Here is a 56,571-nt window from a genome sequence, read left to right as displayed (position 1 = left end):
CATCGTCGAGCACCGGCTCGTCCTCAGCTTCCGCCTTGCCGCGGATCAGACCCTCTTCTTTGAAATGGAGGATGGTTTCCGTATCCACCCCGGTCAGGCGGGCGGCGATTTCGAGCGAGTAGGCCGCCTCTTCCTCCGCTTCGTAGATCGGCAGGTCGGCCTCGGGATCGGTGGGTCGGTTCATGCTTGGGACGGGGTTCGGGGGTTGAAGCGGGAGGCGGAGCGCAGCTTTTCCCAAAGCGCTCGTTCCTCATCGCCGGTATTCGTGGGAAGCTTCAGTTGGAGCACGGCATAAAAATCGCCGCGACCGCCGGACTTGCCTTTCGGCAGACCCCGACCGCGCACGCGCAGATGATCGCCGGCCTCGCTGTCCGGCGGGATCCTGAGTTTGACGGATCCATCCAGTGTGGGCACCACGATCTCGGCGCCCAACACGGCCTCCCATGGCGCGAGATCGAGCTCGTGATAGACGTCGGCCCCCTCGGTATGGAAGTCGGGATGGGACGCGTGGCGGACCCTCAGGTAGAGGTCTCCGGGTTCTCCGCCATTCACGCCGGGTTCACCCTGGCCGGGCACACGGATGCGGCGCCCGTCGGTCACTCCGGCGGGAATGCGAACCTGGAATGAATGCGTCTCGACCTGGCCGGTGCGACGGTCGGTGACCTGGAGCGAGATCGGCCGCAGGGCCCCGTGCATCGCCTCGCTCAGGGTCACAAGGATGTCTCCCTCGATGTCGCTTCCGCGAAATGCCCGCCCCGTTCCGCGCGGCGATGCCCCCGGCATTTCCTCAGGGAATCCGTAGCGGCTCGCCCCACTGAAATACTGCTCGAAGAAGTCACTGAAACCCGTACCTCCGAAGTTGAACTCATGTGGAGGCACTCCGGCACCGGCTGCGCCTCCACGCGGCGGCGGGGCCGCTCCGTGTTCTTTCCAGTTCGCCCCGAGTTGATCATACTGCCTCCGCTTTTCCGGATCACCGAGGACCTCGTTCGCTTCGTTGATCTCCTTGAACTTCTCCTCGGATACCGCCTTGTCCTGGGCCACGTCGGGGTGATGCTTGCGGGCAAGCTTGCGGAACGCCTTCTTGATTTCATCCGGGCTCGCATCCCGCGAAACCCCGAGAATTCGGTAGTAGTCTTTGAAGTCGGCGGACATCGGATCGGGCAGGGTGATGGACCTCCAGCGTCCTTAGTAGTTCACGGCACACCGCTGGAGGATTACCTCAAGGATGGATGAAGCACCGCCCCAAGGCAAGGGGGCAGTTGGAGCCAGCGACCCACCCGGACCGTCAGTGATGCTGGGTGATGATGCCGACGATGCTGGTGTCACTCAGCTCATCGAGGTCCCTCATCACATCATCGACCCGGCAGATGCGGGCGCAAGGATGCCCTCCTCAACCACCTCCTCGGACTGCATATCCTGCACGACAAATTCTGCTGACCACGGCTGGCCGAATCAGGTCCCATGCGTTAGAGACATGCCATCACTCGGTATCCTTACAACGTATCGGCCCATGACACCCTCGGCTTCCGCTGGCTGAATATCGCCCTCGGCCTGTTCCCGGCCTTGTCGGGCATCGCCCTGTACGCGCTCTGGGCCGAAAGGGTCATCAGATTTTCCCTCGGACCCCTCGATCCCTTCCTCCTGCTCCTCATCGCCTGGGTGATCTCCCTGATCGGGATCGTCGTCCTCCAGGCCTATCTCGAGCTCAAGGTCCGCTACCGCGGCACCCGCCCCCAGCGGACCTTCCTGCGCAGTTGCCTGTTCTTCCTCGTCCTCCAGGGAGCCCTCATCCCCGGCACCGTCCTCGTGCTTTCCTTTTTCGCCGTGGTCGTGCTCTCCATCGTGCGCCTGATCTGACCTGCGTCCTGCGGCCCCCCCTTCGCGCCGCCCCGATAGCCCGCTGCCGCGCCCCATTGGCGAAACATCCGGCCCGCGGGCGACGTATCGGCCCGTCCTGCCGGTAGCCTTGCGTTGTTTGCATGCTTCGATAAGCTTTCCTGCGCCTCGATATGAAGTTTTCCACCTTGATCCCAGCCGCCGTCCTCCTGACCGCGCTCCCTGCCATTGCCCAGGAGGAGGCCGCAACGGACCAGCCCGGAGGCTTCACCGAGCTCGATTTCATGCAGATCATCGATCAGGGCGGGATCATGATGTATCCCCTCGCCCTGCTGTCGGTGGTGGCGATGGTCCTCATCCTCCTCTACCTCATGACCATCCGCCGCAATACGGTGGTCAGCGACCGTTTCATGAACACCGCCGAGGCCATGATCCGGAAACGCGATTTCCTCGGCCTGATCGGCTACTGCCACCGCCAGAACCAGTGCATGGCGCGCATCACCCAGAAGAGCTTGGAATTCATGACCAAGAACAGCTCGTCGACCTTCGGCGAGATCCGGGAAATCGCGGAATCCGAGGGCTCACGCCAAGCCGGCATGCTCAGCTCCCGCATCACCTACCTGTCCGACATCGGCTCGATCGCCCCGATGATCGGCCTGCTCGGCACCGTGCTGGGCATGATCAAGTCCTTCCTCGAGATCTCCACCTACGCCGGAGTGAAACAGATGGGCCTCGCTTCCGGCGTGTCCGAAGCACTCGTCACCACCGCCACCGGCCTCGCGATCGGCATTCCCTCCCTCGTCTTCTACTCCATCTTCCGTGGCCGGGTGCAGAAATACGTGTCCGAGCTGGAGGCCGCCACCACCCACCTGATGGCCATGCTCCACGCCCAGGTGCAGCGTCAGGCCCCCGCCCAGTCGCCGCCGGCCCAGCAACCACGCCGCGCCGACGAATACGCCATGCCCGTCCCTTCCCCGCTGTCCGATGATCGGCCGGACCTTCACGGCATCTGATGAAATTTCAGACACGAGAGCCCCAGAATACGGGGATGCAGATCGCACCGATGATCGACATCGTGTTCCTGCTGCTGATTTTCTTCATCGTCACCTGGCAGTTTTCGCGGGAGGAAATGGACCTCCGCATCGCCGTGCCCACCTCCGAGGAAGGCGCGGATCCCCAGCGCGTTCTCGGCGAAATCATCCTCAACGTGCGCGTCGATGGCACCGTCACCGTCTGGGGCGAAACCAAGAACAAGGCACAATTGAAACAAACCTTGTCCGCGATCGCGCTTCAGCATGAGAACCAACCTGTCCGGGTCCGGGGAGATGCCACCACGCCATTCCAGCGGATTGTCGAGGTGATCGATACCTGCCAGCAGGCCGGCATCTGGAACATCTCCTTCGCCACCGAAAAGCCACGACCTTCCGAGTAGGCAGCCCTGTGGCTTGCAAATACCGGATCATCCGTGAAACTCCGACCATGCGCCGCCTCGCCGCGATTCTCCTGCTCGTCCCTGCCTCCCTCGTGGCCCAGGCACCCCGAGCCCAGCCCGTCGACCCCGCCCTGCAGAGGGACGCGGGCCAGGATTGGTTCCAACACGGGCGCAACGTCTACGAATCCGCGAAACGCTCGACCGGAGCCACCCAGTTCGACCTCTATGGCCGCTCCATCGAGATTTTCACCCGCTACCTGAACGACTTCCCCCGCCACGCCAATGCCGAAGCCGCTTGGTGGTACCTCGGTCAGTCCTACTACTCGACCGGCCGCATCGAAGACGCCAAGCGCTGCTTCCACTCGCTGCTGAACCGCTTCGGCAAGGGTCGCTACGCCGCCGCAGCCGCCTACATGCTGGCCGCCGATCACTTCAACAACCGCCAGTACGCCCTCGCCGCCACCCTCTTCGACAAGCTGTCGAAAATCGCCACCAAGGCCAGCGATCGCCAGCGCGGACTCTACTACGCCGGCAAGAGCTTCCAGATGCTCCAGCAGGACAAGAAGGCATCGTCCTACTTCCGCGCCGTCATCGCCGATACCGATGGCGCCAACCCCTACCGCGGCAAGGCCATCGTCGACTACGGCGGCCTGCTCGCCGATGACGGCAAACTCGCCGAGGCCATGAGCCTGCTCGATCAGGTCGTGAGCTCGCCAGACACCCAGGCCACCCGCGGAGCCGCCGCGCTCAAGGCCGGAGCCGTCGCCGCCCGCCTGGGCGATGCCGACCGCTCGGACCGCTACTTCAACATCATCCTCACCACCCCGGGGATGGAGGAATTCCGCGCCGATGCCCAGATCGCCATGATGGCCGCACGCTTCGACCAGAAGCGCTACCGCGAGGTCATCCAGATCTTCACCCGCAACCTCGCCAAGAGCGAGGGCGACCGCGAGGCCCGGCGCCTGATGCTCGCCGCACGCGCCTACATGATGCTCGATCGGAATGCCGACGCGCTCCCTCTTTTCCGCGAAGTCGAACGGCTCATGCCCGCCGAGTCCGACTACGCCTTCGAGGCCACCTACTTCCGCCTGCTCTGCTTCTTCCGCATCGAAGGTCGCCACGTGCTCGATCAGGTCGAAGCCTTCCTCGACCTTTACGGGAAATCCCGCCCGCGTGATCCCAAGATCCACACCGCCCTCCTCATGAAGGCGGAAACCCTCTACGACGAAGGGAAAAACGTCGAGGCTGCCGAAGTCTATCGGGACATCGATCCCGCCATGCTTTCGGAAAAGAACCGCCCCGGCATGCTCTACAAGCGGGGTCGCTGCCTCGCCGAAGCCAACGACCCCGAAGCCGCCGCCAAATCACTGAGCGAATTCATCGAGGACTTCCCCGGAGACGAGAAGATCCCCCTCGCCCTCGCGGCACGCGGCCGCTCCTACGCAGCCATCGGGGACGTCGCCAAGGCCATGCAGGACTTCGACAAGCTCGTCGAAACCAGCAAGGACCCCGCCCTGCTCACCCTCGCCTACCTCGAAGGAGCCACCATCGCCAAGGAGTCCGGCCAGCTGGATGCCATGGTCTCGCGCTACCTCGAATTCCTCAAGAACGTGCCCGGCGCCGACACCGCCTCGTCCGCCAAGGCCGCCTACTGGGCCGGCTGGGGCATGGTGAAGACCAACCGCGGAGCCGAAGCCATCCCGTATCTCAAGAAGGCCCGCGAACTCGCTCCCGAACGCTACACCAAACACGCCGGCCTGCTACTATGCTTGGTGTACTTGGCGGAGAAGAATGCCACCGAACTGATCACCGAGGTCGGCATCGCTCTCGAGAAAGACTACGCCACGGAATTGCCCGAACCTCTGGTGCGCTGGGCCGCCGATCAGGCATTCAATGGCGACGACTTCCGCAATGCCGCCCGCTTCTACGACCTCATCGCCGACGATGAGAACCCCGATCTTGCCCCCAAGGAAGTCTGGCGCTTCCTCGGCAAATCCCGGCTCGAATCCGGCGACCCCGGCGGAGCCATCACCGCCATCGACCACGCCCTGCGGGTCGAGACCGACCCCGCCTGGAGGGCCGATGGCCTCACCGACCGGGGCAAGGCACTGCTCGCCCTCAAGAAATACGAGGATGCCACCAAGTCCGTGGAGGAAGGTCTCTCCCTTCGCCCGGAAGGCCGCGTCGGAGCCAATCTGCACATGCTTCGCGGCGACATCCTCCTCGCCGAGGGCAAACCGGAAGAAGCCGTCCGCTCCTACATCCTGCCGGTCCAGTTGATGGACGACGGCGACCGCGTCGTGAAACCCAAGGCGCTGCTGAAACTCATCCAGGCCCTCGAGAAGGCAGGCAAGCCGACCGACGCCCAGAAGTACCGCGACGAACTTCAGCAGAAGTACCCGAACTGGAAACCCTGACCGGCCGCCCCTCGGGACTCACCGAGGTTTCCGTCATCCACCGGCCGAGAGCAGCAGCTGCACGGCCCACGCCGCCGCCGCCGCACAGACCGCCAGAGCCGCGTATCCCGCATAACGGTCCCCCGTCGTCTGATCCGGCCGCTTCGCCGAGGATGACTTCGGGAAGACGATGAGCGCATAGGCCATGCCCGCCACCAGGCCACCTCCGTGCGCCCAGTTGTCGACGAATCGATAGCCGACCATCCCGATCGCCGCCGTCATCACCAGACCGGCCAACAACCTCCGCCGCACACTGTCCGGCACCAGCGCCGGATGCATCGACTCGAACACCATGAGGAACCCAAGCAGCCCGATGATGCCCCCGGAGGCCCCGATCGAAGGCCCCGGGAGAAACCGCGCCGATGCCTCACCCCCGACCCACGCAGCCAGCACAAAAACGATCACCATGTGCGGCCAACGAGCCAACAACTCGACCCGCCGACCGAGGTAGGCCAGCGCCGAAGCATTCATGAGGAAATGCAGCCAGTGCCCATGTAGAAAGGGAGCCGTCGCCAGCCGCCACCAGTCGGCAGCCGCCCCATTCACCTTCGTCAGCCCCGCCGTCCGCACGTCGCTCAAGAGGTTCCCGGGACCCACCACCTGCACCAGACCCACCACCCCCAGCGTCACCAACAGCAGGCGCGTGTACGGCGCGCGCTGGTGCTGCAGCCAGGTCTCGAAACGCAGACCCTCCACGTCCGGCTCCAGCTGGCCCTCGATCGCCATCCTCGCCCGCTTGCGCCGCTTCATCCCCTGATACCACGGGATGAACCCCAGAATCAGAAACAGCAGCAGCGTCAGACCCAGCGGCCCGAAGGCCATCAACTTCTGCTTCGCGATCAGCGAGTAGGTCAGGAACCCGACAAAGAACACGCCGAAGATCAGCATCTGACGCCGACCCTCCTCGATCTCCCACTCTGCCCAGCGCAGGCGCGCCTCCTTCAGCGCCGGCAGCAATTCCGGCAACTCCTCCGGCAGCACCAGATTCGGTCCTTTCGGGGTCCACACCATGTCCACCCGAGCCCCGGCATCCCCAATGATGCTCTCCGTCAGGTCCTCGAAGTCACGGCACGGATGACGGTTCCCCTTGCGATCCACCCATCCCCATCCCTCGCCCGCTTCGGCAAAGGCGTCGGGTCGGGCCCAGACCGGCTGGGAGCATGATTCATCGGGCGTCGTCATGGGACCTTACGGCTTGAGCGACGGAAATGACGCAATTCGCGCACCAAGATTTCCCGATGACACGACCGCCTGCATGAGCTGACCACCGTCCATCACGCCCCGCCCGTGGTACCGTTAGATAAAAGTCGGCCGCAATGGAAGCCAAACCATCCAGCCGGACCCATCAGCCAAAACGCCGGACGCGCTGAAACCGCACCAAGCCGATGTCGAATCCTCCCTAACGGAAGGATCAGTTGCCGGTCTCTTCTGCGGGAGTCTCCTCCACAGGGGCTTCCTCGGCAGGAGCCTCTTCAGCGGGAGCTTCCTCAGCAGGTGCTTCTTCAGCAGGTGCTTCTTCAGCAGGTGCTTCCTCGGCAGGTGCCTCTTCAGCAGGAGCTTCCTCGGCAGGTGTTTCTTCAGCCGGGGCTTCCTCGACGGGAGCTTCTTCAGCAGGAACCGGATCGATCTTGCCTTCCAGAGTTTCTTCCAAGGATGGAGTGGTCTCTTCCGGAGCAGGCTCCTCGACGGGCGCTTCCTCCACCACTTCCTCTTCAGCCACTTCTTCCTTCACCATCGTGTTGGTGTTCTCATTCTGCCGGGCGTAGAGAATCGCCAGGGTCAGCGTGAGCACGAAGAAAAGCGTGCCGAGATACACGGTGCCACGCTGGAGGACGTTGGTCGTGCGCGCTCCGAACATCTGGTCAGTCATTCCTGAGCCAAACGCGGCGCCAAGACCTTCCTGCTTCGGACGCTGCATGAGGATCAGCAGGCTGAGAAGCAAGCAGACGACCACAAAGATGATCAGCAGCAAATTGATGCTGATGGAGAGCCAGTCGATGGACGCGAGAATCATGGGGGCGGGAAACTGTCAGAGGTCCCCGACGATGTAAAGCGGGGTTTTCAGCCGGATTTCCGCCACCGAACCGGCGATTTTCACGGATTCTCAGCGCCCGGAGCGAACAATCCGGTTCTCGGCGTCGAGCACCAGCTTGACCGGCTCGATCGGAGTCTCCGTCAGCGCGAAGGCCATGATCGTCAGCCGCTCCCCCTTCTTGATCCGGTTCGCCGCCCCACCATTGATCAGGATCCGCCCGGTTCCCGGCTCACCCGGCAGCACGTAGGTCTCAAGCCGCGCCGCCGTGTCGATCGACGCCACCAGCACCTTTTCCCCCGCCCACAGGTCCGCTTCCTCCATCAAATCACGCGGAATCTCGATACTTCCTTCGTAGTCCACGATGGAGTCCGAGACCATGGCTTGATACAGCTTGGATTTGAGAACTTGGCGGAGCATGGCTGCGCGGACGGAACCACCCGCACCGACCCCGGTCAAGCGGGAAGCCCACCGGAACCCTCGTTCGGCCCGACCCCCGGCCCCCGGGGCAGCCGCCCGCTGAACCCACTCCCCCGAATCCGAACGCTCGCGGAATTTTTCGCATGAAACCCGCCCCCGAGGACGCTAAACCTTGCGCATGAAAACCCTCTCCGTCGTCCTCGCCCTCGGGCTGGCGCTCCCCGCCTCCGCCCAGCAGGCAGGCGCCGCCGCCGACTTCACCCGCAAGGCCGGACAGTGGATGATGTCCACCGAGGCCTCCAAACGCCAGGCCGCCTACCGCACCTGGATGCAAATGGGGCCCGACGCCATGGACGACTACGAAAAGTCGCTCGGAGTCGCCCGCAAGGCGCACAGCGCCGCCATCGACAAACTCTGCGCCACCTCCGGCCGCTCCACCAACCCCTACCTCGAACACCTCACGGTGGCCGAAGAACTCGACGCCGAGCGAGACCGCGTCATGCCGCTGATCCGCACGGACTGGAAAAAGGAGCCCAAGAAGATCGCCATGCTGCGCGAGGAGATGGAGAACCTCACCGTGCTCCACGAGAAGGCCGTCCGCATTGCCAAGGCCGACACCACCAAGCTCGACGCCACCGTCAACAGCCACCTCGATGCCCTTGCCGAGATCGCCCGCGAAATGGAGCGCTTCGACGACACCCTGAGCACCTCCGAGATGGACGATGACGCCCTCCGCCAGTTCGTCCTCGAGGATCATTTCGAAGCCTCCCACCTGATGAAAGCCCGCGAGCGCTTCATCAAGACCCGCGACGCCCATGCCAAGCTCGAGGAAACCACCGAGACCAACCGCAAGCTCGGCGGATGGTGCAGCGGAGCGATGCAGAACTTCACCGAGATCCTCAATGGCGAACGCGCCGTGCTTGGCCTGCCACCCCTGCGGATCGAGGAAAAGCTTTCCGCCGCCGCCGAAGGCCACTCCAAGGACATGGCCCGGCTCGGGTTCTTCGCCCACGAATCCCCCGTCCCCGAAAAGAAAACCCCGTGGGACCGCGCCCGGAAGGCCGGATTCCAGGGACAAGCCAGCGGCGAGAACATTTTCATGGGCTCCACCAGCCCGCAGGCCGCCTACAACGGCTGGTTCGCCTCCGACGGCCACCGCTTCATCATGATGGCCTCCGGCCCGAACGTCATCGGCGTCGGCATCGCCGGCAAACACTGGACCATGATGACCGGCCGCCAGTAACCCCACCGCGCGATCCTGCGCCAGCGAGCAAACGCCACCTCCCCAACGACCATCCGTTTGCCCGGCCACACTCTGCCTCCCCCGATCCTTCATCCCACCGGCCCAGCCGCTCAACGGCTCAACGGCTCAACGGCTCAACGGTCCAACGGTCCAACGGTCCAACGGTCCAACGGTCCAACGGTCCAACGGTCCAACGGTCCAACGGCCCAACGGGCCGACACCCCTCAGCCCAAGGCACCGCCTTGGGTAAACCGCCGTCCCAACAAACAACGGCCTGAAGGGCCGTGATCCCTGAACACCCCGAGAGCCCCTTCCGCAGCATCATTCGGCCCCAGTCCCGAACGGCACTGTTTCAAGGCGGCGCCGCTGTCCAAGTTGCAGGCAGACAAACCTGCTTCCTACCTCGTCTGCCTGAGGTTTACCGGGGGGTCATTTGGCATCCCTCCCGAAACACTCACGTCGATTTGATTGGGAGGCTGGGCATACCGCCCCGCTAGCTCAAGTGACTGACCAAGCCGATCCACCGATTCTGGAAATCGACCCAACGCATCCCCCACCTGGGAAAGACCCAAATAGATCATCACCGAGCTAGCAAACATCCCGCTTGCCAGAATTAGAGCACTTGTCTTGGGCATCTTTCTTTTTTGATCGTGTGTTTATCGTTTTTCAAACCTCGAAGTCCTCCCACACCTGCCCGGGAGCGTGCCTTCGACTTTAGGTTGATGGATAAATGGTCATGGCGGACTAAACTCGCGACAGGACAGGTGTTAGGATCGAACCCTTATTAATCCTTGTGACGGTTCTTGAAGCTTTCAACCGTGATAAGCTTATAGCTTTCGTCGAGTTGCGGGGCAAACTTCAGAATCTTGACCTCTTTACTTGTCCACTTCACCGGGGGTCCAGACATACTGCCTCCCTCCCATGAAATTGATCCATTCTCTTCGGTTACAGAATCACTACACGTTGAACCGTGATCAACCGCGTGAGTTACAAGCGAATGGGTGAGCCTCCATACGCCCTCTTCAGGTTTGGTTGAAATCGCGGCATAGACCTTCCTTACTGGATCGACCATGAATTCTTGCTTCCGAAAGCGCCCATCTTCAGTGCGTTCGATAATCCAGCGCCTATCCCAACCCATCTTCGATCCGCTCGTGATCGTCATCGAACCCCACCAACACCCTACGAGCTTGTCCTTCATCGAGTCTCCCGCTGAGGCCGTCGACGGGAAAGCAATAAGGATCACTGCGGCAATAAGAAGTCTCATTTTCTGGCGAACCGTTCTATCCTCATCTTCTCAAGCAATGATATGGAAGAGCCTTTCGAGGAAACGTTAGAACACAAAGACTTGATCCTACAAGAGTTCCGTCGTCGAAAGACCGCATATCATGACGGCATTCCTTGATGAGCCCTTCACCTTACCTCAGCCCTGACAGAGCATCAGCGCGCCCTTGATCCCGGCCTGCTGTTCGTGCTGCGGAGCGACCACGAAGGGGCGATTCTCTTCCAGAGCAGGAAAATAACCTTCGGCCCAGTCGCGGACTTTTTCTTCGACCAACTTGTGGAAGTCCTCGGCCTGGGAAACGCCGCCGCCGATCACCACCCGCTCCGGGCAGACGGTGGCGAGGAGCGTCATCACCGCCTGGGCGAGATAGAAACTCTCGAACTCCCACGCCTTGTGATCCGGCGCCAGATCCTTGGCTTCCATGCCCCACCGACGGGCGATGGCAGGCCCACTCGCCAGCCCTTCCAAGCAGTCGCCGTGGAAGGGACAGACGCCTGCGAAGTCGTCGCCGGGGGCACGCCGCGGCAGCCAGTGACCGAATTCCGAATGCACCGCCCCTCTCAGCATCCGGCCATCGATCAGCCCGCCTCCACCGATCCCGGTGCCGATGGTGATGTAGATCACGTTGTCCAGTCCATCCCGCTCGGCCAGCGCCGCGGCGTTCACGTCCGTTTCCAAAGCAATCCGCGCCGATGGGAAAGCGCCTTCAAGGGCACCCACGATCGAGAATCCGGCCCAACCCGGCTTCGGCGTGGCCAGCATGCGACCGTAATCGGCCCGATTCTTGTTCACGCTCACCGGCCCGAAGGCCGCCACGCCCACCGCTTCCGGCGTGCCGCGCTCGCGCAGCCATTCGATGGCCCGCGCGTAGGTGCCCGGCCCATCCGTCGTCGGATACCGGAACTCCTCGTGAACGGTGCCGTCGGCCTCACCCACGGCCACCACGGTTTTGGTGCCTCCCATTTCAATGCCTGCGATCATGACGCCATCCAAGCAGCTTCCGGACCTGTGTCCAAGAACCGGGTCGAAACGAATTGCGCATTTTCCATCAGCCTGACCGCATTACGCACTCGGGATTCGACATTCCGGCGCCGGGTCGCTAGTTCGCCCCCATGCCCGTTGCAACTCCTGCACAATACCGCGCGATGCTCGATGCCGCCCAGAAGGGTGGCTACGCCTACCCGGCGATCAACGTGACATCCCTCCCGACCATCAACGGCGCCCTCAAGGCATTTGCCGAGGCCAAGTCCGATGGCATCATCCAGGTTTCCACCGGTGGCGGCCAGTTCGCTGCCGGCACCTCAGTGGCAGACGCCGCATTCGGAGCCATCGTCCTCGCTGAAGCCGTGCACCGCCTGGCCGAGAAATACGATGTCCTCATCGCCCTGCACACCGACCACTGCCACCCAGAAAAGGTCGACAGCTTCCTCAAGCCACTCCTCCAGGCGTCCCGCGAGCGCATCGCGGAAGGCAAGGGCCCCCTCTTCCAGAGCCACATGTTCGACGGCTCGGTGGTGGATCTGAAGGAGAACCTCACCATTTCCAAGGAGCTCCTCAAGGAGTGTGCCGAACTCGACATTATCCTCGAGGTCGAAGCCGGCTGCGTGGGCGGTGAAGAAGACGGTCACGACACCTCCGGCCTGCCCGCCGAGAAACTCTACACCACCCCGGAAGACATGGTGGAAGTCTACGAAGCGCTCAACCCGATCGGCCGCTTCCTCTTCGCCGCGACCTTCGGCAACGTCCACGGTGCCTACAAGCCCGGTGCCGTGAAGCTCAAGCCATCCATCCTCAAGGATGGTCAGAAGGCCGTGACCGACAAGTACGGCGCGGACGCCGAAATGGACCTCGTCTTCCACGGCGGCTCCGGCACTTCCAGCGAGGACCTTCAGGAGACCCTGGACTACGGCGTCGTGAAGATGAACATCGACACCGACACCCAGTATGCCTTCACCCGCCCGATCGTGAACCACATCTGCACGAACATCGAAGGTGTGCTCAAGATCGACGGTGAGGTCGGCAACAAGAAGCACTACGATCCACGGTCCTACCTCAAGAAGGCCGAGCAAGGATTGTGCGACCGCATGAAGCAGGCATGCGAAGAGCTGAAGTCCACCGGCAAGACCATCTTCGGCACGGTCTGATCCGACTCCGCCTGCAAGATTCAAACAAGAGCCCGACGCCGATGCGTCGGGCTCTTTTCATTTCGGGAACCATGCACGGCTCCGGCGGTCATTCGCCGGGCAGCTCAACGGCCAGCCCTTCGTCCACGGCGAAGGCGGCTGCAGCGGCAGGATCCACCTCACTCCAGCTGGAGAACACCAGACCCGCCAGGCGCTCCCGGTCATCACCCCGGGGAAGCGTCCGGGCCCACTCGGCGGCCACCTCGGGATCGTGCTGCGCCACCGCCTCGGTGAACCCCACCACGCCGGCCTCACGCACCGGCCCCTCCTCGACCTTGGTCAGCCACTCCCCGGCCACCCGGTAGTCGGACTTCGTCCACTCACCGACCAGCGAGCTGACCTTCGTTTTCAATTCAGCACCCTCCAGGCGCTCGCCCGTCCATTCGATCCATTCGGCCGCCTCGCTCCGGATCTGGTGGTAATCGATTCCCTGGATCATGGATCGGACCGCGTCCTCCGACACGCCCGCGTTCTCCAGCCACTCGCTTGCCGCCTCAAATCCTTCCCGCACGAGCGGTCTGGCCATCTGTTGGAGAAGGAGCTCCCTCTGCGCATCCTCCAGGTCCACGCCCGGGTCCTCCATCGCCCGCAGCAGGGCACCCCGCTCATCGACCCCACGACACGCCTCCGCCAGACTGCTCGCCACACTACCGTCCAGCTTGAGGTCGAGCTCATCCATCAAGCGAAACGCGAGGGCCGGATCGGTGACCGACGCGCCGGCCACCACCGACCGCTTCGCATCGTCCTTCACCAACTCCGGATGAGCCGCCGAATGCTGGCGGATCCAATCCAGTGCCTCGAGCGGGCTGGACTGTGCCAGATTGTTCAATGCCGCAGAGACCACCCACTCCATTTTCTCTTCCTCCGCCATCAGGTCGCCCGACTCGGCGTAGATCGTGAGGGCGGCCCGCGGACTGTGCTCCGACAGCATCACCAGTGAGAACCCGATGAGCCCACTGCGCATGTCTTCATCCAGCTCAGGATGGTTACGAATCATCCCGACCAACAAGGTCAGTTCCTTCGCGTCCATACCTAACAGACCATCCATGACCTCGACCATCTCCCGCTGCATCTCCGGCCCTTCCTTCCCCTCATTCTCCTCGGCCCGTTTCACGAAGGATACCAACCGCGCGGCATAGAGCCGGACCTTCTCCTCGCGTTGCTCGGCTTCCCGCTCACTCAGCCTCCGCTTCGATGCCTCCGAGACCTCGTCCACTTCCACCCCCATGCTCCGCGCCTCGAGCACCAGCGTCTCGTGGGTCGTGCGCAGGGAAACCAGGCGCCGCTGGTCATGCCAGCCGATCATCCCGCCGGCGAACAGGATCACAAAAGAAAGAATCAAGGAGAGCTTCATGGGGGGGTCAGTTTCCGGATTCCTTCATCGATGGTTCCTGCTCGTCCGCGGCCTCGAGCAGTGCCGCCCGACTGTCCTCGTCATTCAACAGGGCGGACAACTCCCGCATCATCTCCGGGTCCCGGTTCGAGCCGTCGACCTCGAAGAAAGTCGTGACCAACTCGTCGCCCATCCCCTCGGCGTGGAATTTCTTCAGCAACTCCACCCGTTCCTCCCTCGATGTATCTCCCCACTGCATTCCTAGTATTTTACCCGTCACCCGCCCGAGCGATCCCGGTGCCTCCTCCGACACCCACGCCTGGATCTCCTCCATGACTTCGAGTCTCAGAACCCCCTGATGCCCCCCTTCCGCCATCATCAGGGTGAGGGCCACACTCTCCGCGATGTGCTCCCGCTCCTCGGCCGTGGCCTCGATCTTCTCAAGATACTGACTGATCTTCCGTGGGTCGCCCTCGCTCTGGGACGCCAGATGGCGGGCATGCTGGGCCAGAACCTCATCACATTTCTCCGCCGAAAGATTCGCCCGCGCCAATTCCGCAAGGCCCTCGAATTTGCCGGGATCATTCCACTGCCCGTAGGCCGACAGCACCTCGAAGCGGAGGCTTTCCGGCATCGTTTGGAGCCTCGCCGAGGCGGCATCCGGATTCGTCTTCAGGAGGCTCCTCAGCAGGACACTCTCGAATCGCTTGCGCTCTTCCTGCCTTCCATCCAGCGATCGACTTTCAAAGGTTCCCTTGTCGATTTCCTGATCGAACCACGCCATCGCCGCCCCCGCATCCGACTCCAGCCACCGTCCGAAACCCCGCGCAAGCATCCAACCGTGTTCCTCCCGGTCGAGCCGGTGGAAATACCCCATGCCCACCGCCGGATCGCGCTCGATCAGCTGGCCGATCAACATCGACTCCAGGCTCGCCTTGAGTCGCGCGCCCAGATCCAGCGAATCCATCTCTTCGATGCCTGCGATCAACTCCTCATCCGTCAGCTCCAGGATGAAGCGCTGGAGTTTCATCTGCGAACGCATCCCGTGACCTCCAGCCTCCGCCGCTGCCAACCAATCCACCACCTGATGCCAGTCCGCCCGGCCATCCGCATCCCTGCCCGGCCGACGCTCCCCCTCACCACCCGCACCCGCGTCGCGCTTGGCCCGCTCGATCCTCGCCTGCAGCACCACGATTTCCTCTTCCATCTGCGCAACGGCCTGCTTGCGGGAACCAATCCACCCTGCTGCCACCGCCACCGCGACAGCCGGCGGCACCCAGATCGCACCCTTCATCCCTCTACCCATACCGTGCATGATTACATCCCCCACTCCCTCAGGTCGAGAGCCAAGCAACCGCAGGAAGTGCGGAGAAACCCGCGTTCACCCACCTGAAAACTCCCACCCACTCCGTCACGCGCCTTGCGCTCCGCCCGTCAAACAGGCAATTTGAATGCCCCACGCGAACGCACCCATGAAGCCTGCCGTCACCATCTCACTCGTCGTTGTCGCCGTCCTGACCACCGTGGTCATCGAGGAAATCCGGATCAAACAACTGCGAGCCGAAGTCCTTCGCCTGCGACAGATCCCCACGGATCAGCCGGTGAAGATCACCCCCGACGACATCCTCGCCAAGGAAACCCCACTGCCCGGCAAAAAACCTCTCGCCCCCGTGGATCCCACCGAGGTCACCGAGAAACCGGACTCCACCGCCACTACGGACACCCCCGCTGCCTCCCCCACGCCCGCCCCGACAGGCTTGCCAGGCACCCGCAACGTGCCCGCCGACTACCCGGAACCCAGCGAAGAACGAATCAAGGAAGTCGCGCTGGGTGCCTATTCCGACCTTCACTACGACCTCGGCCTGAACAATCAGGAACGCGTCTATCTGGATGACCTGCTCGGCGACCGCTTGGCCAAGCAACAGCAGTTCGCCCAGGCATGGGTCGGCGCCGATGAGGCCGACCGCGCCGCGATCGAGGAGCAGATGGCCGCCCACCGCGCAGAGAGCGACGAGGCGCTCAAGACCTTCTTCGGCCGCGATGCCGACTACCAGGCCTTCGTGACCTATCACGCCATGCAACCCGAGCGCACCATGCTCAGCCAGTTGATCCCCATGATGGACCAGCAGGGCGTGTCGCTTGAACTCGCCGATGAACAGAAACTCATCGCCGCCATGTACGAGGCCCGCATGGCTGCCAAGGGCATTGACTGGAATTCCACCGATGCCCTCAAGGCAGTCGTCGCCGGCGATGCCAAGGCCCGCTTTGACAAGGAGTGGACTGCCCGTAACGAATTCCTGGCCGACATCCTGCCCGACTTCCTCGATGAAAAGACCATCGAGGTCCTGACCGAGAGCCGCAAACAACTCAAGGAGACCATCATTGAGTCCCTCGATTCCGCGATCGAAGCCATCAACGGATCACCCGAGGCGGGAGACGAATGATGAATGAGCCCAGCCCGGTTCTGGCCTCATCTCGTCAACGCATCGGGCTTGCGTTCCTCATCGGCGGCGCGGTGAGCTTCCTGTGCATCTTCCTCTCCGAAGACGGACGCAATGTCTTCCACTTCATCCGCTCAGCCATTCGGGATCCCATCGGCTATCTGGACGCGGAAAGCTCCATCGTGCTGAGCACATTCCTCACCTTGTCGGCCGTCGCCCTGGCCTCGCCATGCCTGATCAAATGGCTGCCATCCAGCCTGCTGATGCGCGTCATTCTCCGCGTGTTCAGCGGCCTTACCGCGAGTGTCTTCCTCTATTTCTGCGCCGAATACGGCATGGAGGGCGAACCCGTCCTCATCTTCCTCGTCCTCAGCCCGCTGCTGACATTCAGCGGTCTCCTCATCGTCAAGCCAGACCCGCGCCCCAGCATCCTCGAGCATTGATCATCCCGTGCTGGTTGTTCCGCCTGTTCCATGACCCAGCGCCACCGCATCGCCTTTGCCCTCATGATGCTCGGTGTGGCCCTCTACGCCTTCTTCCACCTATGGAAAAATGGATGGGTTGTTTGGTTGTTCATCATCGATCTCGTGTCGATGCCCGAATATCGTGACTTCGCGACCTCAGCTGCCATCGCCGCATTCGTTTCGCTTCCCATCGCCATGCTCGGAGCTCCCTGTTGCCTTCCATTTCTGTCGCGCAGTCGCCTCCTGCACTTGATGCTAGCGGGTTTCGCCTTGTTTGATGGCCTATGCTTTTCAGCCCTCTGGATTTTCTCGGATGAATTCCGATCACCACCAATTCTTGTCCTCGCGATGACCCCGTTCCTCACCCTCGCTGGCATCCTGCTCATCAAGCCCGTCGAGCGCGCCGACATCCCTGAAAACTGATCATTCCCGGCTGGATATCGGGGCCTCATCCCCACCGCCACCGCCCCCCGTCCCGACTTCCGCCTTGCGACCCGGCGCTCCCTCCCCTAACTCCAAGCCCACATGGATCCGTCCGAGGCCATTCACGCCTATGAAACCCTGCCGCTCTTCGGAGTCGGCATCGCCCTCGGCCTCTGGCTGGTCGGCTTGCACGCCCTCATGCTCGTCAAGGCCGATGCCGTCAAAGGGTTCCTGAAAAAGTTCCCACGCAACCAGCAGCTGGGACAAATCCTCGTCGGCGTGGGCCTGATCTGGTTCTGGCTCATCGTGCAACCGGAAGGCAAAGGCGTCATCAACAGCCTCGCCATGGACTTGGGAGACCAGTTCAACGCGCTGAAACCCTACCTGCGCATCGGCGTCCCCGTCGCCATCATCCTCGTCAGCATCTCGATCAAGGAATTCCTCGCCGTGCGCGCCCTCGGCCTGCTCGGCCTGATGGTCGCCGCCCCGCTGCTCGAATCCGCCTTCCTTAAGGACCCCAGCAGCCGCCTTCTGGTCCCCATTTTCGCCTACGCCCTCATCATCAAGTCCCTCTACTGGGTCGGCATGCCCTACCTCTTCCGCGACAGCGTGGCATGGGCCACCGCCACCGACGGACGCTGGAAGGCACTCTGCTTCGGCGGACTCGCCTACGGTGTGGCCGTGCTCGCCTGCGCCTTGATGTTCTGGCGCGGCTATTGATTTCCCACCTGCCGGCAAGCAGGGGCATCCGACAGGTCGCCACGCCATGAAGTTCCTGCTTCCGCTCCTCCTCGCCGCCCACCTGCCCGGCCAGGACAGCCTGGATCCACTCGTCGTCCTGACGGAAAGGAACACCGCCCCTCCGCTCAGCGCTTGGTCGGTCGATGACATCGCCGCCTTCGCGCCGCTCACCATCGACGAACTGCTCGCGACCGACCCCGCGTTCTCCCTGTTCCGGCCCCAATCCGCGGTCTTCGCCAACCCCACCGCTTCAGAGGTCAGCCTCCGCAACACCGGGGCCACCGCCGCCTCCCGCACGCTCGTCCTGCGCGATGGCATCCCTCAGAACGACCCCTTCGGTGGGTGGGTCCACTGGGCGCGCTTCGACCCCTGGTCGCTGGAGAGCGTCCGCATCGTGCCCGCGGCCCAGTCCACCGCATGGGGAAACCTCAGCCCCGCCGGCAGCATCCACCTTCTCAGGCCGGACGTGCTCACGCCACGGGGGCTCATCCGCCTCACCGCGGGCGACCACGGCACCCTCGGCGGCAGCGCCGCCGCCGACCTGGTCTCCGACGACTGCCGCCTCGGCGTGTCATTCTCCACCTTCGCCACCCGCAGCGATGGCTTCCAGGTCGTCGATCCCGCCCAGCGCGGACTCATCGACCGCCCCCTCGAGCTCCAACTCGCCGGTGCCGATCTCCGCCTCATCTGGAAACCCCACCCCCACCTGACCGTCGAGCCCGCATTCTCCTACTACGACGAACGACGTAGCAATGGCACCCCGGTCACCGGCAACACCACCGAGGCCATCGACGCCTCCCTGCGTATCACCTCCGAAGAGGGCCCGCTGTCGTGGCAACTCCTCGGCTACTACCAACGCCGACGCTTCGCCTCCGTATTCAGCGCGGTGAATCCCACACGCTCGAGCGAATCGGTGGCGCTCAACCAGTTCGACGTGCCCGGCGAGGGCATCGGCGGGGCCTTCAGCATCCACCGCGAACTCAGCGACACCGTGGACGTCTCGGTCGGCACCGACCTGCGCCTGCTCGAGGGCGAAACCAACGAGGACGCAGGCACCTTCCGCCGCCGGCGGGCCGGGGGAGCGCAGGGATTCGCCGGGATCTTCGCGACCTCCAGCTGGCAGGTCCGCCCGGCCACCCGCCTCGATGCCAGCGCACGCCTCGACCGCTGGGAACTCCGCGACGGGAAACGCATCGAGCGCTCGCTGCGCACCGGCGCCCTCCTGAGGTCCGACTTCCCCGCCAACCGCGACGGCTGGGAACCCTCCGCCGCCCTCTCCATCGAGCAGCAGATGACCGACGCCCTGCTCGGCCGCTTCGCCCTCTCGACCAGCTACCGCCTGCCCACCCTCAATGAACTCCACCGCCCGTTCCGCGTGCGCAACGACCTCACCGAGGCCAACCCGAACCTCGACCCGGAACGCTTCTACAGCATCGAAGCCGGCCTGAGCTGGAAACCGGTCGATTGCCTGACCCTCGACGCCGGCGTCTTCCACCACTGGATCGACGATGCCATCGCCAACGTCCCGGTCACAGACCCCACCGAGATCTCGGAAATCTTCGGAACCCTCCCGCCCGGAGGCAGCGGCGCCCAGCGGAGGAACGTCGACCGCGCCCGCGTCCTCGGCATCCAGACCGCCGCCGAGTGGCGCCCCGACTCGCGCTGGACCCTCCGCTTCGATGGCCTGTGGTCGGACACCGAGTTCGTTTCCTCCTCATCCCAGCCCCTGCTCGAAGGAAAGCCCTTCCCGCAGGCACCGGACCTCCGCCTGCTCGGCACCGTCGGGCTCCAGGCCAGCGAGAAGACGAGCTTCTTCCTCGGCGGCGAATACGGGGCGTCCCGCTTCGACGACGCCCTCGCGACCCGCCGCCTTCCCAGCTACACCACCGTCCGTGCCGGAGCCAGCTGGCAGGCCACCGAGGCCCTCACCCTCCACGCACGCATGGAAAACCTGCTGGATGCCGAAGTCGCGACCGGCTTGAGCAGCGGCGGCATCCGCACCCTGGGTCAGCCGAGGTCGTTCTGGATCACCGCCGAATGGCAATTCTGAAGATTCCCCCTTCCCTTTCCCACGATTTGCATTCTTTTCCGTTAGCCCGGATCATGCCGGCCCGTAGCCCCTTTCACCTTTCTCCACTCATGAAATCCCTGCTTCTCGCCACTTTCCTGCCCGCCTGCCTGATCGCAGCCGACGAATCCCCGGACCTTTCCAAGATGAAGGTCGACAAGCTTTACGAAACGCTGTGCGCGAGTTGCCACGCCGCCGACCTCAGCGGCGGACAGGGCCCGTCATTCCTCGATGGCGAGTGGAAGCACGGCGACACCGACGCCGACATCTTCCAAACCATCCTCAAAGGCAACATCTCCCTCGGCATGACCCCGTGGGAAGGCATCCTCACCGACGAGCAGATCCGTTCACTCGTGATCTTCCTGCGTGAGAAGGAAAAGGAAGCGCTCACCAAGGGCATCGAATTTCCCAAGCCCGAGCTGGGCAAGGTCAGCAAGACCGAGAAGGAAGACTACACCATCGAGATGGTCGTGGAAGAAGGCCTGAAAATCCCGTGGGCCCTCGCCTTCCTCCCCGACGGACGCAAGCTCGTCTCCGAGCGCCCCGGTCGCCTGCGCGTCATCTCCGCCGATGGCAAGCTCGACCCCAAGCCCATCGAAGGCACCCCGAAGGTGATCAGCCACGGCCAGGGCGGACTGATGGAGGTCGCCGTGCACCCCGACTACGAGAAGAATGGCTGGATCTACCTCGGCATCTCCGACGGCTGGTGGGAAAAGGGCGAAGGGACCGACAAGAAGGGCAAGAAGAACAAGGACAAGGCCCACACCATCACCGCCGTGGTCCGCGGCCGCATCAAGGACCACCAGTGGGTCGATCAAGAATGGATCTGGAAGGCCGACAAGAAGTTCTACAGCGGCAGCGGAGTGCACTTCGGGACGCGCTTCGTCTTCGACCAGGGATACATCTACTTCGTCATCGGTGAGCGCGGCGGCATGATGGAGGTGCAGGACCTCACCAACCCGAAGGGCAAAATCTACCGCCTCTTCGACGACGGTCGCGAACCGAAGGACAACCCCTTCGTCGACAACAAGGACGCCATCAAGGGCATCTGGACCTACGGCCACCGCAACCCGCAGGGCCTCGACCTCGATCCACGCGACGGCAGCCTCTACAGCACCGAGCACGGACCCCGCGGCGGCGATGAACTGAACCTCATCCGCAAGGGTGCGAACTACGGCTGGCCCGTCATCACCTACGGCATGAACTACAACGGCACCCCGATCACCAGCGAGACCAGCAAGGAAGGCATGGAGCAACCCGTCACTTACTGGACTCCTAGTATTGCCGTCTGCGGCCTGGACTTCTACACCGGTGACGCCTTCCCCGGCTGGAAGAACGACCTGTTCGCAGGCGCCCTCGCAAAGAAGGAGGTCCGCCGCCTCCGCATCGAGGACCAGAAGGTCGTCGAAGAGGAAGTCATCCTGAAGGACTTCGGACGGGTCCGCGATGTGGTCGATGGCCCGGACGGATTCCTCTACGTGATTTTCAACGGTCCGGACCAGATCATCCGCCTCGTCCCGGCGAAGTAGCCGAGGAAAATCCGGCATCCTGGCGGAGGCCATCGCAACCCCGGCGAAAGCGCCGGGGACCCGACCATACCGGCCATCGAAGGCCGGAGGATTGCCCACCTCGCGCCCCGCTGCCGCGATTCCACCGTTGACCGATCGCCGATGGCATGGAAGTTGCATGTCCAACCGCTCCCACGACTGATCCTACATGCTCGATACCGCCCTACCACCCACCATCCACGAAAGCCGTCTGTCGCTCCAACGCCTGCTGCCACGCCTGCGGAAGAGTTTTCCGACTGAAATCGAAGGAGCGGACTGGGCGGCATTCGAAGATCGCCTCGAGCGGCATTTCCCCGTCCTCTTCGATCTCCTCTGGCAGGTCTATGGACCCAGCTACGACTTTTTCTTCCACGTCGAGCAGATCCTCCGCACCTGCGCGGAATCATGGCTGGAGCGCGATGCCGACCTGAAGAGCCTCGATGCCATCCGCGAAGGCCACGCCCACTGGTATCAGTCGAACCGCGTGGTCGGCGCCATGGCCTACGTCGACCTGTTCTCCGGCGACCTTTCCGGACTGCGGGAAAAGATCAGCTACCTGAATGAGCTCGGGGTGACCTACCTGCACCTCATGCCGCTCTTCAAGAGCCCCGATGGGGACGACGACGGCGGCTACGCCATCAGCAGCTACCGCGAGGTGGACCCCGCCCTCGGCACCATGGATGACCTGCGCGAGCTCGCCGCGGAACTTCGCCAGCAGGGCATGAGCCTCGTGCTCGACTTCGTGTTCAACCACACTTCCGACGAGCACGAATGGGCCCAGCAGGCGCGCAAGGGGTCGGAAGAATTCGAGAAATACTACTGGATGTTCCCGGACCGCGAGGAGCCGGACCAGTATGAGCAAACACTGCGCCCGATCTTCCCCGATGCCCACCCCGGGTCGTTCACCTACCACACCAGCATCGGCAAGTGGGTGTGGACCACCTTCAACAACTTCCAGTGGGATCTGAACTACAAGAACCCGGATGTGTTCAACGCCATGGCCGGCGAAATGCTCTACCTCGCCAATGCGGGCGTCGAGATGCTGCGCATGGATGCCGTCCCCTTCCTGTGGAAGGAAAAGGGAACCAACTGCGAAAATCTCGAACAGGCCCACCTCCTCATCCAGGCATTCAATGCCATCGCCCGCATCGCCGCTCCCGCGCTGATCTTCAAGTCGGAGGCCATCGTCGCCCCGGATGAGATCAAGAAATACGTCTCCGAGGAGGAATGCCACCTCTCCTACAACCCCCCGCTGATGGTGCAGCTGTGGAACTCGCTGGCCTCGCGCAATGCCCGGCTGATGCTCCATTCGCTGCCGAAACGCTTCGAGCTTCCGCAGGGGTGCTCGTGGGTGAACTACCTGCGCTGCCACGACGACATCGGCTGGGGCTTCGAGGACCGCGACATGTGGGAGGTCGGCATGAATCCCCACGACCACCGCTGGTTCCTCAACCACTTCTTCACCGGCAACCACGAATCGAGCTTCGGACGCGGACGCCTCTTCCAGCACAATCCCGTCACCGGAGACGCCAGGATCTGCGGCACCACCGCCTCACTGTGCGGACTGGAGAAAGCCCTCTACGAAGGCGACGAACTGCAGACCGAGTATGCCATCCGGCGCATCCTCATGCTCTACGGGATCATCTTCACCATGGGCGGAATCCCGCTGATCTATCTGGGCGATGAAATCGGGCTGGTCAACGACTACGACTACCCTGAGGACCCGGAAAAAGCCGGCGACGACCGTTGGCTGCACCGCCCCTCCTTCGATTGGGAAAAGGCGGAGAACCGCAAGAACCCCGATACCGTCGAGGGCAAGCTCTTCAGCGGCATGCTCAAGCTTTCCCAGATCCGGAAGAACAACCAGGCCTTCCATGAAACCCGCACGGAGTTCGTGGATGTTGGAAACCACCACGTCTTCGGCTACTTCCGCGTCCACGAAGGCCAAAGCATCCTTTGCCTCGCCAACTTCAACGACGAACCCGCCATCGTCTCGGCGACCCGGCTCCGTCAGCTCGGCATGCGCAAGACCTTCACCGACCTCGTCGCCGGCCAGTCCATCGTCGCCACCGAGCGGCTCGTGCTCGAGCCCCTCCAGTTCATGGCCATCCTCTGAGCGACCCCGGCCTCGAAAGGACCGCTACCCAGCGATCCAAGGGGAAAAGCGCCCCAGCCCGAATGGCGCTGCTTCAAGCCCGACGCCCCGCCCACCTGCCAGTGGCATGACCGTCCCGGTCATGATCGGACAGCACCCAGGCACCCCCACGCCCGCTGTAGTCTTCAGCAGATCGCAGATTCATGACCGAGACGGTCATGCCAGATCACACCTCCCGATCCCCCCATCCACCTTGAACATCAATGCCTTACCCATCCATAAACCCACCCAAATCAGGGCTGCTGACGCGAATCCCGGAGGAAAAATTAGAATAATTCTTGCTACGAATTAGAACCATTCTAGTTTCCGCCGTCCGCCATGGTTTCACGCGATCCAAATCTTCATCCCGACCCCTCCGGCAGCATGCCGTCGGAGATTGCCGGGCTCCGGATGACCCGACAACGTTGGGAGGTTTACCGCCTGCTCATGGAGCAAAAGGGTCACCCCACCGCCAACGAGTTGTTCAAGAACATCCAGGACCAGTTGCCGAACATCTCGCTCGCGACCGTTTACAACTGCCTCGAGGCCCTCGTCCAGCACGGCATCATCCGCCAGGTGAACTTCGACCGCGAGCCATCCCGCTTCTGCCCGAACCTCGAAGAGCACGGTCACTTCCACGACAAGCAGACCGGCTCGATCCACGACATCACTTTCAAGCCCGGCGTCAATCTGGCCGACGTCCTCGAATTGCCCGAGGGCACCGTCATCACCGACGTCGAACTCACCCTGCGCGGACAACTCCCCGCCTCAAACTGAGAATTAGAATTTCGAACTCAAGACTTAGAAATACCATGTCCCTCGTCATCACCGACCTCCACGCACAACTCGAAGACGGCACCGAAATCCTCAAGGGCGTCTCCCTTGAGATCCCAGCCGGAGAAGTCCACGCCATCATGGGCCCGAACGGCTCCGGCAAGTCCACCCTTTCCAAAGTAATCGCCGGTCACGAAGGCTACGAAGTCACCTCGGGAACCGTCACCCTCGACGGAGAGGACATCCTCGAGATGGGCATCGACGAACGCTCCCGCGCCGGCGTCTTCCTCGCCTTCCAATATCCCGCCGAAGTGCCTGGTGTCTCCAACGCCAACTTCATCCGCGCCGCCCTCCAGGCGCGCCTGCCGGAAGGCCAGGAGCTCGACGCCGTCGCCTACTACAAGGAGCTCTACGCCAAGATGGACCTGCTTGAGATGGACCGCAAGTTCACCGGGCGCGCCGTCAACGAAGGCTTCTCCGGCGGTGAGAAGAAGCGCAACGAAATCCTTCAGATGATGATGCTCGACCCCAGCTACTGCATCCTCGACGAAACCGACTCCGGCCTCGACATCGATGCCCTCAAGATCGTCGCCAAGGGCGTCAATGCCATGCGCTCCGAAAGCCGCGGCATGCTCCTCATCACCCACTACCAGCGCCTGCTCGACTACATCAAGCCGGACCACGTCCACGTGATGGCCGAAGGCCGCATCGTGAAGTCCGGCGGCGCCGACCTCGCGCTCGAACTCGAAGCCAACGGCTACGACTTCCTCAAGGAGGCCGCCACCGCCTGAAGCATCACCCCTTTTCCACTTTCTACTTCCCACTCGGCCCTCCGCGCGCAGCGCGGCACTATCATGTCCTACGACTCATCCACCACTCTCGACAGCGAAACCAAGGAAGCGATCGACATCGACCGCACCTCCGGTGACTTCAAGTTCCCCGAAAGGCACAAGTACGATGCCGGTCGTGGATTGAACGAACGGACCGTCGACTACATTTCGGACGTCAAGAAAGACCCCGACTGGGTGCGCGAGTTCCGCCAGAAGGCACTCAAGGTCTTCAATGAGAAGCCGATGCCCACCAACTGGGCGACCGAGGACCTCAACAACATCGATTTCGACATCATCCGCTACTACCTCTCCGACGGCGAGCGCCCGAAACGCTCGTGGGACGAAGTGCCGGAAGAAGTGCTCAAGACCTTCGACCGTCTCGGCATTCCCGAGCAGGAACGGGCCTTCCTCGCCGGCGTGGAAGCGCAGTATGACTCCGAAGCCGCCTACTCGAACATGAAGGAAGAGCTCTCCAAGCAGGGCGTCATCTTCGTGACCTCGGCGGAGGGCCTCAAGGAACACGAGGAAATCTTCCGCCCCTACTTCGGCAAGGTCATCCCCACCGGCGACAACAAGTTCTCCGCCCTCAACAGCGCGGTGTTCTCCGGTGGCTCGTTCATCTACATCCCGAAAGGCGTGAAGCTGAAGCAGCCGCTGCAGGCCTACTTCCGCATCAACTCGGAAAACTTCGGCCAGTTCGAGCGCACGCTCATCATCGCCGACGAAGGCTCCGAGGTGATGTACATGGAAGGCTGCACTGCTCCGAAGTTCGAAACCGCCACGCTCCACTCGGCCGTGGTCGAACTCGTCGCCCTGAAAGGCGCCAAGATCCAGTACGTGACCGTCCAGAACTGGAGTTCCAACGTGTTCAACCTCGTCACCAAGCGCGGCCTCGCCATGGAAGACGCCGAAGTCCGCTGGATCGACTGCAACATCGGCAGCCGCCTGACCATGAAGTACCCCGGCGTCATCATGAAGGGCGAACGCGCCCGCGGTGAGGTCATCTCCATCGCCCTTGCCAACTCCGGCCAGCACCAGGACACCGGCGCCAAGATGATCCACGCCGCCAACAACACGACCTCCAACGTGGTATCGAAATCCATCTCCGTCGGTGAAGGACGCTCGACCTACCGCGGTCAGGTCCACATTCCCAAGCACCTCAAGGGCTGCAAGAACAACACCGAGTGTGACGCCCTGCTCATCAATACCAAGAGCCGCACCGACACCTACCCGGCCATCACCGTGAAGGGCAACGACCACGCGACCCAGCACGAGGCCAGCGTCTCGCAGGTGTCCGAGGAAATGCTCTTCTACATGCAGCAGCGCGGCATCGACGAAGGCCATGCCATGTCGCTCGCCGTCAACGGCTTCATCAACGACCTCGTCCGCGAATTCCCGATGGAGTACTCCGTCGAGCTCAAGCGCCTGATCGATCTCGAAATGGAAGGCTCCGTCGGCTGAGCCAACCCGTAGCTGGAGCGTCTCGCTCCAGTCCGTGCCCGGAGCATCCTGCTCCGGTGCCATCACCCAAGGCCTTTCCCCACTTTCCCAGATGTCCAACGTCCTCGAACAACCCCTCTCCATCCTCGAATCCTCTCCCGAAACCGCTGCCGATTTCCCGGCATGGTTCCGTGACCGGCAGGCCGCCGCCTGGTCCCGCTTCCAGGACACCCCCGCCCCGACCCGCCGTGACGAAACCTGGAGATTCTCCAGCATCAAGCAGCTCGATTTCTCCGGCTACTCGACCGCCATCGAAGTTCCGGAAGACACCGGGTCGCTCATCGAGCGCTCGCAGGGACTGGAATCCCGATCCGCCCGCTTCATCTTCGTCAACGACACCCTGATCGAGATCGAATCCAAGCTTCCCGAAGCCGTCATCTGCCTGCCCCTCGCCGAAGCCCTGCTCACCCACGGCGATCTGGTGAAGGAGCACTTCATGCAGCAGGAAACCCGGCTTGGTTCGGCCAAATGGGCCGCCCTGCACGAGGCGCAACTCACCAACGGCCTGTTCGTCCACGTCCCCGACAACGTCGAGGTCGAAGGCACCATCGAGGTCTACCACTGGATCGCCGGTGAGAAGAGCGCCGTCTTCCCCCACACCCTGATCGTCACCGGTGCCAATGCCAAGGTGCGCGTCATCGACTACTTCAAGTCCGAGAACGAGGAAGACGCCGGCCTGTGCCTCGCCTTCAACGATCTCTACGCCGGACCCGGATCGAAACTCGACTACCTCGCCATCCAGGCAGTCAACGAGAACAGCAAGGTCCTCTCCATCAACGAAACCGGCGTGGCGCGCGACGCGACCGCCAAGAGCTTTGTCCTCAATGTCGGCGCCAGCTGGGCAAGGAACGAGTCACTCTCGCGTCTCGACGGAGAAGGCTCCCGCTCGGACATGCTGAGTGTGAGCATCCCCGCCCGCACGCAGGAATACGACCAGCGCACCTTCCAGCACCACGTGTCACCCGGTGCCTACAGCGACCTGCTCTACAAGAACACCCTCTACGACAAGGCTCGTACCATCTTCTCCGGGCTCATCTTCGTCGATGAAGGTGCCCACCGCACGGATGCCTACCAGACCTGCCGGAACCTCTTCATGAGCAGCGATGCCGAGGCCAACTCCATGCCCGGTCTGGAAATCAACGCCGACGACGTGAAGTGCTCCCACGGCAGCACCAGCTCGCAGATCGCCGACGAGGAGATCTTCTATCTCCAGGCCCGCGGCATCGACCCCGTCCGCGCCCGCCAGCTCATCGCCCGCGGCTTCTCGGTGGAGGTCATCGAACGCCTCGAAGACGAAAAGGTCGAAGCCCTCGTGCTCGGCTTCGTGGACGAGAAGTTCGCCCGCATCGCCACCGGCGGGGCGTAGCACCACCACCCCCATTCACCGCCCCGGAAGTGTGGTCAAATGCCACACTTCGCGGGGCTTTTCCGTGTCCAGGTCCAGGCCCGGAAAAGTTGGATCTTCACGGCTTCAACGAGATCGTCCGCGGCCAGCCGGGGAATTGCTGCGCGTCGGACCGGGTCACGTCCGCATCGCGTGGCCAGCATTCGAAGGTCACCTCGTCCTTCGCCTTGTTGAAGCGGATCAGCCCGTAGCCCGCGCCACGCGCGTCGCTTTCCGGGTTGGCGTAGGCATGCATGGTGATTTTGTTGCCGAAGCCATCGAGGAAGTCACCGTTCCATGGCAGCGGATTGTCCGCATCCGGATTTCCGCCGGGTTTCTCATCCTCCGGCCACCACCAGCGACCGTAGTAGTTGTTCACGCTGGCAGGCACGACAAAGGCCCACGGCCCGTCACGAAATTCTTCCGTGCCATGCTGGATCAGCGTCGCCAGATGCTGGTCGCCCGCGATGTGCACCGCGTTCGCCTGCTTGATCAGCGACACCGCACGATTGCGCCCCGTCTGCGGCCAACCGTTGGAGTCCATGTCGGCATGCAGCCGGTTGTTCACGCTGCCATGCAGGTGCGCTCCCCCGCAAAATCCGGTCTGCGAGAGAACCGCCTTCATTTCCACTCCCTGATTCGCCTTCGCCCATTGCTCGAGGAAGGCCAGCTGACGGTCACCCAAGAGTTTCAGGCCGGGCACGTCCACCACCTTCGGGTCATACTCCGGATCGCGGATGTGATCCGGCCGCGGTCCCTTCATCGGATGCCGGTCCTTCGGTCCCGTCTTGAACTTCCGATCCTCGAGGATGGCGAAGTCCACTCCGCCGATCACCAGGTTGGTGTAGTAGACTCCGATGCCCTGCTCGACCGGCGTCGGATCGAACGGATCCGGCAGGTTCGCGGTCTGACAGCGCTCGACCATCTTCACATAATCCGGATGGAAAAAGTACCCCCCGTCGGCACCACTGGAAAGCTTCGCCTGCTTGCCTCCCTCGCCCCACAGGTTTCCCTGGCCGATGTCGTGGTCGTCCGGGATCGACACACAGGGACGATCACGAAAGGTCTCACGGAACTGCAGACCGAACTTCAGCCAGGCCGCGGTGTGCTCCTTGTGGTCGTATGACTGATCACCCGCGAAGAAGATCACATCCGGATTCTGGTGATTGATGTTCCGCACATACTCCTCACGCATGCCACGGTCCTGGTTCGAGTTGCACGACAGCGCCGCCAGCACGATCTCCTCCTTGTCCACCGGATCCTTGCGGATCAGCCCTTCAAAGGAAGCTTTCTCTCCATGAAGAATCCGGTATGGCAGGTCCTTGTGCACCGGCCAGTTCTCGACCCGGAACAAGGCGGACCACCCGAGGTCGTTCACCTTCTCCTTCGCGATCTCCTTCCACTCGCCATCATGCTTCACCTCCAGACGCACCGTCCGCGTTTCCTTCGGATACAGCGGATACAGCTGCGCCGAGAGCTTCAGCGTTCCCTTCGACACCGTGTACAACCCGAAGGCCACCACCTGATCACGCGGCACCTTCAGATCAATGATACGCTTCTTGGGGTTCTGTGGCACCGGCCGGTTCCACCAATCGTTGATCGAAAGACTGTCCTCACCCTTCTGGAAAGGGGCCTTGACCGGCGGCTCACCATGCTCGTCTGCAGCAATCAGAGCAGGAGCCAAACAACCTAAAAGTAGCGCAGTTCGCATCATCTGGCTCAAAACGTAACGAACGCTGCTGATGTTTCCGAATATCTTCTCAGAAGGGAAGATTGATGGACCTCATCCAAACCACCCGGGGAAATGCTCCGCCGTCATGGCTGGTGCCTCACCCCCCGGCACCCGGATCTCCGCCACCGGTTCATCGCCCCTCACATTCAGAAACTTAGGAACAATCGCACCCCGGTCGCCCGAATCCACACCATCTGGCACGCCCTCCGCTGCCCCGGCATGCGTATGAAAAAGACAGGATTTCTCCTCGATATGGATGGCGTGATCTACCGTGGCAATCAGCTTGTCCCCGGTGCCGATCACTTCATCGCCCGCCTCCGCGAGGAAGGCCACCCCTTCCTATTCCTCACCAACAACAGCCAACGCACAAGGAGGGATGTGGCATTGAAGCTCAGCCGACTCGGCATTCCGGCGACCGATTCGGATGTCTTCACCTGCGCCATGGCCACCGCCCGCTTCCTCGCCACCCAACGCCCGGGTGGTACGGCATTCGTCGTAGGTGAGAACGGCCTGGCGAATGCACTCCACAAGAACGGCTTCACCGTCGCAGACGACGAGGTGGACTTTGTCGTCGTCGGCGAGGGCCGGGTGATCAACTTCGAGATGCTCGAACATGCCGCCCGCCTCGTCGAACAAGGCGCCCGCCTGATCGCCACCAACATGGACACACGCTGCCCCACCGAATCCGGTGTCCGCCCCGGATGCGGTGCGATCGTCGCCATGATCGAGAAGGCCACCGGCAGGCAGGCATTCTCCGTCGGCAAGCCCAGCCCCGTCATGATGCGTGAGGCACGCAAGGAGCTCGACCTCCGCACCGAGGAAGTCGTGATGATCGGGGACACGATGTACACCGACGTGCTCGGGGGCGTGCAGATGGGCTACAAGACGGTTCTCGTCCTGTCCGGGCACACTTCCCGAGAGGAGATCTCGGACTACGCCTACCGCCCGGACTACGTCGCCGAAAGCGTGGCCCACCTGCCGGAGGCCTTGTTTGGCAACCCGGCCCCCCTCCGCATCCCGGCCTGACCCTCTCTTCGGTCAGCGCGAAGCACGGCGGCCGGGGCGCATCCCGCTCCGTCGCCGTCTGCGGTGGCACGGAGCCCGACACTATCCGGTGGACCGGTTCGCGCCAGAAGTGACATGTTCGCACCCATGACTCGGCACTTCCCAACCATCGTGGTCGTCCTGGCATCCACGGTCGTCCTGCTTTCCGCTGAATCTCTTCCCAGCCAGCTGCTCGATCTTTCCTCATGGAAGCTGACCTTGCCCACACCTGGCAAGAACGAGAACTCCCCACGAGAGATCAAGCAGCCGGATCTCCAGAAGTTCTCTGACCCACTCCATTTCCATGTGGATCCGAAAGCCCGGGCCGTGGTGTTCCGTGCCCCCTGTGGAGGCACCACCACCAAGGGCTCGAGCTACCCGCGCTCCGAGCTGCGCGAGATGAGCAACAAAGGAAGAGACAGGGCCTCATGGGCCACCAACGATGGATTCGTTCACACCATGGCCCTGCGGGTGGCCATCACCCATACGCCGAAGGTCAAGAAGCACGTCGTGTGTGCCCAGATCCATGATTCCGGGGATGACCTGATGATGATCCGACTGGAAGGCTCCCATCTGTTCATCGAGCGAAAACCCCACGAAGACGTCACGCTCGTCCGCGACTACGTGTTGGGGACCCCTTTCGACGTGAAGATCGAAGCTTCCGGGTCACGTGTGAAGGTGTGGCACGACGGCAAGAAGAAGATGGATTGGGAGGTGGCTAGAGAAGGCTGCTACTTCAAGGCAGGCTGCTACACCCAGTCCAACCCCGAGAAGGGCGACGCCGCGGAGTCCTACGGGGAAGTTGCCATCCACCGTCTGGAGATCCTTCATGCTCCGGCATCCATCGTAGAAGACTAGCGGGGCCTCGGCTCCGCCCCACTCCCCGGCCCGTCAGGACGCCGGGGCGGATGATTCAGTTTTGCTCATCTCCAACAGTGCTTTGGCGAAGGCTTGGCCTGCCTGGGCATGGAACTTGGCTGAGCCGTAGTAGTGGATGAATCCACCGATCGACGTCGCCCGGTCCCAGAGTTCGATCTCTTCCGGAGTGCAGATTTCCGCCCGGTAGTTCTTCAGGTACGCCCTGCGGTCCTCCAAGGTCATCGCCCCGTCGGCATTCGGGCCATTGGGGTCCTTCTTCGCCAGTCTCGTCCCCATGGCCTTCACCTTGAGTTGTTTCGCATCAATGAATCCAAGCTCATCCTCGAAAAAGGGCGCCGTCTGAACCGCGACGACCGTTCCATCGAACTCCTTCATTCCCGCTGGCGCCTCCATCGCCTTGCGGAAGAGCTTCATGCGTTCGACATTCCCCTTCGGCGCCCTGAAGGCACCCGGCGTGTAATCCCCGTAAACCCCCATCACGCCGATGACGAAGGGAAGCCCGGGAGCCTTCAAGTCCTTGCGGACATCGCGAATGAACTGCGCCAGAACCTCACTGTAGGCATCATACCGCTTGTCCCCGAGTTCATCCGGGTAAGTCATCTTGTCGCTGAAGTCATTCCAGCCCTGGAACCAGACAAAGCCGGACAATTCGACTCCAGCCTCCGGATCGTAGTCCGGATAGACCCGCTTGATGTCCCCCATGACCTTCTTCACATGATCCATCATGTAACGGTAGTTCCGTCCGGTCGCCTCCTTCTTCTGCTCCCTCACCTTCTCGAGGGATCCTTTCTCACTCAGGACATTCTTCTGGTAGGGATTCATCTTGTAGGGTCCGGAACCCGGTGAGCGGTAATCCACGCTCAGGTTCTGACCACCCCACGCCGTCTTGATGATCAGGATGGGCCCGTCGTAGGACTCTTCCATGGTGATGCCGAAGGTATACTCGGGACCGATGAATTCGTCGGCCTTCGCAGGGTCCTGCCGGCGGACGCCATACCCGGCGGTGAGCTTGCCGAAGCCCTCGCCTCCATACTGATTCATCTTCCCGTTCAAGGACGAGATCCAGACCCGCTCGCACACCCTGGGTTTGCCATCCGGCCCGCGCATTTTCCCAAGCAGCGGAGCGGTCGCCGGGTCATCTCCGATATGGTCAAAGGTATCGATCCCTCCGGTGCCCACCATGTTCGACTGCCCGGCCATGATGTAGACCTTCAGGGGTTTCCGGGCCGACACGGATCCGATACAGCAAAGCACCGCCAACACACCCAAGGTTCGTCTTGTGATTCGTTTCATCGTCTTGGTGGGTCCATTCTGGAATGTCTTTTTACTAGGTTCGCCGAATCTGAGACCGAAAAACAGGCGGATCCCGAGGATCGCCCCGACCTTTCGCTCCCCCCGGCGCAATGAAACACCAAAACCCGCTTCCAACAAGGCTGCTGGCCAAGCATCCTTCGGCCGGGGCCATTCGTAAACCGCAAGCAGAAGCGATGGTTCACCGGACCTTTGCGAGGAAGTCGCGGCCTTCCCCCTGGTAGGGTTCGGCATCGACATCGAACCAGCGCGACTTGCGCACACGCTCCTGAGTGTAGGGTGGTGCGAAGATGTCGACGAGTTGGGTGAGCTGGCGGGCCTTCAGGCGGTGGATGTTCCGGTCCTGTGAGGTGAGGGTGGACACACTGGATTTCTGCAGCCGGGCCTTGGCGGTCTGCCGTAGCAGGACGTGACCTTCTTCAGGCGACTTACGGAGTTCATCGTAGTTCCAGACATCGACGTTCCCCGCGGCGCAAAGGAGGATGCCGGTCATACCGGGGTGATCGTGATGCGAGATCTGCTCGCCTTTCTCGAACTGGACGAGCGAGATCTGGAAATCCTGCTGCTTCTCCAGCCGCTCGAAGTCGACCCGACCATCCCCAATGCCTTCCTTGGCCTGCTCGAAAGCTTTGGCGAGCTCGGGGTCCTTGAGGTTCAGGCGACCGGCGATCCGGGCGGCGCGCTCGACGTAGGCCGGCTCGCTCCAGTCGTCGAGGTGCTGCTTGGCGGCTTCCCGAGCGATGGCTTCGAGGAAGGCGTCCCAGTGGATGGGCTCTCCTTCGGGCAGTCTGCCCTCCGCGGCACGGGCACGGGTGGCCACGGCGGTGATGCCGGGCAGGGCCATGCTGATCCCGAGGAATCCGGGCAGCGTGGTGCGGATGAAGGAGCGGCGTGTGTAATCATCCATGGCTGCTGGGGAAACGCCAGCGGCGTGGGTCATCTATCACGCCACTTGGCTCGAATCACTCGGGGCGGCGCAGGACCATGGTCCCGCGGTCGCCGCGCTCGGACCGGAAGCGGGCATCGAAGGTGGTGGGGGTGAGACGCCCGTCGACTTCATGAACCCCGACGCCCCCGGGGAGATCCATCTTGCCCTGGTAGTCGAGCGACTGGTCGGCCGCCGGCTTGGCTTCGACGCGGTGGACGTAGTCACCAAACTGGAGCTTCCCCCACCCTGCCCGGTAGCGGAAGTCATAGGTGCCGGGTTCGCTCTGGCTGACGACGCACCAGAGGGGGCCCTCGTGGCCGTTCATCTCGCTTTTCCACTGGCCGACCCACGGTCCCTCGACAGTGGTCGGGCGGTCGGGAGCCGACGCTACGGCGGCGCGGAAGTCACGTTCGTAGCGGGATGCGCAGGAGGCCAGAAGGACGGCGGCAAGCACGGGAATGAGCTTCAGCATGATGCGAGCAGTTCACCGATTCGGAGGTCCCTGTGCAATCGGTTTCCGTGGCGAAGCACCCCGGCCTCCGGCAGGCTGCGACGGGCGGGGGCCTTGGAGCAGCTTGCTTCGGAGCTCGCGGTGGGTGCGGGATCGATGGTAGGGAAGGGCGTGCGGGAGTTGCTACTGAATGAAGAGATCTACTCCCGGGTGGTGGAGGAACTGATGGTGGGGGCCGAGCGGTTCCTGTGGATCGTCACGGCAGACGTGAAGGACCTGCACGTCGTCCGCGGCAGGCGGTCGGTGCCCTTGCTCTCGGTGCTGGCGGATCTGGTCGAGCAAGGAGTCGGGGTGAGGCTGATCCACGCCAAGGAGCCGGGGCCGAGGTTCCGGGAGGACTTCGATCGCTTTCTGGTGCTGGTGGAGAGCGATCTTTTCGAGCGGGCGCTGTGCCCGCGGGTGCACACGAAGGCCGTGATTGCGGACGGCAGGCGGGCTTTCGTGGGTTCGCCGAACCTGACGGGCGCGGGGATGGGCACGAAGCATCCGGACAAGCGGAACTTCGAGGCTGGCTTCCTCACCGATGAGCGGGAGGACGTGAATCGGCTGATGGAATGGACCGACGAGCTGTTCCTCGGCGAGTTCTGCGGCCGCTGCCGGCTGCGGGAGCGCTGCCCTGATCCTCTCGATGGCGGACTGGATTCGTGAGGAGGTGGAGGAACTTGGCGCTTGGAATGACGGGCGGGATTCCTACGCTTCATGCGTGTTCCAGATTGTCTTCAACGAAATCAGCGCTGCGGAGATCTCTCAACTTGAGACACTCGATCAGCTTGAGCTGATGGATGAGTTCAAGGTCGGCCCGGACGATCTGGACCATCTCGACGGTGACCGCTTCGGCAAGATCGAGCGCGATGGCAAGGTGCTGTTCCGTTTCCGGGCGAAGGATTACCGGGTGTATTTCGAGGTGAAGGACAACTCGGTGGTGGTCCATCGGGTGCTCCACAAAGGGACGTTTTCGGATTGGGTCTTCCGCTCGAAGATCCCACTCGCGGAAGACGAGGAGCTGGCGAAATCGAAGCATTTCTGGCAGCTCATCGACGAAGGCCGGGCGGCCCGCAGGGTTTGAAACCCCATGGATTTTCCTTTCCTCGGTTGGTCATACAGCTGCTAGAGTGAAGCCATGACGAAATGGATCCTGTATCTTGTCTTTGCGGCGGCGATTGCCGTTGGCTGGACGATGTTCATGAAGTCCGGCGAAGGCGAACAGCAGAAGCTGGCTGATGAAATCGCACGGATCGACAAGAACGGGACCCTTGAGGAATTGGAAACGCTCCCTTCGCTGAAGGACAATCTGGAAAGTCTGAAGAGCAGCAAATCGCTGACCGGCATCCTGATGGCCTTCCTCACGGCCGGGTTGGTCGGCGTGGTCTTTGTCATCGACGTGCTGCCTGCCATTGCCCACCGCCTCACTCACGCCGTGTACGACAGCGCCGAAATGGTGGAGGAGGATGTGATGCACGACGCTCGGGCCAAGATGGCCCAAGGCGACTACGAGGGAGCGGTCGGTGCCTTCCGTGATGCGGCGGCCCAGGACCCGATGAACCGTCTGCCCTACGTGGAAATCGCCAAGATCCAGCGCGAGCACCTGCATGACTCTCAAGCGGCGATTTCCACCCTGCGTGAAGCCATCGAAGGCCAGGCGTGGGAGGTCAATGATGCGGCATTCCTCATGTTCCGACTGGCGGAAGTGTACGACGAGGACCTGAATGACCGGATGTCGGCGGCGACCTTGCTGCAGCAGGTGATGGATCAATTCCCGGAAACCCGCCACTCGGCGAATGCCCGCCACAAGCTCCACGACTGGGGTGTGGCCTGAGGCTCAGGTCCGCGGGTTGAAGAAGCGCGCCGGCCGCTGGGTCGAACGGCGCCCACTGCTCTGGGCGGCACTCATGGGAGTGGCCACCGTGCTGCTCGCCGATGGCGGGAAGCCGTGGGCTCTGCTCATCCTGATGGTCGCAGGTGGGGCGGTGTGGGCCAGTGGCAGAAGATCGTGGTTCGTCGGCTTTGGCCTGCTGGCGGCCTGTGCGGGACTCATCCATGGGCTGGATGTCTCCGAACGGCGGACAGCAAGGGAGGCCTTGGGTGATGGGGCGGATGCGACGCGGACGGTGCGTCTGGTCGAAACTCCGAAGACCTTCGGCAGGGCGTGGGCGGCGCAGGTCGTCGATAGGGACCACGGCGACCGCATGCGACTGCTCGCCCAGGGAGCACCCCGCCAACGCGGGAGCGTGGTCGAGGTCAAGGGGCGGCTTCTTCCTCCGGAAAGGCCACGCAATCCGGGAGAATTCGATACCCCCGACTGGCTCGACCGCCAGGGGGTGTTCGCCGTTCTGAAGTCGACACGCGGGGTTTCGCTGGTGGAGGCACCCGCACCGCGGTGGGCGCTGGGCGATGCGATCCGCGCCGGCTTCAGGCAGGCGGTGACGGAGGGGCTGGATCCGGCATCGCCCGAGGCGGCGGTGATCCTTGCCGTGGTTCTGGGCGAACACCCCGGAGACGACGTGCTGATCGAGCCGTTTCGCCTGACCGGGACACTCCACGTTTTCGCGGTCAGCGGCCTGCATGTGGGGATGGTCGGGCTGATGGCGTGGGGGCTCTTCCGGCTGCTCGGTGTGCCGCGGCGTGCGGCGATCGTTCCCATCATCCTCCTCATGTTCGGCTACGCTTGGTTGACGGGGATGAAGCCGCCGGCAGTGCGGGCGGCGTGGATGGCAGCGGTGCTGCTCGGAGCCTTCTGGTTCCGTCGCCGACCTGACATGGGAAATGCCCTCGGTCTGGCGGCCCTGTGCGTGTTGCTGTTCGATGGGGACCTGATTTTCACCGTGGGCGTGCAGCTGTCGTTCGGGGTGGTGCTGGCGATCGGGCTGCTTACGCGACCGGTGTCGAGGTGGTGGGCGTGGATGGAAAAGGAGGAACCCTACCTGCCCCGCTCGCTGTATGGACCGATGAGGAACGGGTGGCTGAGGACCCGACGCTGGACCAGCGGGACCTTGTCGGTCTCGACGGCGGCGTGGATGGGGTCGGCACCCCTGACGGCATGGCATTTCGGCATCCTCACACCGATCGCGGTGCCGGCGAGTGCGCTGCTGGGAGCCATGGTGTTTCCCCTGCTCGGTCTGGCGCTGATCGGGGCCGTCCTGGCGCCTATCCCGGGAGTGACGCCCTGGCTGAACCAGCGCAATGCCTCGCTGGCCAAGCTGATGCTCGGCACCGCCGAGGTCGGCGCCAAGGTGCCGGGCGGGCACCTGGCCATTCCCCGCGACCGCCCTGCCGAGGAGTTCCTGCTGGTATTCGATGTCGAAGGGGATGGCGCCGCGTGCTGGTTCGATGGCGAACAGTCGGCGCTGATTGACGGAGGGGGACGCTGGAGCTTCGAACAAGTGGTGATGCCCTCGATGCGGCGCATGGCGCTACGCCCGACCAGCATGGTCGCCACCCACCCGGATGGCGGCCACGTGGGCGGGCTGATCGGAGCGATGGATGCCTTTCCCATCGAGCGCGGGCTGGCTCCGGTCCTCAGGGCGCTCGGACCGACCTACCGGGACTGGCTGCAAACGGCCGATCTGCGCGGGGTTTCGCTGAAGCGTGGCCGTGTCGGGATTCGCTACCAATTGAGCGAAGATACCTGGCTGGAGGTGCTGGATGAACCGGACCCATGGAACTGGCATGTGGTCGCGGATGAACGGGTGATGCCGGTCCGCCTCCATTGGCGGGGGTGGAAGATTCTTTTCATGAGTGATGCCGGTTGGGCGATCGAGCGGAAGCTCCTGAATGCCGGATGCGACGTGCAGGCCGATGTCATTGTGGCAGGCCGCCATGGCCGTGATGCGTCGCTCGGCAGCCGATTCCTGAAGGCCAGCGGAGCACGGGCGGTGGTCGTCAGCCATGCCGACTTCCCGGCGGAAGAACGAATCCCCTCGCTCTGGCGGGAATCCACCGAAGCGCTTGGATGCCGGGTCTTCCATCAGGGCGAGTGCGGCGCCGTGGTCATCTCGATCGACGGCGACCATCTGAGCCTGAAAGGATGGCTTGGCGATGAGTCCCTCGAGATCGAGCGATAGCGCCCTTGTTCAATCAGCTGGCGCATCCGGCTTGCGCAAGCGGATGCCCTGCAGCCGCTTGCCCTCCGCCTCCCATTGAAGCTGGAAGTCCGTCTTGGGATAGAAAAACGCATCCTCGGGCCAGTCGAGCCGCTCCAGACCGCGGAACTCCGCGACTTTCTCCTCCGCCCACTCGAAATACTCGTCGTGGTCGGTCTTGAAGAGAAACTCGCCGCCCGGCTGCAGCACCCGCACCACGGCATTGAGGAAATCCTCCTGGATCAAGCGCCGGCGGTGGTGGCGTGCCTTGGGCCACGGGTCCGGACAGAGCAGGTGGAGCCGCGAGACCGAAGCGGGGGCCAGCAGCCATTCGACCACGTAGCGGCTCTCCAGCCGCAAGACCTTGAGATTCTCCAGATCCCGCTTTTGAGCCTTCCGGCAGACCTTGCGGACCCGACCCAACAGCCGCTCGACCCCGAGAAAGTCCCGGTCCGTGTGGTGTTCGGCCATTTCCAACAGGAACTTGCCGTCGCCACAGCCCAGATCCACCTCCAGTGGTCGGTCACCCGGGAAAATTTCGGCCTTCGTCACCTCCTTGAAAAAGTCGGCCGGCATGAACTCGTGGGGTTCCGGGGTGCGTTCGCAGGTCGCGGGCTTCATGGCGGCCCCTAGGCAGCGTGGCAGCGGCCGTGTGGCAAGCCGATTCCACCGCGGATTGTCGCCACCTTCCGCGGGGTTCCCGCTTGACGCTATTTCACTGCCATCCCTAGCCTAGCGCTGCGAGACCGGGTGTCCCGGTGCTCCAACAAAACAACAACCCCTTTACTGCCGTCGTGGATCTCAAGGAACTTCGCAAGATTGTCGAGCTCATGAATGAGCACGGATTGACCTACTTCGACATGTCGAAGGATGATTTTCACCTCAAACTCAAGAAAGGTCAGGACCTCGAGTCCCTGAAAGGCCTGCTGGCTGCCCTCCCTGTTGGGGGAATCCCGGCGGCTGCTCCAGCCGCCGCTCCGGCCCCTGCCGCCGCTCCTGCTGCTCCGGCCGCCGAGCCGGCCGCCCCTGCCGCGGGTGAAACCATCTCCTCGCCCATGGTTGGCACCTTCTACAGCAAGCCCTCCCCGGACGCCGCTCCCTTCGTGCAGGTCGGGGATACGATCAGCGAAGGACAGACACTGTGCATCATCGAAGCCATGAAGGTGATGAACGAGATCAAGGCCGAGCGTTCCGGAACCATCACGTCCGTGCTGGTCGACGACTCGACGCCGGTGCAGTTCGGCGACGATTTGTTCGGCGTGAAGTAACGCCCGGCCATCGCGGTGACCACCGCGAGCCAAACCCTCACCTACCGACCCATGTTCAAGCGTGTTCTTGTCGCCAACCGTGGCGAAATCGCCCTGCGTATCATTCGTGCCTGCCGTGAACTCGGTGTGGAATCCATTGCCGTGTATTCCGAGGCCGACGTCGATTCCATGCACGTCCAGCTGGCGGATGAAGCCGTGTGCATCGGCAAGGCAGCCGGCAAGGACAGCTATCTGAAGCCCGACCGCATCATCGCTGCCGCCGAGATCACCGATGCCGAAGCCATCCACCCCGGCTATGGCTTCCTCTCGGAGAACGCCGACTTCGCGGAGATCTGCAAGAGCTGCAACATCCAGTTCATTGGGCCCTCCCCCGAAGTCATCACCAAGATGGGTGACAAGGCGACGGCCCGGGCCACCGCGGTCGCCAACGGCGTGCCCATCACCCCCGGCACGGACCTGATGCCCGATGCCGAAACCGCCTTCAAGGCAGCCAAGGAAATCGGCCTGCCCGTGATGATCAAGGCCACGGCCGGTGGTGGAGGTCGCGGCATGCGCCCGTGCTTCGAGGAAAGCGAGTTCAAGTCACTCTTCGAAGCCGCATCGAACGAAGCCATGGCCTGCTTCGGCAATGGCGATTGCTACCTCGAGAAGCTGGTGCTCAACCCGCACCACGTGGAATTCCAGATCATCGCCGACCGCCATGGAAATTTCCTCCAGCTCGGTGAGCGGGACTGCTCGATGCAGCGTCGCAACCAGAAGATCATCGAGGAATGCCCATCGCCATTGGTCACTCCGGAACTCCGTGAGCGCATGGCCAAGGCATCCGTCGAGCTGATCAAGGCCATCGGCTACGAGAATGCCGGAACCATCGAGTATCTCGTCGATGACAAGGCCGAGAACTTCTACTTCATGGAGATGAACACCCGGATCCAGGTGGAGCATCCCGTGACCGAGGAAGTCATGGGTTGCGAACTGATCAAGGAACAGATCCGCATCGCCGCCGGTGAGCCACTTTCCAGCCATGTGCTGAATTCGCAACCGCGCGGCCACTCGATCGAATGCCGGATCAATGCGGAAGACCCTTACAACAACTTCGCTCCAAGCCCCGGCAAGATCGACCTCTGGTATGCCCCCGGCGGCAAGGGCGTCCGCGTGGATACCCACGTCTATTCCGGCTACTCCGTGCCTCCCTACTATGACTCGATGATTGCCAAACTCATCGTCACCGGCGCAACACGCGAAATCGCCATCTCCCGCATGAAGCGCGCACTCGGAGAGTTCATGATCCGTGGCATCAAGACCACCATCCCGTTCCAACAGGAGATCCTGAACCACCCCGACTTCGAATCCGGCGATTACGACATCGGCTGGGTCGGACGCTTCCTCGAGGAGAAGGGACTCTAACGGAGAATCCCGACCCCGCATGCACCCCGCGCTTGTCTCCTCCCGGCTCTACGGGATTGTCGATCTCGGCTACACCGCGGAGGAGGAACTGGAAGCGACCACCGCCGCACTCATCGGCGGAGGGGCCGACCTGATCCAGCTCCGCGCCAAGGGACTCGAAAAAGATAAGATCCTCGCCCTGGGCCGCCGCATCCAACCCATCTGCCGGAAGACCGGCGTGCCGTTCATCGTCAACGACCACGCCGACCTGGCCATCGAACTGGATGCCGACGGACTTCACATCGGGCAGGACGACGGCTCCCACGACGAAACCCGGAAACTGATCGGCACGGAGATGCTGTTAGGTCGCTCGACCCACTCCCCCGAGCAAGCACGCCAGGCGCTGGCGGAAGGCTTCGACTACATCGGATTCGGCCCGCTTTTCCCCACCCCGACCAAACAAGGCCGACCCGGTATCGGCCTCGAACATGTCGGGACCATCCAGCAGGAAGTCGGAACACGCATTCCCGTCTTCTGCATCGGCGGCATCAAGCGCAGCAACCTTCCCGAAGTCGTCGCAGCGGGTGCACGCCGGGTCGTCATCGTCTCCGACCTGCTCACCGCCGCGGATACCACCGAGGCCACCCACGAAGCGAGGTTGCTGCTTGGCGACTAGTCGGGCGATCAGCACGCCGATCGGAACGATGGTGGGTTGCCACTTCCCCATCCCGAAAACGGTCACGGGTGACTCGCCGGATGACCACCACCGCCGGACCAGGCTCGAAAATCAGATCCGATCTCGACATTCATCGCGCGGCTGACCATCGTCCCTTCACGATGACTTCCATCCTCAGCGGCCTCCTTGAACTTCCCGCCCTCCTTCTAGGGCTGGCCACCCGCTGATTTTCCCTTTTTCCTACCGCCCGTAAACACGGCCTGCCGCACACCTCGCGGCAACCCCGCCTCCTTGGCGAATTCTCGATTTTCCCAACCTGACCCATTTTCCATGAACCCTACCTCTATCTCGAAATACCGGCCATTTCCTCCGGTCAAATTGACGGATCGCACGTGGCCGGACGCCACCATCGATCACGCCCCCATCTGGTGCTCGGTCGACCTGCGCGACGGCAACCAGGCACTGCCCCAACCGATGTCGATCGAGGAGAAGCTCGAATTCTTCGACCTGCTTTGCCGCATCGGATTCAAGCAAATCGAGATTGGCTTTCCCTCGGCCGCCGACACCGAGTTCAACTTCTGCCGCCGCCTGATCGAGGAAAACCGCATCCCCGAAGACGTCACCATTCAGATCCTCGTCCAAACCCGGGAACACCTCATCCGGCGATCGTTTGAAGCCATCGCCGGCGCCAAACGGGCCATCGTCCACATCTACAACTCCACCTCGCCGCTGCAGCGTCGGGTCACCTTCAGCGATGCCTCGCGCGAAGACATCCGCGACATCGCCGTGGCAGGCGCACAACTGGTCAAGGAACTGGTCCCGACGATTCCGCAGACCGAAGTCGTCCTCCAGTACTCCCCGGAGTCCTTCTCCGACACCGAGCTCGATTTCGCGCTCGAGTGCTGCAATGCCGTGATCGGCGTGTGGGAGCCGACTCCCCAAAAACGGATGATCATCAACCTGCCCGACACCGTCCAGTGGGCGACGCCCAACATCCACGCCGACCAGATCGAATGGATGTGTCGTCACCTTGACCGACGTGACAGCATCGATGTTTCCCTCCACACCCACAACGACCGCGGCACCGGCACCGCCGCCACCGAACTCGGCCTGATGGCTGGCGCCGACCGCGTCGAAGGCACCTTGTTCGGCAACGGCGAGCGGACCGGCAATCTCGACATCGTCAACGTCGCGCTGAACATGAACAGCCACGGCATCGACTCGGGCCTCGATTTCTCCGACCTGCCCGCCATCCGCGAGGTGTACGAACGCGTGACCCGCATGACCGTCGGCGAGCGTCAACCCTACGGTGGCGAACTCGTATTCACCGCCTTTTCGGGATCGCACCAGGATGCCATCAAGAAAGGCTTGGATCGTCGTGCCAAGGAACTGGAAGCCAATGCCGCCCTTGAGTGGGGAGTCCCCTACCTCACCATCGACCCGCAGGACATCGGGCGCTCCTACGAAGCAATCATCCGCATCAATTCCCAGTCCGGAAAAGGCGGCATCGCCTACATTCTGGACCGAGAACACGGCCTCGATCTACCCAAAACCATGCACCCACAGGTCGGCAAGACCATCTACGACCTGGCCGACCAGCAGGGTCGTGAGCTCACTCCGGACGAGATCCGCGATGCCTTTTACGAGCTCTTCGCGAATGTGGAGTCCCCCCTCAGCATCTCCGATTACGAACTGATTCATTCCCAGACCGAAAAAGGGCGCGTCGAGTGTACGGCAACCATCGTAATCGACGGTGATGAAAAGCAGATCACCGGGGCCGGCAATGGCCCGATCAACGCACTCGTCCACGCACTGGAGAGCGTCGGACTAAAGGACGCCAAGGTCACCGACTACCGTTCCCACGCCGTGCGCGGCGGATCAGACGCCAATGCCGCCGCCTACGTCCAACTCCAGCACGACGATGGACGCATCCTCTGGGGCTGCGGCATCGACCCCTCCATCGAGATGGCCGGCCTCAAGGCCCTGGTCACCGCATGGAACCTGCTCCGATAACCTGACCCACCTTCCTAAAGGACCGCGCAGCGCTGCTGCGCATCCATCGGACCAGCACACCATCCAGATTCATGCGCGGCAGCGCCGCGCGGTCCCTTGAAAGCACCTTGGCGAACCTCCCATCCCTACCACACCCCCTGGGCCTTCAACTGCTTGGTCGCCGCTTCCGCCCAGCCGCGGTTCGCAGCGGGTGAGGCAGGCGACGGATGCAGGATCTTGCCGAGCGTGGCCTGACTGCCGACCGCGTCCGCCGCGGCCTTGAGCTTGGTTTCCGCGTAGGCGCCGACACCAATCAGGAACTCCGGATCCATCAACTCGATCACCTTGATCAGGTGTTCCAGACAAGCCTTCTCCACCGGCTCCATCTCGGACTTGGGCAGCTTGTCGGGCGTGATGTTCGCCCCGGTCTCACTCATCCATACCAAGGGGCAGTAGTTGCTGACGAAATGATCCGCAAAGAAGTCGGCGGGATCGGGATAGCGTTCGGCGAACAACCCCCAGAGCCTCCGCCCGCTGACCTCGGAACGCTCGCACGCGAATCCGGTGATCGGTCGCTTGGGGTGCTCAGGCTCCGGCTTTCCCACCTTCCCTGAAATCCCCATCCAATCCCGGACGGCCGGAATCTCACCGAAGGGCACACCCGTTTGTGACATCCCCCAAGGCCCGGGATTCATTCCCAACATCAACACCCGCTTCCGGCCGGTCCCGAATTTCCGCAAATACTTCTCATGCGGGACCCGGGCATAGTCCGTGGGCAAATACACGTGACTTGCCTTCGAAAAGTCCAGCGGACGGAGTTGCTCCGTAAGGACCCTGGAGGCCTCGATCAATTTCCTGCTCACGAGCGCTAGTCAAGCGGCCCGACGGCGGCGGAGCAACCCCATCGCACCGAGGAGGCCCAGGACCGCCACCGTGGGCTCGGGCACGGCAGTGGCCGAAATGCTCACAGCCAATGAACTCGTAAGAGGTGGATTCCGCTCCGCAAAAGTCGGGTCGTCAAAGGCCGCGAGCTCCCAGGATGAGGCTCCGGAACCGCGGCGGTAGAGGCGACTTGGGTCCGTGGCCGAACCAGCGACGGGCAGCGTCCCGGAATCCCCCAAAAACACCCCGAAGAGAGGATCTTGCTCAAGGCCAGTGACCTCGCTGAACTCGATCGCCCAGAAGAGATCGTCTCCCACAAGCGTATCGAGCCCCGAAAAAATCAGTTCAGTTGGCGCAAAGCCGCCACCGAAATTCACCGAACTCAGCGTGACCGAACCCAGAGCGGTTGCACCCGGCTGAAAAGCCGCCAACGCTCCAGGCGTCACACCAGGTTGCCCTCCTGAAGGGTCCGCCGCAGTCACACCATACAGTGAAAATGTCACATCACCGGTGCGCTCAATGCTCGAGAGCACCCGAAGCGATGCCTCGGTGACAAATCGTTCGCTTCCTCCAAGAGTGGCTCCATCGGCATAGGCCAGACCATTCTCCATCGGAAAGAACGGTTCACTTTGGCTGACCGGTCGCTCGTTGAGCTGATAGACAAGGTCTTGGGCAAGAAGTGGTGAAGTGCCCAGCACAGCAAGCGCAAGCACTCCGGGAAATACGGAGTCAAATTTCATGGGGGGATGTAGGGGGTGAACACGATACAGTACCCGCCACGTCGAGAAGCAGTCCAGCCAAAGGAGCCCTCTTCGCTTCTCCTGAGTGTTAGGCTAGGCTAACCACCCACAAACCTCGCCCCCGTCCTAGCGGACCTGATGGATCTCACGCGAACTCCACCCGCCAACCCCGTGAGCGCGGGCTGCCTTTTCGAGATTCCGGAGATGCTTCTCCTGCTCCTCGATGGAAGTCCCATCGGGCATCACCGTCCCCTTTGTGTAGATCCGCACGAGGCCCTCCTTGACGAGCTTTTCGTGAAGCCACTCGCCCGAGTCCAACTCCACCAGGGCACTGAAGCGGCGGTCTCCGAATGGATCCTCCCAGCGGGTGACCACGACGAAATCTCCATCACCCAGCCAAGACTCCACCTTTTTCTTCGCCATCCGCCCCACCTCCACAGCGGCATCATCATCGATCCCGAAGGCCTTCGCCTGATACGAGATCCGCTCATGATTACTACGACCTCCACCGTAGCTCCGGCGGGCAGACTCCGGGGCATCCACGAAAAACAACCGGATCTGCTCCTCCCGGCCATCCGGAAAGCGAACGTGAAAGCTGTCGCCATCGTTCCGGTCGTGAGGGATCCACCGACATCCCTCGATCCGCTCCCAGCCCTCCGCCGTCTGCACCACACCGCCAACGGCGTCCGGACGGGCCATCTGCTCCTTCAGCCACAGCCCACCGGCCACGACCAGAAGCAGGATGAGCGACCAGCTCGATTGCTTCGCCTGGATCGCCATCGCTTACAAGCCGCGGAAGCCCGCGTATTCCTTGAAGGTTCCGACGGGAACCGCCTGACGTCCCCACTCGCGATTGAGGCGGCGATAGCGGTTGATGAAATCCGTCGGGTCCGCCCAGTTGGCGTAATCCCGACCCACCGAATTCCGGTGCATGCCGATGTTCAGATTGTGACGCACCTCGAAGTGCAAATGGGCGGCATACATGCCCCGGTTCGACCCGATGGTACCGATCTTTTCGCCACGCTTCACCTGCTGTCCGACCTTCACACTCATCACCCGCAGGTGGCCGTAGAGAGAGTCACAATGTTTGACCTGCCCGGTCTTGGGATCGCGGTAGGCGTGACGAATGATCACCACATTCCCCCACCCGGCCTTCACATCATAGGCCCAGACCACGATGCCATTGCCCATCGAATACACCGGGTCGCCCAAATCGGTATTGCCACCGCCGCGGCCATTCCAGTCCTCGCCGAAGTGCGTGGGAGAGCGGAGCCGCAGGCCTCGCGCCTTGTAGTAGCCATCCGCATTCGGCTTTCCGACCGGGAAATCAAAGCCGTCGGCAATCGGAATACGGACCGTCTTGGCGATCAACCCGCTGCCTGAGCAGAGGAATACGAGCGCCAGTGCGGTGAGCAGGCGCCCCATGGTCTGAGTCCAAGGGAACGTCATAGCGCAAGTCCAAGGCCAGCTCATCGTTCGGGCAAGAAGAATCAGGCCGAACCGAACCCGTGGAAGTCGGTCAAAATCAGCCCGCCAACCGCGATTCCGACGGCAATCCGATACCACCCGAACACCCCCAAACCCTTGCGATTCAGGTATCCGACCATCCATTTTACCGCCAACGCCGCGGAAACCGTCGCTCCAACCACCCCCACCAGCATCGGCATCCAGTCGTAGGTATCGAGCATCAGCATCGTGCCGCCGAAGGCCGCATCGTAGCGCTCATCGATGCCCTCGATCGGCCACACCGCCTTTTTCGCGGTGGCAGCGGTCAATGTGACCAGGCCCAGCAGAAACGAAAACTCCACGGCAGCGCTCAAGCGCAGGCCGACCAGCACACCGCCGAGGATGGTCATCAGGCTCCGGCTCGTGCCTGGCCACATGGCCACGCACTGCGCCAGCCCCACGATCAGAGCCATCTTCCAGGTTAGCTCGGCCAACTCGACACCCTTCGAACCACCGCCACGCTTCATCCAGCGCGCTACGAAAAGAATCCCCACACCCCCGACCAGCCAGGCGGCGACCACCGGCTTCAGACCGAAAAGCCGTGCCTCGATCCAATCATTCGCCAGAAGCCCGATCACGGCTGCCGGCAGGAAGCCGACCACCATCGCCATCAACAACCTCAGCCCCACCCGGTCCTTCCCCAGCAGCCCCATGAGCATCTGCCGCACACGCGGCCAGTAGAGCCCCAGCACCGCCAGAATCGCCCCCGCCTGGATGCAAATGGCGAAGCAGTCCGCCGCCTGTTTCTCCTGCCCTTCCATCCCAATCCCCATGAATCGCTGGGCAACGATCAGGTGACCCGTCGAACTGACAGGGAGGTATTCCGTCAGACCTTCGATTACTCCGAGAATGAGCGCTTGAATCCAGTTCATCTTATTGGCCCGCAGGCGGCGGCAGCATGCGGGCTTTCCACGTCGAGCCAAGTCAGAAGCACCAGCTTCATACGATCTTCACCGATTGCCATTGATTCCTCCCCGAGCAGGGCTGAACTTTCAACGTGCCGCCGCGGAAATGGAAAGTTCGCTACCTTCGATTGGTTCGAAAGGTCCATCGCCTGGTCGGACACCGGCGGCTCCGGCACCGCCAATGGTGGCAGCCCGTCCGCAGGAGACTGCTCGACCGCCGACTCTGGCAACCCTGCCGCGACAGCGTGGCCGCCGCCGTCTCCATCGGATGCTTTTTCTCGATGATGCCCATGCCCGGGCAGACGCTCGTGGCCGCGGCACTCGCTGCCCGAGGTCGCGCCAACATTCCCTTCGCCGTGCTGGCCTGCTTCATCAGCAATCCACTCACCGAACCCTTCATCCGCATCACCCAGCACAAGTTCGGGCTCTGGCTCCGCGACTCCCTCGGCGTGCCCATGCCGAAACTCGGTGAGGTCGACGTGCCATTCGGCGGCGCCACCGTGCATCTCGACGTCTCCGCCTTCATTCTCGGCTTCCTGACCTGTGGGGTGCTGCTCGCCCTTGCAGCCTACCCGCTGGTCCATCTTTTCTCAGCCATCCTTCCCGACCACCTGCCGATCAAGCCTCCGATGCTTCGTCGCCGGCGTTCGCGCGAGCGCCCTGAGAAAAAGTCCTCGAGCTGATCTTTCCACCTCCCGCCGCAGCACCCAGGCGCTGACCCACCGGCACGTCCGGGAAGACCCATTGATCCCGCCGCTTCGCATCGCCGCGGCGTGACAGCGTCACCGCCATCAGCGCAAGAAGCACGACCCCCGCCAAGGCCCCGATACCCAGCACCCAGACACGAAGTCGCTGTGCCCTCGGTCGCTCATCAGGAGTGAATGAGGACTCCAAGGAGGAAAGCAGGGCATCCACCAGACGCCCCACCCCATCCAGCGACCCGGTCTCCATCCTCGGAAGAGCGCGGAGCGTATTGACCACCTCCACACGCGTCTGCGGCGCCACATCATGCTCATCGAGGACCGGCACCGTTCCACTCTCAGTCACCACATCCGGAGTCGAGGCCCAAGCGATCCGCCAATCGCCACTGTCGGTCACCACGACCAGCACCAGCCCCGGAGCGTCGCCCAACCACTCGTCCTTGATCATCTCCGATTGCTCGGGCAGCTCCACGCCGATCAGGTTGTCGAAAAGCGCGACCTCCACCTGATAGCCCGTCCGCCCGGTGAACTCCGCCAGCTTCGCCTCCAGCGCTTGTCTGCGCTCCGGCTCCACCGCGAAAAGCCGGGCCTGATCCAGCACCCGGTTCGCCGGTCTCGGCGGCACGGGAAGCTCGAACGACTGCTGCGCCATCAAAGGCAACCACAGGATCGTCAGCAGGCTCAGCCACAATTTCACGGCAGCAACCTTGCCCGCCAAACCGGCTTTCACAAGCCCGGAGGAGTCATGCCTCTTTCCGCCTCTCGGCCAGCCAGCCGGAAATGAAGAGCAACACCGCCGCCACGCAGATGCAGGAATCCGCGACGTTGAACGAAGGCCAGCGGTAATCGATCACCGGAATCGTGAAGTCGAGGAAGTCCACCACGTAGCCGGCCTTGAACTTCTCCCAGGTCGACGCGCCCTCCATCTCCTCGAGGAGATGTCCTTGCACCAGACGGTCCGTTAGATTGCCGATGATCCCACAAATCAGCAGCGCCACGGCGAGCATCCCCATCTTCCCGACGAAGAAGCTCTTCCTCAGTCCGACCGTGATCAGCACGAAGGCCGTCAGTGAGATGAAGGGAAACACCAGCGGAGCCCACTCCGTCCCATTCCCCATGCCGAAAGCCACGCCCTGGTTGTGCACCCGGACCAGATTGAAAGTGCCTTCGATGACGGGGATCATCCGCTCATCCATCGGCGCATCCACCCAAGGCGGCACGAAGCGGTCGACAATCCAGAACTTCGACCATTGATCGAGCACGTAGAGCGGCAGGGTCACCCCCAGCAGCCACGGCCAGATTCTCCCGGTGGCAGGATTCCCGTCCCCCGTCCCAGCTGACTTCGAATCACTCATCGCCCGGCCATCACGCCGTGACAGCGTTCGCACAACTTGTCTTCCACCAACGGCTCATAGCGCCGGCACCGCGGGCACATGCCGTGGTCGGACTTCCTGACCTCGACGGCAAACTCCGCACCCGGCTTGACCGAGAACTCGGCGAGAATGAAGAACTCCTTGGCAAACTCGGAGTCGTTCAGCAGATCGTAGACCGCCTCGCCCTCCTTGACCGTCAGACTGACCGCCGCCTCGTTGTTCTTCTTGAATGCCTTCTGTTTCACCTGCTCCTCGATCGCCGTCTGCACTTCGTGGCGGATCTCCAGCAGGCGGTTCACCTTGTGGGTGGCCTCATCACCCGAGAAACTCTCATCGGCATCCGGGAAGTCCTGTTCGTGGACACTCCCCTCCGTGAAGGTCGCAAACTCCCAGGCCTCATCCGCGGTGTAGGCGAGGATCGGTGCCAGCATGCGGCACAGACTACTGAAAATGTCGTACATCGCCGTCTGCGTGGCACGGCGCCGCACCGAGCTCTTGGCATCGCAATACATCCGGTCCTTCGTCGCATCGATGTAGACGGCCGACAGATCGGTGGCGCAGAACTGGTTCAACTCGTTGAACACCTTGCGGAACTCATAGCGCTCGTAGGCCTTGCGGCATTCGCCGACCACCTTGTTGAGACGTTCGAGGATCCACTGGTCCAGGAGCGGCATGTGGCTTGCAGCCACCCGATCCATCTCCGGATCGAAGCCATCCAGGTTGCCGAGCAGGATGCGCAGCGTGTTGCGCAGGCGGCGGTACGGTTCAGCCACCTGCTTGAACAGATCCTCGCCGAAGGGAACCTCCGTCTGCCAGTCGACCGAGCTGACCCACAGGCGCACGATGTCCGCACCATACTTGTCGTAGAAGTAGGAGGCATCCGTCGGCTTGCCGGCCTTCGCCGCGTCGGACTTCGAGATCTTCTTCTTGTCCTTGTCGACCACGAATCCGTGCGTCAGCACCGACTTGTAGGGTGCCTTGCCACGGTAGGCCACGCTCATCATGAGCGAGCTCTGGAACCAGCCGCGGTGCTGGTCGGTCGCCTCGAGGTAGAGATCCGCCGGCACCCGAAGCTCCGGATGCTTGTCGAGCACCGCCACGTGCGAGCAACCGGAGTCGATCCACACGTCGAGCGTGTCACGGCAACGGGTGAGCCCCTTCTCCAGGCCCAGACGTTCGCAGAGTTCCTCATCCGAAAGCTCAAACCAGACATTCGTCCCTTCCTTCTCGACGAGATCGGCGACCTTGCGCGAAGTCTCCGCACACAGCACCGCCTTGCCGTGCTTGAAGAAGACGGGCAATGGCACGCCCCACGTCCGCTGGCGGCTGATGCACCAGTCCGGCCGGGCTTCCACCGTGCCGTAGATCCGGTTGCGACCCCACGCCGGGAGCCACTCGACCTTGTCGATCTCGCTCAGCGCGGTTTCGCGCAGTGAATCCAGCGAGATGAAGAACTGCTCCACCGCGCGGAAAATGATCGGCGTCTTCGAGCGCCAGCAGTGCGGGTAGCTGTGTTCGTAGGTTTCCTGCGCCAGCAGGACGCCCTTCTGCTCGAGAAGCTCGATGATCCAGTCGTTGCTCTTGAAGACATGCTTGCCGACCAACTCAGGAAGCCCGGCTTCCTCGGTGAAGTTGCCGTCGTCATCGACCGGGGAAAGCACATCAAGACCATATTGGCGGCCGACCACGTAGTCGTCTGCACCATGCCCGGGAGCGATGTGCACCGCACCGGTGCCTGCCTCGGTCGTCACGAACTGCCCGAGGATGACCTTCGAGGTCCGGTCAAGGAACGGGTGCTTGGCTTCAAGGTTCTCCAGCTCACGGCCCTTGAGTTCCTTGAGCTCGGTGACCAGCCGCATGCCCGTCTTCTCCACGAGCGTATCGATGAGCTCGCGCACCACGATGAGGATTTCCTTCCGGCCGTTGCCCTCGAACTGTCCCACCACGTAGGTGAAGTCCGGATGCAGGGCCACCCCGAGGTTCGCCGGCAGCGTCCAGGGAGTGGTCGTCCAGATCGCCAGCGAGGCATTGCCGATCCCCAGCTTCGATGCCGACATCGGAGTCAGCGGGAATTTCACGTAGATCGCCGGGCTCGTCTTGTCCTGGTACTCGACCTCGGCCTCAGCCAGCGCCGTGTGGGCCCCATAGGACCACTGCACCGGCTTCTTCGACTGATACACCACCCCCTCCTCCACCAGCTTGGCGAAGGTCCGGACGATCTCAGCCTCATACTCGGGCGCCATCGTCAGATACGGGTTCTCCCAGTCCCCGAAAACCCCGAGGCGTTTGAAGGACCCCCGCTGGATGTCGATGAACTTGTTCGCAAACTCAGCCGAGCGACGACGGATCTCCGCCGGCTCCAGGCCTTGCGCCTGCTTCACCACCTTGAACTCGATCGGCAGCCCGTGACAGTCCCAACCGGGGACGAAAGGCGCCTCGAAGCCCGCCATGGTCTTCGATTTCACCACCAGGTCCTTGAGCACCTTGTTCAGCGCCGTGCCCATGTGGACGTCCCCATTGGCGAAGGGAGGCCCATCGTGGAGCACGAACTTCGGGGCATTCTGCGCCTTGCGGCGGGCAATAATTCGCTCGTACAGACCTGCGGATTCCCATCGGGCGAGTCGCTGCGGCTCGCGCTTGACCAGATCCCCCCGCATGGGGAAATCAGTCTGCGGCAGCAGGATGGTGTCTTTGTATTCTCCGTTGGCGCTCATAGGCGAAAGGGCGCGGACGCTAGCAACCCTCCCCTCCCGGGTCAACCACCGGGAAATCCCGCGATTTCCGGGCCCATCCACCCCGCGATACCGCGGAAATCCACGCTTCTCCGGCAGCCCCGCTCACCCCTCGCCCTTGAGAAATCTCACAGCGCGCTTCTCCGCCCAGTTCGGGCCCAATCCACCGAACCCCACGTGCCCGCCGCCGCGTGGAACCTCCAGGTGGAACCAGTCGCTGTCCCGGGCTTCGTCCCGCGGATAGCAGCCGGGACCGAGGAACGGATCATTCGCCGCATTCACCAGCAGCGCGGGAATGCGGATCTGCGGGAGAAACGGCCGGGAGCTACTGCGGGCCCAGTAATCCGCGGCATCCTCGAATCCATGAAGGGGGGCCGTGAACCGGTCATCGAACTCGCGGAAGGTCTTCACCCCCTCCAAGCGAGATGGATCGAGCTCATCCGGGAACATCTCCGCCTTCGCCCGCACCTTCTCCGCCAGCGAGACGATGAATCGCCGCATGTAGACCTCGCGGTTGAAGGCGGTCGTCAGCGTCCGGGAAGAACATGCCAGATCACAAGGGACCGAAAACGCCACCGCCCGCCCGAGACGGGGCGATCCGTCTTCACCCAGCTCGCCGAGATACTTGAGCGTCAGGTTCCCGCCCAGGCTGAAGCCGATCAGATCCACCGTCTTCGCCGGATGGACTTCCAGCGCATGCTCCACCACCGCCGCCAGGTCACAGGTCGCGCCACTGTGGTAGAAACGGGGCAGCCGGTTCATCTCACCGCTGCACCCCCGGTAATTCCATGCCAGCACATCCCACCCATCCGCCGCCAGCGCCCGGCCCATCCCCTGGATGTAGGCGGCTTCCGCACTCCCCTCGAGCCCATGGGACAGAATCACCAGACGCTCCCCACCCTCGCCATGCCAGCAGAGATCCAGAAAGTCCCCATCCGCCAACTCGAGTCGCTCCCTCCTCCGCGTGAGCGCGGAAACTTTCCTCCACAGGGACGGCACGATCGTCTGCAGATGCCCGCCCGGCAACCACCAGGGGGCGACATGGTCCGATTCGCTCACCAGTGGCATGCCCACCCCTTAAGACTCCGCCCGCCGGGATTCAAGCCCGGCCGGTTCACGGCCGGAACGCCGCGAATGGGGACAACTCCGGATGAATAAAACCCGGTCGGCGCCCATCCTACCGGGTCATGGTTCCCAGCTTCCGCCCTCCCCTCGCTCTCGCGGTCCTACTCACCCTCGCAGTCCCGTCCCTGAGCGCCCAGAGCCGGGCACCGTGGGAAAGCTTCACCCACCCGACCAATGCCGACTCCTGGTCGGTCTACAACGTCTCGGATGACCAGTACTACTTCCCCATCTGGGATGACGTCACGGAACCCACGAACCCCGCCATCTATTTCAACTTCAGCGGCGGGCAGGATTTTCATTTCTCCACCCTCGGCGCCTCGAACGATGCCTTCAGCGGCAACCTCGCCGCCCTCAAATCCGGAGGCGTCGGATTCAATCTCAGCGCGGAGAATGCCAACAACATCAACTTCGTCGACGTCGCCTTCTGGTCCGTGCCCCAGGCACGCTGGTACTACAGCCCATCGGTCACCCCCGCCGCTGACTCCTCCTGGTCATGGGAGACCTTCAGTTTCACCGACGACACCTGGTACTACTACGATGCAGGTTGGGTCGCCGTGGAGTTGGACGACCTGACCCTCTCGGATGTCGACGAATTCATCATCCGCGCCGTCCCCAACTCCTCCGCCGCCGACGGCGAATGGGTCGCCATCGACGACTTCGTCCTTTTCCCCCAAGTCATCGTCCCCGAACTTGAGGTCGCGACCAGCGGAGGCAGCTTCCACCTATCCTTCGACCTCCTCGACGGACAGAGCTACCTCGCTCAGAAAGCGACGACCGGACTCCGTAACAGCGACTTCATCGACATGCCCGGTGCGCTCACGGAAAACGCAGGAATACTGTCGCTGAGCGAACCCACCTCCGGCAGCGCCTTCTGGCGGATCGATACCGACATCGATTACTACGAGATTCCGCAGATCCCCGTCCCTTGACCCCCCCCCGGCTCAGGCGCCGCTCTCATCACCCATCCGTGCCAACTCACGCACGACCCGCTGCTTCAGCACATCGGGCCCGATCACCCGAGCCTTGCTTCCCCAGCTCAATACCCAGCGGAACAATTCCTCCGGCCGACTGAGCATGAAGCGGAGTTCCACCCGCTCGCCCGCTGCATCCAGACGCTTCAGCTCCTGCGTGGGGTGCCAGCGCCGCTCCTGCGCCATCCGCGCCGCATAGCCCCGCAGCTCCACGCGAACCTGCTGGAGCGCTTTCCCTTCCTCGTCGGACCACACACTGAACGAACGCTCAAGGTAGGCTGCCCCGTCGAAGTCGGCGGGCTTGTCGAAGCCGACCGCCTCCACCCGCACCCGCGACACCCGCGGCAGCGCAAAGGTCCGCAAGGCCTCGCGCTGCAAGTCGTGACCGATCACATACCAGCAGCCCTCCACCTCGCCCAGATGGTACGGTCGGATCCGGCGCGGCTCGGAACGTTCGGCACCAATCTTGTGATAAAACAAGGTCGCTTCCCTTCGTCGGAGAAGAGCCTCCGCAAGACGCCCAAAGGTCTCCGGGTCCGCCTTGGCCACACCGCTCGCACGCCGGGTGATGGACGCCTCCACATCATCGCCGGAAATGTCGAACTGCCGCTCGACCATGTGGTTCAGGGTCGAAAAAAGATCGCGCATCGATTCCTCCAAGGCCGTCCCACTCAGCGCACTGATTGCCTCGCGCGCATGCAGATAGCCAGCCAACTCCTTGGCACCCAGCCCGAAGCTCGGACACTCGTCCACCCCCGAGGTGTAGGTGTAGCCATGCATGCTCCGATCGTATTCCAAGGGAAGGCCCAGTTCATCGCGCATGAACGAAATGTCCCGCTGCACGGTCTTGTCCGTCACCTCGAGACGCTCGGCAAGCGTCCGACAATTCGGGAAGCCCCCTTCCTTCAGGGCCGCATGAATCAATTGGATCCGATGCATCGGCCGCCGCGACCCCCCAACCCGGCGATCTCCAAGCTGCTGCATGACACAAGCTTGCCCGCAATCCTTATAGAGACAAGAAGTATCCCCCCGTATTTGTCCGATACCTGAAGGCAAACTGGCGAGCGTTGTTCTCCCCCTTGGATCACACGAAACATCTCCTCCCCAAAATACGTCAGCGGTCCTGACCCCCCTTGGCTCCAATGGACCAGGTCCAGGATCGCTGACGTAAGGGAGAAGCAGAGGTCTTCTCTCCACTGGCAAAACTCCCGCGGGGAGTTCAAGGGGTGACTTCCCGACGACCGATCCGCCCTTCGGATCGACATCGGATTCCCCCCGGCCCCAGCCCGGCCTCGCTGAGCGTCACT

General features: G+C 62.7%; 53 protein-coding genes (1 of these 53 cut by a window edge). 29 read left to right on the top strand and 24 right to left on the bottom strand.

The window, feature by feature from the left end; translation table 11 throughout:
• Both JIN81_RS16755 and JIN81_RS16750 read right to left on the bottom strand, forming a co-directional pair.
• Positions 1-184: the 5' portion of a chaperone modulator CbpM gene (locus JIN81_RS16755; protein ID WP_200282593.1), read on the bottom strand. 134 nt of this gene lie to the left of the window's left edge; the window shows 184 of its 318 coding nt (coding positions 1-184); the start codon lies at positions 182-184; the stop codon falls past the left edge of the window.
• On the bottom strand, positions 181-1,155 hold the full coding sequence (locus JIN81_RS16750; RefSeq protein ID WP_200282591.1) for a DnaJ C-terminal domain-containing protein: 975 nt from the start codon (positions 1,153-1,155) through the stop codon (positions 181-183). The genes JIN81_RS16755 and JIN81_RS16750 overlap by 4 nt, the downstream gene beginning before the upstream one ends.
• Before the next feature lie 411 nt (positions 1,156-1,566).
• Here JIN81_RS16750 and JIN81_RS16745 point away from each other — a divergent pair, with 411 nt between their 5' ends.
• From JIN81_RS16745 to JIN81_RS16730, 4 genes are all read left to right on the top strand, one after another.
• Positions 1,567-1,860, top strand: coding sequence for a hypothetical protein (locus JIN81_RS16745; protein ID WP_200282589.1), 294 nt, complete (start codon positions 1,567-1,569; stop codon positions 1,858-1,860).
• Between the two features lie 152 nt (positions 1,861-2,012).
• The gene (locus JIN81_RS16740; protein ID WP_200282586.1) at positions 2,013-2,852 is read left to right on the top strand and encodes a MotA/TolQ/ExbB proton channel family protein; all 840 of its coding nucleotides are present in this window, start codon (positions 2,013-2,015) and stop codon (positions 2,850-2,852) included.
• Positions 2,852-3,271, top strand: coding sequence for an ExbD/TolR family protein (locus tag JIN81_RS16735; protein WP_200282584.1), 420 nt, complete (start codon positions 2,852-2,854; stop codon positions 3,269-3,271). The genes JIN81_RS16740 and JIN81_RS16735 overlap by 1 nt, the downstream gene beginning before the upstream one ends.
• Positions 3,272-3,318: 47 nt before the next feature.
• A complete protein-coding gene (locus JIN81_RS16730) occupies positions 3,319-5,688 on the top strand; it encodes a tetratricopeptide repeat protein (RefSeq protein ID WP_200282582.1) in 2,370 nt (789 codons plus the stop codon).
• A 33-nt stretch (positions 5,689-5,721) separates the two neighbouring features.
• Here the strand turns inward: JIN81_RS16730 and JIN81_RS16725 are convergent, their stop codons facing one another.
• From JIN81_RS16725 to JIN81_RS16715, 3 genes are all read right to left on the bottom strand, one after another.
• A complete protein-coding gene (locus tag JIN81_RS16725; protein ID WP_200282580.1) occupies positions 5,722-6,909 on the bottom strand; it encodes a rhomboid family protein in 1,188 nt (395 codons plus the stop codon).
• 229 nt (positions 6,910-7,138) lie between these two features.
• Complete coding sequence (secG, locus tag JIN81_RS16720) at positions 7,139-7,741, bottom strand: preprotein translocase subunit SecG (RefSeq protein ID WP_200282578.1); 603 nt, start codon at positions 7,739-7,741, stop codon at positions 7,139-7,141.
• A gap of 90 nt (positions 7,742-7,831) precedes the next feature.
• The gene (locus JIN81_RS16715) at positions 7,832-8,179 is read right to left on the bottom strand and encodes an aspartate 1-decarboxylase (RefSeq protein WP_200282576.1); all 348 of its coding nucleotides are present in this window, start codon (positions 8,177-8,179) and stop codon (positions 7,832-7,834) included.
• A gap of 178 nt (positions 8,180-8,357) precedes the next feature.
• Between JIN81_RS16715 and JIN81_RS16710 the strand changes: the two genes are divergently transcribed.
• Positions 8,358-9,422 (top strand): CAP domain-containing protein, encoded by a 1,065-nt coding sequence (locus tag JIN81_RS16710; protein ID WP_200282574.1) that lies wholly within the window; start codon positions 8,358-8,360, stop codon positions 9,420-9,422.
• Positions 9,423-10,206: 784 nt separating this feature from the next.
• Here JIN81_RS16710 and JIN81_RS16705 read toward each other — a convergent pair.
• On the bottom strand, positions 10,207-10,686 hold the full coding sequence (locus tag JIN81_RS16705; RefSeq protein ID WP_200282572.1) for a hypothetical protein: 480 nt from the start codon (positions 10,684-10,686) through the stop codon (positions 10,207-10,209).
• A gap of 156 nt (positions 10,687-10,842) precedes the next feature.
• On the bottom strand, positions 10,843-11,685 hold the full coding sequence (locus tag JIN81_RS16700) for an ROK family protein (RefSeq protein WP_200282569.1): 843 nt from the start codon (positions 11,683-11,685) through the stop codon (positions 10,843-10,845).
• Between the two features lie 131 nt (positions 11,686-11,816).
• Here JIN81_RS16700 and fbaA point away from each other — a divergent pair, with 131 nt between their 5' ends.
• Positions 11,817-12,848, top strand: coding sequence for a class II fructose-bisphosphate aldolase (gene fbaA / locus JIN81_RS16695; protein WP_200282566.1), 1,032 nt, complete (start codon positions 11,817-11,819; stop codon positions 12,846-12,848).
• 88 nt (positions 12,849-12,936) lie between these two features.
• On the opposite strand, the gene JIN81_RS16690 is transcribed toward fbaA, so the two are convergent.
• Both JIN81_RS16690 and JIN81_RS16685 read right to left on the bottom strand, forming a co-directional pair.
• Positions 12,937-14,241: a hypothetical protein gene (locus JIN81_RS16690; RefSeq protein ID WP_200282563.1), complete on the bottom strand. Its 1,305-nt coding sequence runs from the start codon at positions 14,239-14,241 to the stop codon at positions 12,937-12,939.
• 7 nt (positions 14,242-14,248) lie between these two features.
• The gene (locus JIN81_RS16685) at positions 14,249-15,535 is read right to left on the bottom strand and encodes a hypothetical protein (RefSeq protein WP_234045124.1); all 1,287 of its coding nucleotides are present in this window, start codon (positions 15,533-15,535) and stop codon (positions 14,249-14,251) included.
• 157 nt (positions 15,536-15,692) lie between these two features.
• Between JIN81_RS16685 and JIN81_RS16680 the strand changes: the two genes are divergently transcribed.
• From JIN81_RS16680 to sufD, 11 genes are all read left to right on the top strand, one after another.
• Positions 15,693-16,664 (top strand): hypothetical protein, encoded by a 972-nt coding sequence (locus JIN81_RS16680; protein ID WP_200282557.1) that lies wholly within the window; start codon positions 15,693-15,695, stop codon positions 16,662-16,664.
• Entirely contained in the window at positions 16,661-17,104 is a 444-nt protein-coding gene (locus tag JIN81_RS16675) for a hypothetical protein (RefSeq protein ID WP_200282554.1), read from the top strand. Before JIN81_RS16680 ends, JIN81_RS16675 begins: the two co-directional genes overlap by 4 nt.
• Positions 17,105-17,134: 30 nt before the next feature.
• A complete protein-coding gene (locus JIN81_RS16670) occupies positions 17,135-17,548 on the top strand; it encodes a hypothetical protein (protein ID WP_200282551.1) in 414 nt (137 codons plus the stop codon).
• 102 nt (positions 17,549-17,650) lie between these two features.
• The gene (locus JIN81_RS16665; RefSeq protein WP_200282549.1) at positions 17,651-18,268 is read left to right on the top strand and encodes a hypothetical protein; all 618 of its coding nucleotides are present in this window, start codon (positions 17,651-17,653) and stop codon (positions 18,266-18,268) included.
• Between the two features lie 46 nt (positions 18,269-18,314).
• Positions 18,315-20,339 (top strand): TonB-dependent receptor, encoded by a 2,025-nt coding sequence (locus tag JIN81_RS16660; protein WP_200282546.1) that lies wholly within the window; start codon positions 18,315-18,317, stop codon positions 20,337-20,339.
• 89 nt (positions 20,340-20,428) lie between these two features.
• Positions 20,429-21,886, top strand: a complete 1,458-nt coding sequence (locus JIN81_RS16655) for a PQQ-dependent sugar dehydrogenase (RefSeq protein WP_200282544.1) — start codon at positions 20,429-20,431, stop codon at positions 21,884-21,886.
• 187 nt (positions 21,887-22,073) lie between these two features.
• Positions 22,074-24,020 (top strand): amylosucrase, encoded by a 1,947-nt coding sequence (locus JIN81_RS16650; RefSeq protein ID WP_200282542.1) that lies wholly within the window; start codon positions 22,074-22,076, stop codon positions 24,018-24,020.
• Positions 24,021-24,377: 357 nt separating this feature from the next.
• Positions 24,378-24,815, top strand: a complete 438-nt coding sequence (locus JIN81_RS16645) for a Fur family transcriptional regulator (RefSeq protein ID WP_200282539.1) — start codon at positions 24,378-24,380, stop codon at positions 24,813-24,815.
• A 35-nt stretch (positions 24,816-24,850) separates the two neighbouring features.
• Positions 24,851-25,603, top strand: coding sequence for a Fe-S cluster assembly ATPase SufC (sufC, locus tag JIN81_RS16640; RefSeq protein WP_200282537.1), 753 nt, complete (start codon positions 24,851-24,853; stop codon positions 25,601-25,603).
• A 63-nt stretch (positions 25,604-25,666) separates the two neighbouring features.
• Complete coding sequence (sufB, locus tag JIN81_RS16635; RefSeq protein ID WP_200282535.1) at positions 25,667-27,103, top strand: Fe-S cluster assembly protein SufB; 1,437 nt, start codon at positions 25,667-25,669, stop codon at positions 27,101-27,103.
• A 91-nt stretch (positions 27,104-27,194) separates the two neighbouring features.
• Positions 27,195-28,508, top strand: coding sequence for a Fe-S cluster assembly protein SufD (sufD, locus tag JIN81_RS16630; protein ID WP_200282533.1), 1,314 nt, complete (start codon positions 27,195-27,197; stop codon positions 28,506-28,508).
• Between the two features lie 97 nt (positions 28,509-28,605).
• Here sufD and JIN81_RS16625 read toward each other — a convergent pair whose 3' ends face one another.
• A complete protein-coding gene (locus tag JIN81_RS16625; RefSeq protein ID WP_234045123.1) occupies positions 28,606-30,210 on the bottom strand; it encodes a metallophosphoesterase family protein in 1,605 nt (534 codons plus the stop codon).
• A 273-nt stretch (positions 30,211-30,483) separates the two neighbouring features.
• Here JIN81_RS16625 and JIN81_RS16620 point away from each other — a divergent pair, with 273 nt between their 5' ends.
• On the top strand, positions 30,484-31,284 hold the full coding sequence (locus tag JIN81_RS16620) for an HAD-IIA family hydrolase (protein WP_234045121.1): 801 nt from the start codon (positions 30,484-30,486) through the stop codon (positions 31,282-31,284).
• Between the two features lie 126 nt (positions 31,285-31,410).
• Positions 31,411-32,160 (top strand): polysaccharide lyase family 7 protein, encoded by a 750-nt coding sequence (locus JIN81_RS16615; protein WP_200282525.1) that lies wholly within the window; start codon positions 31,411-31,413, stop codon positions 32,158-32,160.
• 33 nt (positions 32,161-32,193) lie between these two features.
• Here the strand turns inward: JIN81_RS16615 and JIN81_RS16610 are convergent, their stop codons facing one another.
• The 3 genes from JIN81_RS16610 to JIN81_RS16600 all read right to left on the bottom strand — a co-directional run bounded on the left by JIN81_RS16610 (position 32,194) and on the right by JIN81_RS16600 (position 34,892).
• Positions 32,194-33,474, bottom strand: coding sequence for a sialate O-acetylesterase (locus JIN81_RS16610; RefSeq protein ID WP_200282522.1), 1,281 nt, complete (start codon positions 33,472-33,474; stop codon positions 32,194-32,196).
• A 199-nt stretch (positions 33,475-33,673) separates the two neighbouring features.
• Positions 33,674-34,399, bottom strand: coding sequence for a cupin domain-containing protein (locus JIN81_RS16605; RefSeq protein WP_200282519.1), 726 nt, complete (start codon positions 34,397-34,399; stop codon positions 33,674-33,676).
• Between the two features lie 55 nt (positions 34,400-34,454).
• The gene (locus tag JIN81_RS16600; protein WP_200282516.1) at positions 34,455-34,892 is read right to left on the bottom strand and encodes a hypothetical protein; all 438 of its coding nucleotides are present in this window, start codon (positions 34,890-34,892) and stop codon (positions 34,455-34,457) included.
• 150 nt (positions 34,893-35,042) lie between these two features.
• Here JIN81_RS16600 and JIN81_RS16595 point away from each other — a divergent pair, with 150 nt between their 5' ends.
• The 4 genes from JIN81_RS16595 to JIN81_RS16580 are packed head-to-tail and all read left to right on the top strand — an operon-like array spanning position 35,043 to position 38,992.
• Positions 35,043-35,579 (top strand): phospholipase D-like domain-containing protein, encoded by a 537-nt coding sequence (locus tag JIN81_RS16595; RefSeq protein WP_325100904.1) that lies wholly within the window; start codon positions 35,043-35,045, stop codon positions 35,577-35,579.
• The gene (locus tag JIN81_RS16590; RefSeq protein WP_234045119.1) at positions 35,560-35,997 is read left to right on the top strand and encodes a hypothetical protein; all 438 of its coding nucleotides are present in this window, start codon (positions 35,560-35,562) and stop codon (positions 35,995-35,997) included. The genes JIN81_RS16595 and JIN81_RS16590 overlap by 20 nt, the downstream gene beginning before the upstream one ends.
• Before the next feature lie 54 nt (positions 35,998-36,051).
• Positions 36,052-36,747 (top strand): tetratricopeptide repeat protein, encoded by a 696-nt coding sequence (locus JIN81_RS16585; protein WP_200282513.1) that lies wholly within the window; start codon positions 36,052-36,054, stop codon positions 36,745-36,747.
• Positions 36,710-38,992: a ComEC/Rec2 family competence protein gene (locus JIN81_RS16580; RefSeq protein ID WP_200282510.1), complete on the top strand. Its 2,283-nt coding sequence runs from the start codon at positions 36,710-36,712 to the stop codon at positions 38,990-38,992. The genes JIN81_RS16585 and JIN81_RS16580 overlap by 38 nt, the downstream gene beginning before the upstream one ends.
• Positions 38,993-39,001: 9 nt before the next feature.
• On the opposite strand, the gene trmB is transcribed toward JIN81_RS16580, so the two are convergent.
• Complete coding sequence (gene trmB, locus JIN81_RS16575; RefSeq protein WP_200282506.1) at positions 39,002-39,631, bottom strand: tRNA (guanosine(46)-N7)-methyltransferase TrmB; 630 nt, start codon at positions 39,629-39,631, stop codon at positions 39,002-39,004.
• Between the two features lie 173 nt (positions 39,632-39,804).
• Here trmB and accB point away from each other — a divergent pair, with 173 nt between their 5' ends.
• The 4 genes from accB (at position 39,805) to leuA (ending at position 44,350) form a co-directional block, all read left to right on the top strand.
• A complete protein-coding gene (gene accB, locus JIN81_RS16570; protein WP_200282503.1) occupies positions 39,805-40,278 on the top strand; it encodes an acetyl-CoA carboxylase biotin carboxyl carrier protein in 474 nt (157 codons plus the stop codon).
• Positions 40,279-40,329: 51 nt separating this feature from the next.
• A complete protein-coding gene (gene accC / locus JIN81_RS16565; protein ID WP_200282500.1) occupies positions 40,330-41,682 on the top strand; it encodes an acetyl-CoA carboxylase biotin carboxylase subunit in 1,353 nt (450 codons plus the stop codon).
• A 19-nt stretch (positions 41,683-41,701) separates the two neighbouring features.
• A complete protein-coding gene (gene thiE / locus JIN81_RS16560; protein ID WP_200282497.1) occupies positions 41,702-42,337 on the top strand; it encodes a thiamine phosphate synthase in 636 nt (211 codons plus the stop codon).
• A gap of 330 nt (positions 42,338-42,667) precedes the next feature.
• On the top strand, positions 42,668-44,350 hold the full coding sequence (leuA, locus tag JIN81_RS16555; RefSeq protein WP_200282495.1) for a 2-isopropylmalate synthase: 1,683 nt from the start codon (positions 42,668-42,670) through the stop codon (positions 44,348-44,350).
• A 125-nt stretch (positions 44,351-44,475) separates the two neighbouring features.
• Here leuA and JIN81_RS16550 read toward each other — a convergent pair whose 3' ends face one another.
• From JIN81_RS16550 to JIN81_RS16530, 5 genes are all read right to left on the bottom strand, one after another.
• A complete protein-coding gene (locus JIN81_RS16550; protein ID WP_200282493.1) occupies positions 44,476-45,192 on the bottom strand; it encodes a uracil-DNA glycosylase family protein in 717 nt (238 codons plus the stop codon).
• A 9-nt stretch (positions 45,193-45,201) separates the two neighbouring features.
• Positions 45,202-45,951, bottom strand: a complete 750-nt coding sequence (locus tag JIN81_RS16545; RefSeq protein ID WP_200282491.1) for a hypothetical protein — start codon at positions 45,949-45,951, stop codon at positions 45,202-45,204.
• 126 nt (positions 45,952-46,077) lie between these two features.
• A complete protein-coding gene (locus JIN81_RS16540; protein ID WP_200282489.1) occupies positions 46,078-46,731 on the bottom strand; it encodes a thermonuclease family protein in 654 nt (217 codons plus the stop codon).
• A 3-nt stretch (positions 46,732-46,734) separates the two neighbouring features.
• The gene (locus JIN81_RS16535; protein ID WP_200282487.1) at positions 46,735-47,376 is read right to left on the bottom strand and encodes a murein hydrolase activator EnvC family protein; all 642 of its coding nucleotides are present in this window, start codon (positions 47,374-47,376) and stop codon (positions 46,735-46,737) included.
• A 65-nt stretch (positions 47,377-47,441) separates the two neighbouring features.
• The gene (locus tag JIN81_RS16530; RefSeq protein ID WP_200282485.1) at positions 47,442-48,329 is read right to left on the bottom strand and encodes an undecaprenyl-diphosphate phosphatase; all 888 of its coding nucleotides are present in this window, start codon (positions 48,327-48,329) and stop codon (positions 47,442-47,444) included.
• 161 nt (positions 48,330-48,490) lie between these two features.
• On the opposite strand from JIN81_RS16530, the gene JIN81_RS16525 reads away from it, so the two are divergent.
• Complete coding sequence (locus JIN81_RS16525; RefSeq protein WP_234045115.1) at positions 48,491-49,045, top strand: DUF2062 domain-containing protein; 555 nt, start codon at positions 48,491-48,493, stop codon at positions 49,043-49,045.
• Here the strand turns inward: JIN81_RS16525 and JIN81_RS16520 are convergent.
• From JIN81_RS16520 to JIN81_RS16505, 4 genes are all read right to left on the bottom strand, one after another.
• Positions 48,981-49,760: a TPM domain-containing protein gene (locus JIN81_RS16520; protein WP_200282479.1), complete on the bottom strand. Its 780-nt coding sequence runs from the start codon at positions 49,758-49,760 to the stop codon at positions 48,981-48,983. The genes JIN81_RS16525 and JIN81_RS16520 overlap by 65 nt on opposite strands.
• 46 nt (positions 49,761-49,806) lie before the next feature.
• The gene (locus JIN81_RS16515; RefSeq protein ID WP_200282477.1) at positions 49,807-50,418 is read right to left on the bottom strand and encodes a signal peptidase II; all 612 of its coding nucleotides are present in this window, start codon (positions 50,416-50,418) and stop codon (positions 49,807-49,809) included.
• On the bottom strand, positions 50,415-53,150 hold the full coding sequence (ileS, locus tag JIN81_RS16510; RefSeq protein ID WP_200282473.1) for an isoleucine--tRNA ligase: 2,736 nt from the start codon (positions 53,148-53,150) through the stop codon (positions 50,415-50,417). Before ileS ends, JIN81_RS16515 begins: the two co-directional genes overlap by 4 nt.
• A gap of 123 nt (positions 53,151-53,273) precedes the next feature.
• Positions 53,274-54,236 (bottom strand): alpha/beta fold hydrolase, encoded by a 963-nt coding sequence (locus tag JIN81_RS16505; RefSeq protein WP_200282470.1) that lies wholly within the window; start codon positions 54,234-54,236, stop codon positions 53,274-53,276.
• Positions 54,237-54,355: 119 nt separating this feature from the next.
• Between JIN81_RS16505 and JIN81_RS16500 the strand changes: the two genes are divergently transcribed.
• Positions 54,356-55,222, top strand: coding sequence for a hypothetical protein (locus JIN81_RS16500; protein WP_200282467.1), 867 nt, complete (start codon positions 54,356-54,358; stop codon positions 55,220-55,222).
• Between the two features lie 12 nt (positions 55,223-55,234).
• Here the strand turns inward: JIN81_RS16500 and JIN81_RS16495 are convergent, their stop codons facing one another.
• A complete protein-coding gene (locus JIN81_RS16495) occupies positions 55,235-56,203 on the bottom strand; it encodes a helix-turn-helix transcriptional regulator (protein WP_200282465.1) in 969 nt (322 codons plus the stop codon).
• Positions 56,204-56,571: the final 368 nt, after the last annotated feature.

Source organism: Haloferula rosea, assembly GCF_016595525.1.
GTDB lineage: Bacteria > Verrucomicrobiota > Verrucomicrobiia > Verrucomicrobiales > Akkermansiaceae > Haloferula > Haloferula rosea.
The sequence above is the reverse complement of the archived record's forward strand: the minus strand, read 5'-3'. Positions and strand labels throughout refer to the sequence as shown.

What these genes read in the sequence shown, in the direction of transcription:
- fbaA (WP_200282566.1), top strand. Translation starts at nt 11,817, where the DNA reads ATGCCCGTTGCAACTCCTGCACAATACCGCGCGATGCTCGATGCCGCC.
- secG (WP_200282578.1), bottom strand. Translation starts at nt 7,741, where the DNA reads ATGATTCTCGCGTCCATCGACTGGCTCTCCATCAGCATCAATTTGCTG.
- JIN81_RS16700 (WP_200282569.1), bottom strand. Translation starts at nt 11,685, where the DNA reads ATGATCGCAGGCATTGAAATGGGAGGCACCAAAACCGTGGTGGCCGTG.
- JIN81_RS16675 (WP_200282554.1), top strand. Translation starts at nt 16,661, where the DNA reads ATGATGAATGAGCCCAGCCCGGTTCTGGCCTCATCTCGTCAACGCATC.
- JIN81_RS16665 (WP_200282549.1), top strand. Translation starts at nt 17,651, where the DNA reads ATGGATCCGTCCGAGGCCATTCACGCCTATGAAACCCTGCCGCTCTTC.
- JIN81_RS16610 (WP_200282522.1), bottom strand. Translation starts at nt 33,474, where the DNA reads ATGAAACGAATCACAAGACGAACCTTGGGTGTGTTGGCGGTGCTTTGC.
- JIN81_RS16660 (WP_200282546.1), top strand. Translation starts at nt 18,315, where the DNA reads ATGAAGTTCCTGCTTCCGCTCCTCCTCGCCGCCCACCTGCCCGGCCAG.
- accC (WP_200282500.1), top strand. Translation starts at nt 40,330, where the DNA reads ATGTTCAAGCGTGTTCTTGTCGCCAACCGTGGCGAAATCGCCCTGCGT.
- JIN81_RS16645 (WP_200282539.1), top strand. Translation starts at nt 24,378, where the DNA reads ATGGTTTCACGCGATCCAAATCTTCATCCCGACCCCTCCGGCAGCATG.
- JIN81_RS16505 (WP_200282470.1), bottom strand. Translation starts at nt 54,236, where the DNA reads ATGCCACTGGTGAGCGAATCGGACCATGTCGCCCCCTGGTGGTTGCCG.
- JIN81_RS16605 (WP_200282519.1), bottom strand. Translation starts at nt 34,399, where the DNA reads ATGGATGATTACACACGCCGCTCCTTCATCCGCACCACGCTGCCCGGA.
- JIN81_RS16710 (WP_200282574.1), top strand. Translation starts at nt 8,358, where the DNA reads ATGAAAACCCTCTCCGTCGTCCTCGCCCTCGGGCTGGCGCTCCCCGCC.
- JIN81_RS16585 (WP_200282513.1), top strand. Translation starts at nt 36,052, where the DNA reads ATGACGAAATGGATCCTGTATCTTGTCTTTGCGGCGGCGATTGCCGTT.
- JIN81_RS16740 (WP_200282586.1), top strand. Translation starts at nt 2,013, where the DNA reads ATGAAGTTTTCCACCTTGATCCCAGCCGCCGTCCTCCTGACCGCGCTC.
- JIN81_RS16690 (WP_200282563.1), bottom strand. Translation starts at nt 14,241, where the DNA reads ATGAAGCTCTCCTTGATTCTTTCTTTTGTGATCCTGTTCGCCGGCGGG.
- thiE (WP_200282497.1), top strand. Translation starts at nt 41,702, where the DNA reads ATGCACCCCGCGCTTGTCTCCTCCCGGCTCTACGGGATTGTCGATCTC.
- JIN81_RS16545 (WP_200282491.1), bottom strand. Translation starts at nt 45,951, where the DNA reads ATGAAATTTGACTCCGTATTTCCCGGAGTGCTTGCGCTTGCTGTGCTG.
- JIN81_RS16495 (WP_200282465.1), bottom strand. Translation starts at nt 56,203, where the DNA reads ATGCATCGGATCCAATTGATTCATGCGGCCCTGAAGGAAGGGGGCTTC.
- JIN81_RS16735 (WP_200282584.1), top strand. Translation starts at nt 2,852, where the DNA reads ATGAAATTTCAGACACGAGAGCCCCAGAATACGGGGATGCAGATCGCA.
- JIN81_RS16535 (WP_200282487.1), bottom strand. Translation starts at nt 47,376, where the DNA reads ATGGGGCGCCTGCTCACCGCACTGGCGCTCGTATTCCTCTGCTCAGGC.
- JIN81_RS16680 (WP_200282557.1), top strand. Translation starts at nt 15,693, where the DNA reads ATGAAGCCTGCCGTCACCATCTCACTCGTCGTTGTCGCCGTCCTGACC.
- JIN81_RS16705 (WP_200282572.1), bottom strand. Translation starts at nt 10,686, where the DNA reads ATGAGACTTCTTATTGCCGCAGTGATCCTTATTGCTTTCCCGTCGACG.
- ileS (WP_200282473.1), bottom strand. Translation starts at nt 53,150, where the DNA reads ATGAGCGCCAACGGAGAATACAAAGACACCATCCTGCTGCCGCAGACT.
- JIN81_RS16650 (WP_200282542.1), top strand. Translation starts at nt 22,074, where the DNA reads ATGCTCGATACCGCCCTACCACCCACCATCCACGAAAGCCGTCTGTCG.
- trmB (WP_200282506.1), bottom strand. Translation starts at nt 39,631, where the DNA reads ATGAAGCCCGCGACCTGCGAACGCACCCCGGAACCCCACGAGTTCATG.
- sufD (WP_200282533.1), top strand. Translation starts at nt 27,195, where the DNA reads ATGTCCAACGTCCTCGAACAACCCCTCTCCATCCTCGAATCCTCTCCC.
- JIN81_RS16615 (WP_200282525.1), top strand. Translation starts at nt 31,411, where the DNA reads ATGACTCGGCACTTCCCAACCATCGTGGTCGTCCTGGCATCCACGGTC.
- JIN81_RS16500 (WP_200282467.1), top strand. Translation starts at nt 54,356, where the DNA reads ATGGTTCCCAGCTTCCGCCCTCCCCTCGCTCTCGCGGTCCTACTCACC.
- JIN81_RS16580 (WP_200282510.1), top strand. Translation starts at nt 36,710, where the DNA reads ATGCCCGCCACAAGCTCCACGACTGGGGTGTGGCCTGAGGCTCAGGTC.
- JIN81_RS16685 (WP_234045124.1), bottom strand. Translation starts at nt 15,535, where the DNA reads ATGCACGGTATGGGTAGAGGGATGAAGGGTGCGATCTGGGTGCCGCCG.
- JIN81_RS16730 (WP_200282582.1), top strand. Translation starts at nt 3,319, where the DNA reads ATGCGCCGCCTCGCCGCGATTCTCCTGCTCGTCCCTGCCTCCCTCGTG.
- JIN81_RS16655 (WP_200282544.1), top strand. Translation starts at nt 20,429, where the DNA reads ATGAAATCCCTGCTTCTCGCCACTTTCCTGCCCGCCTGCCTGATCGCA.
- leuA (WP_200282495.1), top strand. Translation starts at nt 42,668, where the DNA reads ATGAACCCTACCTCTATCTCGAAATACCGGCCATTTCCTCCGGTCAAA.
- JIN81_RS16715 (WP_200282576.1), bottom strand. Translation starts at nt 8,179, where the DNA reads ATGCTCCGCCAAGTTCTCAAATCCAAGCTGTATCAAGCCATGGTCTCG.
- JIN81_RS16530 (WP_200282485.1), bottom strand. Translation starts at nt 48,329, where the DNA reads ATGAACTGGATTCAAGCGCTCATTCTCGGAGTAATCGAAGGTCTGACG.
- sufC (WP_200282537.1), top strand. Translation starts at nt 24,851, where the DNA reads ATGTCCCTCGTCATCACCGACCTCCACGCACAACTCGAAGACGGCACC.
- JIN81_RS16670 (WP_200282551.1), top strand. Translation starts at nt 17,135, where the DNA reads ATGACCCAGCGCCACCGCATCGCCTTTGCCCTCATGATGCTCGGTGTG.
- JIN81_RS16750 (WP_200282591.1), bottom strand. Translation starts at nt 1,155, where the DNA reads ATGTCCGCCGACTTCAAAGACTACTACCGAATTCTCGGGGTTTCGCGG.
- JIN81_RS16600 (WP_200282516.1), bottom strand. Translation starts at nt 34,892, where the DNA reads ATGCTGAAGCTCATTCCCGTGCTTGCCGCCGTCCTTCTGGCCTCCTGC.
- JIN81_RS16540 (WP_200282489.1), bottom strand. Translation starts at nt 46,731, where the DNA reads ATGGCGATCCAGGCGAAGCAATCGAGCTGGTCGCTCATCCTGCTTCTG.
- JIN81_RS16620 (WP_234045121.1), top strand. Translation starts at nt 30,484, where the DNA reads ATGAAAAAGACAGGATTTCTCCTCGATATGGATGGCGTGATCTACCGT.
- JIN81_RS16590 (WP_234045119.1), top strand. Translation starts at nt 35,560, where the DNA reads ATGGCGGACTGGATTCGTGAGGAGGTGGAGGAACTTGGCGCTTGGAAT.
- sufB (WP_200282535.1), top strand. Translation starts at nt 25,667, where the DNA reads ATGTCCTACGACTCATCCACCACTCTCGACAGCGAAACCAAGGAAGCG.
- JIN81_RS16725 (WP_200282580.1), bottom strand. Translation starts at nt 6,909, where the DNA reads ATGACGACGCCCGATGAATCATGCTCCCAGCCGGTCTGGGCCCGACCC.
- JIN81_RS16515 (WP_200282477.1), bottom strand. Translation starts at nt 50,418, where the DNA reads ATGAGTGATTCGAAGTCAGCTGGGACGGGGGACGGGAATCCTGCCACC.